A 57,671-nucleotide genomic window follows, 5' to 3' on the forward strand; every position below is an offset into this window, starting at 1 on the left:
AAGGGGTCCTTACTAGATGAGAGAAAAAAGAATTGCATTGGGAATCGTTTTAGCCTCATTACTTTTAGTGGGATCGGCATTCATCCCTACAGGATACGATGTATTATTTGCCGACGAACCGATTATGCTGGATGAACTTGTCGAGTATGAGGACGGCTATGAGCTGGATGGAGAGATCGGGATGACCTATGTATCCTCGCTCGAAAACGTGGTATGGCCTTTTCTTCTTCTTGGGTTGCTGTTCGAAGAGGGAGTGGACATCGAACCTGCTGCCACAGAGGAGCTTGATATCGATGTGGAGGATCTTCATTATCAATATGAAATGATGATGCTTCAGTCCAAAATCAAGGCGGAATACAAAGCAAGAGAATTCATGGAAGAAAAACCGGAACTCAATTTGAGTGGTTTCTATCCTGCCTATCTCGAGCCTGATTGGAAATATAAGAATAATATTGAGGTAACAGATATCCTAGTAGGAGTCGATGGGGTGGAGCTCGAATCCTATGAACAGCTCGATCAACTGATTCTGGCTAAGGAACCGGATGAAAAAACAGTATTGACGGTAATGAGGGATGGAAAAAGGAAAGACATCGAGGTTCGAACCTATCCGGAACGCGACTATTACAACAATACGTTCTTGGGCATGTACGTGGAAGAGGTATTTGAGCTGGTGGAGGATGAACGGATTGCATTCAACATTGAAGAGATCGGTGGACCAAGTGCAGGCTTGATGCTGACTTTGACCCTGATTGAAAAGATGACAGAAGAGTCACTGCTAAAAGGCAACAAGGTAGCGGGAACCGGTACAATCGAAATGGACGGTTTCGTAGGTCCGATCGGCGGAGTCAAACAGAAGGTCATCGGAGCCGACCTCGCTGGCTATGAATATTTCCTTGTACCAGAAGACAATGAATATGGAAACAATGAAGAGATTGCAAGAGAGACTGTGGAGGAAGAAGGCCTGGCCATCAAGCTGATTCCGATCGGCTCCTTGGAAGAGGCGATCGCGGAACTGAAAAAGCTTCCAGAAAAGAAATAGAAGCTAGTCTGAGAGGGCCATCTGGTCTTCTCTTCTTTTTTTGACTAGCTCCAAATATTATGCCAAGATGATGGAAGGAATAAGAAACGAAGGGATTTGTATTTAATGTCAAAAACGGTAGTACTTGCAGAAAAGCCATCTGTAGCAAGAGATATAGCACGCGTATTGAAATGCGGAAAAAAAGGGAACGGGTACTTGGAGGGAGACCAGTACATCGTTACTTGGGCACTCGGCCATCTGGTAACACTGGCGGACCCTGAAGCCTATGATGCCAAATTCAAAGCATGGAAGCTCGAGGACCTTCCGATGCTGCCGAACGAAACGAAGCTGGTTGTCATTAAACAGACAGGCAAGCAATACAATGCGGTTAAAGCGCAGCTGACAAGAAAAGATGTAAAAGAGATTGTCATTGCAACAGACGCAGGGCGCGAAGGGGAGCTTGTTGCCCGCTGGATTCTGGAAAAGGCCCGCATCCAAAAGCCGATCAAGCGTCTCTGGATCTCCTCTGTAACCGATAAGGCCATCAAGGAGGGCTTTTCACGTCTTCGTAATGGGAAGGAATACGAAAACCTCTATTACTCGGCAGTGGCACGCGCTGAGGCGGATTGGGTGGTCGGAATGAATGCCACCCGCGCCCTTACCACCAAATACAATGCGCAGCTATCATGCGGTAGAGTACAGACCCCGACACTAGCGATGATTGCCAAAAGGGAAGAGGAAATACAGGGCTTTGTGCCAAAGGAATACTACGGCATGAAGGCACTCACGGAAAAAGGCTTCCAGCTAATATGGCAGGATACGAAAACAAAGGAACGACGCAATTTTAACAAAAGTGAAATCGAACGACTTTATGGACAGGTGAAAAATAAGCAGGGCACCATCAGCGAGATTTCAAAGGCGGAGAAGAAAAGCTATGCCCCGGCGCTTTATGATTTGACTGAATTACAGCGTGATGCCAACCGGATCTTCGGCTACTCTGCAAAAGAAACCTTGTCCATCCTGCAGCGCTTGTATGAGCAATATAAAATAGTCACCTATCCTAGAACGGATTCCCGTTTCATTTCTACAGACATGGTCGACACATTAAAGGAGAGGGTAGAAGCTGTTCGTGCCCATTCCTATAAATCGGTTGCTTCAAAAATTTTATCCAAGCCAATCAAAGGCAGCAAATCGTTTGTCAACAATGAGAAAGTAACGGATCACCACGCCATCATCCCGACGGAGGAAACGGTGCTCCTAAGTAAGCTTTCTGATAAGGAATACAAAATCTATGACCTGATTGTGAAACGCTTTCTTGCAGTATTGATGCCGCCATTCATCTATGAGCAGACGACAGTAACAGCCACACTTGGTTCGGAGCAGTTTGTGGCAAAAGGGAAAACTGTCATCTCCCAAGGGTGGAAAGAGGTGTTCGGATCGCTTGAGGAGCAGGAAGATGGCAGCGATGGCTATACCGACCAGCTGCTGCCAAGCTTGAATAAAGGGGACTCCCTGTCCATCAGGAAAGTGGAAATCACCACAGGCAAAACAAAGCCGCCGGAGCCTTTTAACGAAGGGACCCTGCTTTCTGCCATGGAAAATCCAGTGAAATATATGGAGCAGTCCGACCGCGAACTAATCAAAACGATCGGGGAAACAGGCGGCATCGGAACGGTAGCAACCAGAGCGGATATCATCGAGAAGCTTTTCAATAGCTTCCTCATGGAAAAGAGGGGGAAGGGTCTCCATATTACCTCCAAAGGAAGACAGTTGCTGAATCTGGTTCCCGAGGATCTTAAATCACCAGCCCTGACTGCAGAATGGGAGCAGAAGCTTGGCCTGATTGCCAAAGGGAAGTTGAAAAAAGCGGATTTCATTAACGAAATGAAGGCCTATGCCAAGGAAATCGTCCATGAGGTGAAAAACAGCTCAGAGAAATTCAGGCATGACAATATCACAGGTAAACGCTGCCCGGATTGCGACAAGCCGATGCTGGAGGTAAACGGCAAAAAAGGCAAAATGCTCGTGTGCCAGGACCGTGAATGCGGCCATCGCAGAAATGTGTCGAAGGTGACGAATGCAAGATGCCCGAAATGCCGAAAGAAGCTGGAGTTGCGAGGCGAAGGGGAAGGCCAGATGTTTGCCTGCGTCTGCGGCCATCGCGAAAAATTGAGCACCTTCCAGGAGCGCCGCAAGAAAAATGACTCTCAAAAGGCATCCAAGCGTGACGTGAATCAATATTTGAAAAAACAGAACCAGGATGAGCCGGTCAATACTGCGCTTGCTGATGCCCTGGCTAAATTGAAGTTGAAATAATATAGGCGAGGAGTGGCGGCGTTTAGAAGCGCCACTCCTTTTTTGGTAATAACAAATCATTTAATGTTCTGAAAAAGATAGTTTATAATAGATTCATAAACTACAAAGGAATGGTTTAATGAGCGATCAACATAAATTGAACATAGAGGGGCTTCAGTTTGAATGGGATCTGGATAAGGGGGAATTCCTCTTTGAAGGGGAAGACTCTGTTCTTTTTTGGATATCCTCGGCAATGAAAACATTTTTCGATACCATTGAAGAGGTATCGGGAGCAGAATCCACCTGCCTTGTAATGGAGTCAACAGGCTATCGCCAAGGAGCAGTAGTTGGAAAGTACTTCGAAAACATGACAGATATCAGCATCGAGAAAATTGCAGGCTTAATAACAAATACGTATGCCTCCGCTGGTTGGGGAAAAGCTTATATTCACGATTTGGATGTGGAGAACTACAGTCTTACCGTTCATTTAAAGGATGATTGGGAATACAAAATAAACAAAGCGCAAGGAAAAAAGAAAGGCGGCATCTTCCTGGCTGCACACTACGCCGGTATCTTTACAGGCCTTTTCAAAACGGATATTTGGTACAAGGTCATTCAGTCCCAAATTGAAGGGCATGAATACTCCATCATTGAGTATTTCCCTCAGGAAGTAAATGTGGCAGAAAACATTCATGGCCTTGCACGCAGAAAAGAAGCGGAGCAGATCGCGAAGCTCGAAGGCCTGGTCCGGGAAAAAACAAAAGAACTGAAAGAGCTTGTCCAAACCATTTCCTCTCCAATCATACCAGTACTCGAAGGAATTGTGGTCGTCCCACTTCTAGGAAAATATGATGAAGAACGGGCAGATGAGCTGATAGTCAAGACCCTATACAATTTGCCTAAGCATAAGGCGAGCTATCTGGTGCTTGACCTGACAGGCATTGACCAGAATTTGACCTCCTACACAGCAAGCATGATCGAGAAGCTGGGGTCAGCAGCAGAACTGCTTGGAATTAAAACCATCCTGGTCGGGATATCCGCACAACTGAGCATGGAAATTACCAAGTCTGATATAGACCTGAACCATTTTGATTTCTTCCAGTCCCTGCAGCATGGCATCCATTTTGCCCTTGCGCAGAACGGACGGCGGATTATCTAAAGACGTAAGCCAGCGCCGCTTTTAATGAGTGGGTGCTGGCTTTTTTCCTTTGCGGACCTTCCTCTTGAAGTGGGCTTTCACCTATGACTCATCCCTTGCATAGGCTACAGAGGATAGTTCTTTGTAAGATATCCTACCATAGAAGGGGTGTTCTTTTTGGCAGGGAAAGTGTTGAATTATTACGCTGGCGGCAATACGGCACGTGGGTTTTACAGTTTATATGAATCAAACATAGAGGGTCTGGACCGGATTTTCATCCTGAAGGGCGGTCCCGGTACGGGGAAATCCTCCCTCATCAAAAAAATCGGCAAGGCATGGAATGAAAAAGGGTATGACATTGAATTGCTTCATTGCTCGTCCGATACAAAATCGGTCGATGGCCTCATCATAAGGGAACTGGGTGTCGGCATTGTCGATGGAACGGCACCGCATGTCATCGAACCGAAAGCACCAGGCGCCATTGAGGAGTATATCAATTTAGGAGAAGCCTGGAATTCCAGCTTCTTAAAAGAGTATAAGACCGAAATAATGGAACTGGCCAAGAAAAAGAAGCAGGCCTATCTGTCAGCCTATCAAACGTTTGCCAGAGCCTTGAAGGTCCATGATGACTGGGAGCGCTATTATATCCATAATATGAATTTTGAAGCGGCGAATAAGCTTACCCTCTCACTGATAGATTCTCTTTTTGAAAGGAAGAGCCTGGATAAAAAAGCCGATGTCCGCCACCGGTTTCTTGGTGCAGCGACACCAGAAGGAGCAAGGGACTGTGTACCAAACCTGACTGAGGGTCTGACAAACAGGTATTTCATTAAAGGACGTCCCGGTTCTGGAAAGTCTACGATGCTGAAAAAACTGGCCAAAGCAGCAGAGGATAGAGGCTTTGACGTGGAAGTGTACCATTGCGGCTTTGATCCATACAGTTTGGATATGATCATTTGCCGCGAGCTCGGATTCGCCATTTTTGACAGCACTGCACCGCACGAGTATTTTCCTGATCGGGAAGGCGATTCGATCATCGATATGTATGAAATCACTATCAGAAACGGGACTGATGAGCGTTACGAGAAAGAAATCCAGCTCGTAAAGGACCGTTACACGGAATCTATGTATGAGGCAATCGGCAAGCTGGCCGAGGCCAAGAGATGGCATGAGAAGCTGGAAGCAATCTACGTCAAGGCGATGGACTATAGCATAGTGGATGAGTGGACCAAGAAGATTCAGGCGGAAATAGAGGAGATTGCGGAATCGAAATAGACTTCGTGAGAGATGTACCCTGAAAGTCAGTTTTGTTGGCTTTTGGGGTTATTATGTTTGCTACTGAGGGGGGACGGTGCACAACCGATGCAGGGATGGTGCGAATTTTGTCAGATATTGCTTGTGGGCGAAAACCTTCCTTTAGCGGGCGGAAAATTCGATTTCCGGGCGAAAACCTCCCTTCTCCGGGCGCAAATCAAGATTTTCGGGCGAAAAACATTCGTTTCCGGGCGCAACCGGCAAATCAGACATATAAAAAGGCCTAAACTCACTGCACGCCATATTATAAGTCCCTTAGACAACTTCGGAACAGCCGCAATCGTCTCAAAACACATAAAGGAGCCATCTGTAGTAAAACGGATGGCTCCTTAAAAAAATTTATAAACGAACGCGTACCTCCACACCAAAATGATCGGACACGACCTCTTTATTTTCCCCGTTGAAAATCACTTGGGACGAGTCAACGTCAACCTGCTCACTAGCAAGAATAAGGTCGATCCGGAGATCCTGCTTGTTCTCATCCCAGCCGGCAATTTTGCCACGCACTGTGATGCCGGAATCCTTCTCCTTAGCAAGCAGGTAGGTGTCATACAATCCATGATCCACTGTCAATAGCTCATAGCCTTCCTCTTTAATATGGGCACTGTTATTGAAGTCACCCATCAAAAAGAACGGTGCGGTGCGAGCTTTTACGGCATCAAGTAACTGATCGATCTGATAGCGCGCAGGCTCCTCTTCATCCGTCCACCAGCCTAGATGACAGGTATAAAAGGAAAGCTCCCTCTCACCATATTCCACCGTCACACCAACAATCTTCCTGGTTTTCCAATAGGCCGTATCCTCACCCTTGGAAACAAAGAAGGAATGCGAGGCTACAATTGGAAGCCTGGTCAGGATTGCAAGCCCTTCTTCATACGTGTCATACCCCATATGGGCGAAATCCCAGACGAGTTGATAATCGGGGACTCCAAGGTTCGCAAGCTCCTGCTGCAGCACAAGGCCGAAGTTGTTATCTTTTATATAATCCCGGACGAGGGGCGCATCGATGCTCTGACTAACCTCCTGAAGAGCAATGACATCGTATGCTTTTTCCTTGATGGTTTGGGCGAGATGCTGAATTTTCTCCATTTGATTCTCTTCCTGCCAGGAGTGGCAGTTTAAGGTTAGTAGGTTCATCCTATTACGCTCCTAACAAATCTTGAATATCCGATTTGATGACATCGGCTTTTGGTCCGTAGATTGCCTGTACGCCTTTGTCTTTAACAATTAAGCCTAGTGCGCCATTTTCTTTCCATTTCGCTTCGCCTGCTACAAGCTCACGATCCCTTACCGTTACACGAAGGCGGGTCATACATGCATCCACATCGTCAATATTGCTTGCTCCACCTAATAATTCGATGATCGCAGGTGCCAAAGAGTCATTTGAAACAGTTGCAGCTGAACCGGCAGCGCCTTCCTCCTGCTCGATATAGTTTCCGTTGCGACCAGGTGTTGGGAAATTGAATTTCTTGATCAAGAAGTTCGCTACTGCAAAGTTCAACCCGAAGAATACAAGACAAGCAATCACAAAGTTAACAAGGTCTAGCCAAAGGCCAGCTTTTACAATCATCGGAGTACGAGTCAAAAGCTCGATCACACCAAAGGCATGGACACGGATGTCGATTACATCCACGATTGCAAAGGCAAGTCCCGTCATGATCGCATACACCACATAAAGCAATGGAGCGGCAAACATAAACATGAATTCAATCGGCTCTGTTACACCAGTCAGAAATACTGCAAGACCTGCAGAGAAAAACATGGATTTGTACTTTTTGCGCTTGTCCTTGTCCACATTGCGGTACATCGCATACGCAATACCAATCAATGCAGCGCAGGAAAGAATCATTTGCCCCACTTTGAAACGCGCTGGAACGACTTCTTTTAACAATGCTTCATAGGACTCTTTATCCCCGGCAGATAGATAGTTATTCAAATCCGCAATCCAAGCAAGCCATAGTGGATCTTGTCCATATACGACCTGGCCGGCACTGCCGCCTGTCGCAATCGTATATGCTCCACCAAGGGCGGTATAGTTCATTGGTACCGTTAACATATGGTGCAATCCAAATGGCAATAGAAGACGCTCTAATGCACCGAAAATGAATGGTGCAATAATAGGAGCCGTGTCACGGGAAGTAGCGATCCAACGGCCAAAGTCATTCAGCAACCCTTGAATGAACGGCCATACGAGAGATAGTACGATTGCCGCAACAACAGATCCGACAATAACAACGAATGGTACAAAACGTTTTCCATTAAAGAAAGATAACGAATCAGGTAATTTACTATAGTTATAAAATTTATTGAATAGGTTTGCGCCGAGGAAACCGGCAATGATCCCGACGAATACTCCCATGTTCAATGCAGGTGCACCAAGAACAGAAGTGAAATAATCGCCTACAATCAATTCCTGACCGAATAGTGACGTGAAAGTCGCTTCCGGATCGGCAAGCATATCATTATTTACCCCAAAAATAGCTCCGGTAATACGGTTGATCAATACGAATGCGATCAATGCTGCGAACGCACCGCCAGCACGTTCCTTCGCCCATGATCCACCGATCGCTACAGCGAATAGGATGTGCAGATTGGTAATGATGGCCCAACCGATATCCTCCATCACTCTTGCAATCGTTTGCACAAGCACGATGTCTCCACCCGTCATGCCAACCAACTTGCCAAGGGAAATCATAATACCAGCAGCTGGCATAACTGCCACTACGACTAGCAACGCTTTCCCGAATTTTTGCCAAAAATCAAAAGACAAAAAGTTCTTCATATTAACAGCCTTCTTTCTTCATTAGTAGTATATAAAACTTGAAAACGAATTCATTTTTATGCAATTATATGTAACTTTAGTGCAACCGTTTGCATTTTTCTATTGTAAGAGATGTCCTCTCACAATGCAAGTAAAAGATTCAACAATCATCTAAATTTAACAAAGTACATTTATTTGCAAAAAGTGTTATTGTGAGAAAATTATTTATTAGCGCAATAATCTTTCTTTCGTGGATTTTGTATACATCCATTTAGAAAAGAAGTAAACTATGTACCGTACTAATTCGGACAATAAAGGAGAACCTATACAATGAAAAAATGGATGAGCATACTATTGACAGCTTTACTAAGCATCGCTGTTCTGGCAGGGTGTAACACTGAAAATAAATCTGAATCAAAAGAAACGGAAGCAAGTGCAGCTTCTGATAATGATAACGATAGCAAGCAGATTACAGCATTAGTAGGCCTTCAAATGGAAATGATTCAAACTATCCGCGAAAATTTGGAGCCGGTTACAGCATATGAACAATCCCAGGATGCAGCCCTGCAGGAACAAGCGGTATCCTCGAGCAAACAAATTGCAAACGAGCTTCGCGGACTTGAGATCCCTTCCGACTTAAGCAAAGAGCTACAGGGAGACATGAAGGAATCCGTTGAATTGCTGGCACTTTATTTCGAGGAGCGAGCGGCAACATTAAAGCCCGATGCAGACCTCACTGAAATGGAAGCGGCATTTGCAGCATTCCATGAGAAGATCGGAGCAACATTCGAAAAGGCTGGATTGCATGCGCCTAATTTCGAGAAAGACGTAAACTAATTACTTTATAGGGAGCCACTTGTCGTAGAAAACGCGGCAGGTGGCCTTTTTTGGCTCTATTTTCAAAGGTTAACGGATCCGAATTTGACGTTATGCACAAAAAACAATGGTTTACGCGCAAAAATATTAATATATGCACAAAAAATTAATTTTATGCACAAAAAATCAAATTTACGCACAAAAATGGTTGTCTTTTGCACGAAACGCAATATTCGCCAAAGTTCTACATCGTTCCTAGCCGCCTGCATCATTCAAACTGTCCAAAAGGCTAAATTAACCAAACAACCAACAACATATCTCCTACGCTTCCCGCATAGCATACTACAGACATATTTAGCCATCCGAAAGACTTGTTTAATCCTGAGTTTCATGATAGGATTTATCTAAATTAATAGTTATTTTCTTATCCAGAGAGGTGGAGGGACTGGCCCGATGAAACCCGGCAACCGCACAGGTGTGTGCAGGTGCTAATTCCAGCAAGACAATTTGTTCTTGGCAGATAAGTAGATGGACGGGTTCCCATTCCAAACTTCTTCTTATCGAGGAAGTTTTTTTATTTGCCGGAAAAGTAAAGACGAGGGGAAGATAGGGGATGAAGTTTGGTTTTTGGTTACCGATATTTGGCGGATGGTTGAGAAATGTAGAGGACGAACAGATGCCGCCGACCTTTGATTACGCAAAAAAGGTCATTCTGCAGGCGGAAAAGCTTGGCTATGACACGACATTGATTGCAGAGTTATTTTTAAATGATATAAAGGGCCCGGAAGAGGATAGCTTAGAGGCTTGGTCAACGGCTGCGGCACTTGCTGCTGTGACGGAGAAGATCGAGATCATGACTGCGATTCGTCCAGGCTTCCATAATCCTGCGATTGCGGCAAAAGCGATTGCGAATATTGATCATATCAGCAATGGCCGCCTTACCTTGAATGTCGTTTCTGCCTGGTGGGAAGAAGAGGCGCGGCAGTATGGCGGCATTTTCACCCAGCATGATGAACGGTATGAACGGACGAAAGAGTTTATTGATGTGCTGAAAGGGCTTTGGAGCGAGGACTCCTTCAGCTATGACGGAAAGTACTATCAGCTTAAGGAAACGAAGCTTTTTCCGAAGCCTGTGCAACGACCGAATCCGATCCTCTATGCAGGGGGCGAGAGTCCGAAGGGGAAAGAGGTTATTTCCTCCTATTGTGATGCGTACGTCATGCATGGTGGAACGGTGGAAGAGGTCGCCCGCAAAATAGAGGAAATGAAAGAGCGCAGAAGAAATACGGAGCACCATCCTTTTCAGTCGTTCGGGATGGCCGCCTATGTCATCTGCCGCGATACAGAGGAAGAGGCGGAAAAGGAGCTTGCTAGAATCACAGATGTGAAGGAGTCCGATGCCTATGCTGGCTTCAAGGATTTCACCAGTAAGTCACAGCTTGAGCAGCAGATCCAGCTCCAGGACTATTCGGTATCAAATAGAGGGTTGCGGCCAAACCTGATCGGTACGCCGGAACAGATTGCTGAGAAAATAAGAGAGTATGAGGAAGCAGGCGTGGACCTGCTCTTGCTGCAATTTTCCCCGCAGCTGGAGGAAATGGAGCGCTTTGCCCAAAAAGTGATGCCCCTTGTGCAAGGGGAACGGCTTGCTCAACCATAAAGCACATTCAAACCAGGAGACTTGAAGAAATTGGAGGAAGATACGATGAAAAAGATATATATCTTGCATGAAAACAAAGAATGGACCGACCATTTGACCAATAGATTAAAAGAATTGGACCTGCCATTTGAAGAGTGGCATCTCGACGAAGGGCTCGTGCCATTGGTTGATGCGCCACCTGAAGGGGTGTTTTATAACAGAATGAGTGCATCCTCCCACACAAGGGACCACCGCTTTGCACCGGAATTGACGGGGGCAGTGCTTTCGTGGCTAGAGCATCATGGCCGAAAAGTGTTGAACGGCAGCCGTGCGCTTCAGCTTGAATTGAGCAAGGTGAATCAGTATACGGCACTTGAGAAGCAGGGGATCCGCACGCCGAGGACGATTGCGGCAGTTGGAAAAACCAATATTATCGAGGCGGCAAAGAAACTGGGAACTGAGGCGTTCATCACGAAACACAACCGCGCCGGAAAAGGGCTGGGAGTCCAGCTTTTTCAATCCACGGCAAGCCTCGAGGAATATTTGTACGGTCCGACCTTCGAGGAACCGGTTGATGGGATCACGCTGATCCAGGAGTATATCGAGTCACCGGAATCCTATATTACGAGATGCGAGTTTGTAGGTGGTAAGTTCCTCTATTCGGTGAGGGTGGATACGTCTGAAGGCTTTGAACTTTGCCCGGCGGATGCCTGCCAGATAGGCGATCTGTTCTGTCCTGTCGGGGAAGAAGTGGAAGAGAAGCCAAAGTTTCGCATTGTCGAGGATTTTGCAGATCCAATCATTGAAAAATATGAGGCATTCCTTAAGGAGAACAACATCCAGGTTGCCGGAATCGAATTTATCCGAAACGCAAATGGTGAAATTTACACCTATGACGTCAACACGAATACGAACTACAATGCTGATGCCGAAAAAGTGGCAGGGAAATTCGGCATGCTCCAATTGGCAAAACTGCTTGGTGCGGAGCTGGAACGAGCATAAGAAAAAGGTGCCAGACGGGGTCTGGCACCTTTTTCATTATTCTTTTAGAAAAAGATATGGCCCATGATTGCAATGACAGGCAGCGTAATCAATGTACGCAGGATGAAGATGATGAACAGGTCCTTGAATGATACGGGTACCTTGGATCCCAGTAATACGCCACCGACCTCGGAAAGGTAGATGAGCTGTGTCACGGATACGGTTGCGACTACGAAGCGGGTCAGTTCGCTTTGGATATCCGCACCTAATACGGAAGGCAGGAACATATCGGCAAATCCGACCATCATGGTTTCCGATGCCGCCTTCGCTTCAGGAATCTGCAAGAGCTCCAACAGCGGAATGAACGGTACTCCCAACCAAGTGAACAACGGCGTATTCTCCGCTAGAATAAGGGCGATTGTACCGAACGCCATGACGATGGGCGCGACACCCATCCACATATCGAGGACATTTTTTCCGCCCTCGATGAAGAATTTGCTGATGCTTCTATTTTTCGCAGCACGTTCCACAGCCTGGGAGTAACCCCATTTTAATGGTGTGTAACCCTCTGGAATCAATTCTTTCTCTTCTTTTTCCTCACCGTTGTAATACGTATCCGGCTTCCAGGAAAGTGGAGGAATACGCGGCATGATGATGGCAGCAACCAGCCCAGATAGTGCAACCGTTGCGTAGAAAGGGACAAACATTTTCGCCAGGCCAACCTGGGAGATGACGATCAGACTGAATGTAATGGAAACAACGGAAAAGGTCGTTCCGATTACCGCTGCTTCGCGCTTAGTGTAATAGCCCTCTTCATATTGCTTACTCGTCAATAGCACCCCGATGGTCCCATCCCCAAGCCAGGAAGCCAATGTGTCGATGGAAGAGCGTCCCGGTAAAGTGAAAATTGGTCGCATGACTTTCGTTAACAAAGCTCCGAAGAACTCCAATAGTCCATAATTCAAAAGCAGAGGTAAAAATAATCCTGCAAATAGGAAAACAGTTAATAGAATAGGTAGCAGTTCAAATAATAATAGTCCTCCGGTCACGTCACTCCATACAGCCTCTGGTCCAAGCTTGAACTGGGTCATGATGGCAAAAACCATTCCGAAAATGCGTGTCACTGTCCAGAACAAGGAAACATTCAAGAGTGAGTTGAAGAAGCCAGGTTGATTCGTATAAGAAGGCTTCGCGAGCTTTGTAATGACAGTCGCAATGGCAGTGATGGTAATGATGGCTGTCATGATATATGGTATGGTGCCTCCAAGAAGATCCTGCAGCTGCCCCGAAAGAATCGCGATAGGTATCGTGATTTCACCTTTATATGAAATAGGGAACATGAATAACAGAATCCCGATTAAAGACGGAATAAGAAATTTTAAAATATCAATTGTTCGAAAAGATGGTGTAGTTTTCAATGTAGATTCTCCTTATGCGTAAATATGCAACGTTAGTTATTTTAATACATTTCTACTATTTTTCAAAGGTAGTTATTGGAAGAGGTGAAAGTTTTCCCTATTACTTTCCCTAAAACCAATGAAAACAAACCAAAAAAAGATACCGGACATGCCTTTAGTTGGCAAAATCCAGTATCTCCAGTTCTTTATGCTTTCTGAGATCGATAAAATGATCATCGATTTTAATGATTGGCAGATGGGGCTCATCCGTATGGATAAAAATGATTTCTCCAAGCTTACCGTTGTTTAATAGCACTTCATCGCGAATATGATTGGAGAAAATGTATCGGACGAAAGGATAAACGATAGCAGGATTGATGCGATTATAGCTTGCTTCTTGTATCAGGATCTTGCTTGTGACAAAAAGATTCTGTTTTGGCCGGTAGCTCCGTTCGGACGATAGAGCATCATACATGTCCGCCACGGAAAGTATCTGTACAAAATAAGGAATCCTTTCATGCTTTATCCCAGTTGGATAGCCGCTGCCATCAAGACGCTCATGATGAAGCAATGCCCCTTGTAAGATATGCGGGTCAATCGTTTTATTCTTCCGCAAAAGTTCGTAGCCGAGAGTCGTATGCCTTTGAATCTCGTTCCATTCACTTTCTGTCAGACGTCCGGGCTTTTGCAGAATGGTTTTGTCTATCAATAGCTTTCCTACATCATGAAACAGACCCATCTGACCTAGGAGCTTGATCTTCTCCTTGTCGAGGCCCATGATCTTTCCTATCAGGGAAGCATATATGCCCACATTCAGGCTGTGCGAATATGTATAGTTATCATAGCTTTTTACTTGTTCAATATATCGAATGAATACCGGATCCTCGACCAGCTTGTCCACCAAAGGGGCAAGCATCTGATGGATTTCTTCCAATGGCGGCAGATTCTCCCGCTCCATTTTCGAGAAAATAGTCTGAAACGCACAGACACTATTTTGATAAATACTTTTCACATGCTGGAAATAATCCTTGGAAAGGTGATGCGGCTGCTCCACCAACAGACGCTGGTCAAAATAGTAGTCATGATTCTGCAGACTTTCTACATGCTTTTTGGTCAAGATAGTGCCTTTTTTCAACAAAAGATTTCCTGAGACAGAAAAGATGTCATCTATTAGGATTTTACCGATATGTTTTGAGGAAATTCTCATAGCATTCTACCTCGCCTAAACCTTTTATAATACCCTTATCAATTCCGATTTTACCATTTACAGGCCAATAAATCTATATTTTTCAAAATAGTCAGCAAATTACTTTCGCAGTATAATATTTGAAATTCGTTGAAGGAATACTATAGGATAGGATTCAAGACATAAATAAGAAGGTGAACGGATTGGTAAAATGTATTGCAATCGATATGGATGGAACGTTATTAAATAATAATCATGTAGTAAGCGAAGAAAATGCAAAGGCCGTAAAGGTAGCACAAAGAAATGGCGTAGAAGTTGTCATTGCCACTGGGAGGTCCTATGCAGAAGCGAAGGACGTCCTGATAGAAGCGGACATACACAGTCCGATCATCTGTGTCAATGGAGCGGAAGTGCGTTCGATGGAGGGGGAGGTTGTAGCCATCAATCCCTTGATGAACAAACAAGTCCTGGAACTTGCTGAGATCCTCGATAAACATGAAGTGTATTTTGAGCTCTACACGCAAAGCGGAACTTACTCCAAGGACTATGACAAGGCGGTTGCCACCCTTTTGGACATTTTCATGTCAGTGAACGAGGAAAACGACTATGAGGAAGTGCTGAAGGCAGCAAAGGAAAGAATGGAAGACGGCCGAACGAAGCTCGTTGACAGCTTTGATCCAATTCTGAAAGACGAATCAACCATCATTTTCAAGCTGCTGGCCTTCTCTTTGGACAAGAAAAGACTAGAGGCGGCACGAAGCGAGCTCCTTGAAACAGGGCATGTGGCAATCAGCTCCTCCGGTAAGGACAACCTGGAGATCACAAGCATTGAAGCCCAAAAAGGTATAGCATTGTCGGTCTTCACTAGCGAGCGTGGCATTTCCATGGAAGACACAATGGCAATCGGCGACAACTACAATGACGTCTCCATGTTCGAAAGAGTAGGCCGTGCCGTAGCAATGGGCAATGCCCCAGAAGGCGTAAAAGCCAAAGCCCATATGGAAACCGACACCAACATCAACAGCGGCGTCGCCAAAGCCGTGCTTGAGGTATTGGGATAGGATAGGGAAATTGGAGCTACTTGGGAAATTATTTTTAGTGGGGCGGTGCTGAGTAGTGCCAGGCCCCTCTTTTTTTGTTTGGGGGAGAGAGAGGTTGGGTGGTGGATGGAGGGGCCAGGCACTGGTGTAGGTGTGGGATTTTATGGGGTCGCTCCTGTTGGTTGAAGTGCAAGGGGTGAGACTCCTGCGGGAGATGGCGGTAGACTTGAGACCCCGCAGGCGAAAGCCGAGGAGGCTCAAGCACCGCCCCGCGGAAAGCGAACCCCTGGAACGGAAACCAACAGGGTGTTTAATGTGGACACAAAAGTTACAAAAATCCGTTTCCAGTAAATTAACCATTGTTCCGCACCCCCCTCTTCCTCTATAATAAACTAGTTGTAAAAAACGATGTTTTCGCATACATTGTGGCTTTTAACGTATCTCATGAATACACGTAAATTCATTTGCTTTCGTGCTCTTTTCTCTGCTAACCAATTAATTTTCTTTGGAATAAGACAGGGATAATTGCTGAGAAAAATCCAAAAGCCGATTTTTCTCGGACAAAAGCAATAAATTTTATGAAAAGAGCCTAAAAGAACGGAAAAAGGGGGCCTCCAGATGAAGTTTCGTGCTTCTGCTGTGCAATATCACTTGCATACAATCAATAGCTTTGAAGAATTTGCAAATCAAGTTATCCATTATGTAAAAACAGCCGCTGAATTTGATGCGGATTTCGTATTGTTTCCTGAATTTTTGACTACCCAATTACTCTCATTTCCAGTTGACGGAAGGGAGCAGACGATAAAAGATCTACCGTCCTATACGGATTTGTATTACCAGCTTTTTAGCGGTATTGCCAAGCAGACGGGCATGCACATCATCGGGGGAACCCATGTTATTGAAAAAGAGGGCAAGCTCTATAACGCTGCACACCTCTTTTATCCCGATGGAACGATTGCCATTCAGACCAAACTTCACCTGACACCTACGGAGGTACAGGAATGGGGCATTACACCTGGGGAAGGCTTGCAGGTATTTGAGACGGAAAAGGGCACCATTGCGATGTTGACCTGCTATGATATCGAGTTTCCGGAGGTTGTGCGCCTCGTGAAAGCGATGGGGGCGGATGTGGTATTCTGTCCATCCTGCACTGACGACCGCCACGGCTTCCACCGAGTGCGCTATTCCTGTCATGCCCGCACGATCGAGAATCAGGTATATGTGGTGACAACCGGCACGATAGGTTCCTTGCCGACCGTCGACTTTATGCGCGGCAACTTTGGCCAGGCAGCGATCATTTCACCTAATGATGTTCCATTTCCGCCAAGAGGCATCGTGGTGGAAGGCGAATTGAATCAGGATATGATTGTAACGGGCGATCTTGATATTTCCCTTTTGGAAAAAGTGAGACAGAGTGGATCTGTTACAACTTGGCGGGATCGCCGCTCCGATCTGTACCCGGACTGGGAGCAACTTGCAAAGGGATCTGTTAGTAATTAGAGTAAATCGTTTGACAAACAGGGTGTTGTCATTTATTTTATAAAAATAACAAGATGGATTGTGACTGGTAAAGCAGGCAAGACCTAATACGACCCGGATAAACCCCGGGCGTGTTGGGTCTTTTTTATTTTCCTGACAATTCAGACCTTAAGGAGGAAAAAGACATGTCATTTTTGAAAAAGCTTTTCGGAAAAAACGAAGTAAAAACGACAGAGGTGTTGGTTGCGCCGATTACAGGAAAGGTAGTTCCGCTTGAAGAAGTGCCAGATCCTGTGTTTGCCCAAAAAATGATGGGTGACGGCATTGCAATCGAACCAACGGAAGGAACAGTCGTTTCCCCGGTAAATGGTGAGATCGTACAATTCTTCCCGACCAAGCATGCAATCGGGATCAAGTCGGAAACGGGCGTGGAGATCCTTATCCATGTTGGACTAGAAACGGTAGGCATGAAGGGTGAAGGCTTCGAAGGATTAGTAAATGTGGGCGATAAAGTAACAGTTGGTACGCCTCTACTGACTTTCGATATCGAGCTGATCGAGGAAAAAGCGAAAAGCATCGTGACACCCGTTATTTTGACAAATGGTGACATCCTGGAAAAGGTCCAGAAGCATGATGTGCTAGATGCATTCAAGGGTGCAACGGCGCTTGTGGAGTGGAAGGTTAAGGGCTGAGTTTGTTGATGGGGAAACGCTACGGGATATTAATAAAGAGATGGAATTTGAGCATACTACCAAAAGAGAAGCTAGATAGCTTCTCTTTTTTATATAGGGTACATGATGGGCTTTTGGCGAAATTTGTCGAATATTTAATGACTGGAAAACAACCAGCAACCCCAAGAGGAGTGAAGTCAGATGCAAGTTGTCTTCTATCTCATATTGACATGGATTTTTGCAGCATTCTTCCTGTTTCAGAGAAAATCACTATCACTTGTAGAAAATTTGTTTTTATTTTTCTTCTTCCTTTTTATTAATAAAAACGTCATTACGATGCTCAGCTTGAATTTAAGCATGATCGAGTACTCTAAAGAGCCCCATCTGTTCATTTGCTTCTGGTTTCAACGAACACTCGTTTATCCTCTTTTGTTACTGATTTTTGTCAATCGAGTGTTTGAGAAGTCACCTATGTATAAGGTGAGTGGTGTACTTTTATTTATCGGAATCGGGATATTGTTGGAGTTAATTTCAATTAAATTAAAGGTAATTTCGTATACCAATTGGAACTTTGGATGGACATTTCTTATTTCCATCGTCTATTTGTGCACAACGCTTGGAATCGCGAAGGTGTTTCGATATTTCATACTTAGAGAAGGTGAGTTGAAGGGATGAAAATGAAATGTTGGACGCTTGCCTCAACTGTTAACTATGATCATGCGTTTAATTCAAATGAGTGGTTCATACTTATTAGTATTGCTATTGGTTATTCGCTACTTTTCATACTTCCAAAGCGGTTCCCAACAACTTACACTTTCCTTTTTTTATTTATTGGCATGAATAGCGGAATGGTATTCGATCATACGATAAGCATCCCCCCATTTGATTTTTACGATGTAAACGACAGTTCCAAGTTTGAATTATTCGACTTTTTTTCCTACATCATGTATGGCCCTTACGGATATTTTTTCTTTTACATTTACGATTATTTGAAGCTCAGGCGCTATCGAACCATGGTTTATATTATCATTTGGTCGATTACAGCGATGATTGTAGAAAGGGTAGCTTCCAATCTGGGAGTATTCCATTATAAGGCTGGCTATAAGTTTATCTACTCTTTTCCATTTTACTTTTATGTTCAAAGTGTCACGTTAGTGCTGTTCACTTTTATCATGAAAAAAGCTCCTCCTAACAAGTAGGAGAAGCTTGAATGTGTTCTTATAGCAGTAAAAATGCCAGGGAGATGATAACTCCGCTTATGAATAGGACAATGACACAGAACCCCATGATATCCTTCGCCTTTAAGCCGGCGATTGCCAAGGCAGGCAATGCCCAGAAAGGCTGGATCATGTTCGTCCATGCATCCCCCCAAGCAACTGCCATTGCCGTTTTGGCAACAGATACGTCAAGGGACTGCGCTGCTTCCAGCATGATTGGGGCCTGAACCGACCACTGCCCTCCGCCTGAAGGAACGAAGACGTTCACAATACCTGCACTAATAAAAGCAAAGAAATGGAAGGTATGCTCATTGGAAATGGAGACGAATGCCTCTGACATGACTCCTGCTAAACCGGAAGCTACCATCATCCCCATGATTCCTGCGTAGAAAGGGAATTGAATAATGATGCCGCTTGCCCCTTTAACCGCATTCATCACCGCTTCCAGGAAATGCTTAGGACGCCAGTGGAACAGAATCCCCAGGAACAGGAATAGGAAATTGACGATATCCAAGTTCAATTTGAAACCATTATCTGCAAAATAAAGGAATAGGAAAAATAGTCCCATCACTGAAACGAGCAGGGAGAGGATCCAACTATTCTCCAAACGATCCGCTGGAGTGAGCGCGCCTTTTTCAATGGTTGCCGCCTGCAGGCTTGAAGAGTCATTCAACATTGCAGGATCCACTGTGATGGTTTCGTCCTTGGAAGGCATCATTAAGCGATTCAACAATGGTAATGTAATAAATAGCGCCGCTATGATAGCCAGGTTGAATGGAGCAAAGATGGTTTGATCCGTGCTGATGACACCGATCAAGTCCTGTGAAAAGTGGCCCTCTGTCGCAATGGTAAGCGGGATGGATCCTGAAAATCCGCCATGCCAGACAATGAAACCGCTGTAAGCGCTTGCAATCAATAGCCTGTAGTCCACGTTTTCCACGCGTTTTGCCAGTTCTTTTGCAAACAGAGCTCCGATAACGAGTCCAAAGCCCCAGTTGATCCAGCTCGCCACGATGGAAACGATGGTTACGATAATAATGGCTGCACCTGGCGACTTCGCAGTGGACGCAAGGCTGCCAAGCATTCTTTTAAAAATGGGGCTGCTGGCCAGTACATGACCGGTTACGAGAACAAGCACCATCTGCATCGAGAAGGCGAGAAGGGCCCAGAAGCCTCCACCCCAATGCTTTGCCATATCTACAGGACCGCTATCGGTGAAAAGAAGACCCAATCCGAATACTACAAACGTTAAAATGATAACAAATAAGAATGGATCAGGTAGATAGCGCTGCATTAATCTGTTAAAAAACGAAATGACTCCTTTCAAACAAACTCCCCCTTTGGTAAAAAAATTTTGTATTATGTATCCCATCCCTCTTTTACAATTCTCTATTCGTAACAATTTTCCTCCTTTTTTAGGAAGGCAAAAAAGAAGCACCCTCCGATTTGGAAGGTGCATTCTGTTATTTTTCCATTCTGTTCCTGCGTGCCATCCCCCTTTCCTTTCGCAGGGATTTAAACAGGGAGTAGCACATGGCAATCAGAATAACCGTAAATGGCAGCGCCGACACAAGAGAGGCGGTTTGCAGTCCTTCAAGCCCACTTGCCAATAGGAGGACGGCAGCGATTGATGCCATCAAGGTTCCCCAAATGACGCGTAATAATAATGGAGGATTCAAGCTGCCCCCTGAGGTCATCGTTCCCAGAATATACGTTGCGGAATCCGCTGATGTAATCAGGAAAGTGAAAATCAGCAGGATGGATATCACAGATAGGATAAATGTAAATGGCAGTTCTGCAAAGGTTGCAAACAAGGCGCTGGTTACATCTTTATCCACGGCCTGCGCAATTTGGGTCCCGCCGAACAGATCGAAATGAAGGGCGGTTCCTCCAAATACAGCGATCCATAATAGGGCAATCACCGGTGGAATGACGAGGACACCAAAAACAAACTCCCGAATCGTTCTGCCTCTGGAAACTCTGGCAATGAACGCGCCGACAAATGGTGACCACGCAATGGCCCAAGCCCAGTAGAAAATCGTCCAATCCCTGACCCAAGTCCCTCCTTTATAAGGCGTCAACCGGAGGCTCGTTGTGAAAAATGTCGAGATATAGTCCCCGATCCCAAGTGTAAAGGTGTTAAGAATGAATACAGTGGGCCCAGCAAAGAAGACAAAGACCATCAACAGCAATGCCAATGTCAGATTCAAGTTGCTCAAATACTTGATTCCGCGTTCGATCCCTGTTGTAGTGGAGGCCAAGTAAAGAATCAATAGTACAAAAATAATGATCAATTGAACGGTGGCATTATTCGGAATGCCGAACACGACATTTAATCCGCCGTTGATCTGCAGAATTCCGAGCCCAAGGGAAGTCGCAACACCCATCACGGTTGCAATTACTGCCAGGATATCAATGGGCTTTCTTATGTAACTTCTATTTTTTGTACCAATAATCGGATTTAACGTGGTCGAAATGAGTCCATCTTCCTTTTTGCGGAATTGAAAATACCCGATCGCAAGGCCGACTATCGTGAATACGGACCACTGACTTAATCCCCAGTGGAAAAAAGAATACTGCATCGAAGCACGGGCAGCCTCCTCGCCTAAGGCGTCAATCGTCCCGCGTGGCGGCGTGAAAAAGTGGCTCATCGGTTCTGCGATTCCCCAGAACACAAGACCTATTCCAAAACCGGCGCTGAACAGCATGCCAATCCAGGTGAAAAAGGAAAACTCCGGACGATCCTCATCCCTGCCCAACCTGATTTTTCCGTATTTTGATAGCGCGAGCACAATACAGAATAACACAAAAAATAAAACCGAAAGCAAATAGAACCAGCCGAATGCATAGGTGGTGAAGTTGAAAATCTCGCTTGCTACCGCTGCAAATGCCTTAGGCGCTATAGCACCAATTACTACCAGCAAGGATATTGCAATTGCTGAAAACCAAAAAACTACATCAAGCTTTTTAATAGAAATCTCCCCCAATATGTATGTTAAGAAAAGTGCATCAGTCTACTATTCCCTATCTCCGACTGATTTACTCGTGATTCTCTGAAAAAAGAGCTCCTTCTGGAAATTCCCCTCAGGAACTGATTTAATGGATAGTAAGATTGCCAACAAGAGGAGGAACGGGGATGAACCCTACGATTGAAACCATTTTACAGCACCGCTCGATTCGGAAATTTGAGGACAGGCCATTATCGGATGAACAGATAAGAACCATCGTGGAATGTGCACAGGCGGCTTCCACCTCCAGTTTTATTCAGGCATACTCGATCATTGGAGTGAAGGATAAGGAGAAGAAAAAGAAGCTGGCTGAGCTTGCCGGGAATCAGTCCTATGTGGAGCATAGCGGGCACTTTTTCGTCTTTTGTGCCGATCTGCACCGCCATGAACAGATAGGGGAAATGGAAGGAACGGATGTGTCCGGCTCTCTTGAAAGCATGGAGAAATTCATGGTAGCCGTCATCGATGCATCGCTCGCTGCACAAAATGCCTCACTTGCAGCGGAATCCATGGGTCTTGGCATCTGCTATATCGGCGGTATCCGTAATAATATGGAACAGGTGACAGAGCTGCTTGGAATCCCGAGTCATGCTATGCCCCTCTTCGGTCTCGCAGTGGGCTACCCGGCCCAGCAGACCGATGTGAAGCCCCGACTCCCTTTTGAACATGTCTATCAGGAGGACACCTACAATACGGATGAGACAAGCTACAAGGAGCAGCTCGAAGACTACAATAAAACAACTTCCGCCTACTATCATGCCCGAACTGGCGGCAAACGCGCTGACACCTGGTCGAGCCAAATGGCCAATATGCTGCGTGAACCAAAACGTACAGGAATGAAGGAATTTGTGGAAAAGCAAGGATTGGCCAAAAAGTAGTTAATAAAAGTAGTAAATAGGGGCCTGACCCCTACAAATTTCGACAAAAAAACGCATCGTACGGGAAAAACCGTAGGGTGCGTTTTTTTGTTAGGGTTTGATTTTAATGATCCGTCTAAAGACGGGAGTGAGCAGGTAGCCGAGGAAAAATCCCAGGGTGTTAAGCAGGAGGTCATCGATGTCTAGGCTACCACGGTTGGTCAGGTGCTGTGTGAGTTCAATAAGGGAAATGGCGATAATCGGCGCTATGAGCAATGTTATCCAGTTCCGCTTTTTCCATTTCAGCGCAACCCCAAATGGCACGAAAAGTACAATATTTGCCGCCAAGTTATAGAAGGCGACAAGAGGATCGGCATCTCCGGAAAGAAAAAGGGAAATGGTCGAGAAAGGGACAAGATTGACATTATGGGCCGCGCCATAATCCTGCTCGTTAGGCCGAAAGAAAAGCAGAACTAAAAGTGATAGGGAGTAGATGCCCAAACCGGTACTTAGCGTCTTCCCGGAAATTGTTACAGTCTCTTTCCTGAAGAAAAGAGCTGTATAAAAGACCACCACATACACGCAGAAGAATACGACAGGTATGACCAAAGGATGAAGGTAGGTGGCAAGGGGCTGATAGATAGGAATCATAAGTACAAGAATCAGGGCCGAAAAGATAATTGGAATGGTGTGCTTTTTCATGGAGATCTCCTTTGGATTATGTTCGTTCGTTTCAACTGTACCGAGTCTTTACCGGCAACGTGATTTGTTAGAATGATTGTCGATTTTGTTAGAATTCGAGACGGATTTGTTAGAATGGCAGGAGAAAGTGTTAGAATGCTACGTAGATTTGTTAGAATCGGTAGCAGATCCAGCATATTTTTTATGCTTAATGAGTAAACATTCGAAAACTCCCCCAAGCTAGTGCAAAAAACTAAAAAAAGGTGATTTTTAACTGTGAAAATAGCATTATTCGCGGTTTTTGCAAGCCTACCAGAAGACCATACCCCAAAAAACAGGCAGCCAAGCTTCCAGCCCGGCTGCCATTACCTGTTATTAAACTCACTCACTCTCAAGCAAGTTTTTCAACTTTTTCAAATGATCCCCGTCTTCCTTCTTCAGGATTCTGCGGATAATCGGCTTGGTGAGCTTCATCACAAGACCGGAAGTATGGATATCCCCTTTGAAATCCACCCTCGTCCCACCGCCATCAGCAGGTACGAAATCGTAGTAGTACACAACCTTCAACCCGTTGGCTTCGCTTTTTACAGTATAGCTTTTGTTGGGAGTGTAATCCATAAATTCAATAACGGAAGAAGCTTTACGTCCCCTGATTTCACGGGTTTCCTTAAAGCGTGAACCAGCCTGCAACGGACCATCTGTCAGCTTTTCAATTTCCACGACATTTTCCATGATCTTTGGGGAATTCTCCATATTGGAAGCATACGAAAAAACTTCCTCCACAGACTTGTTGATTATGACGGAATCCTGAATATCTGCCATTTTACATCCTCCTTTATAGTAGGTTTCTTCTAAAACAATCTATTATTATCAATGAGAATTTTTCAAACAATCCACATCTAATATACCAGATATGTCCAGGCAGGGATAGAATCTGAAGGCCCGAAGTTTAAAAAGTTTTGCAAACGGAAATATACTCTGTAAGCAACAAACATCTAACAAACACTAGAGGAGGAAATGACATGTTAGGACTATTAATTACTATTATAATTGCAATCATTATTGGAATGATCGGAAGCGCAATCGCCCCAGGCGGTATGCCAGGAGGAATTCTGGGTGCCATGATCGCAGGACTTGTCGGGGCATGGATCGGTCACGCACTATTGGGTAAATGGGGTCCAGTGATTGCGGATATGGCAATCGTACCTGCCATTATCGGAGCAGCTATCTTTGTATTCTTACTGAGCCTTATCTCAAGAGGTATGAGAAGTGCAACATAATGAATCAGAATAAAAGGAGTTAGCCTCAGCGGCTAACTCCTTTTTGTGTCTCTATTACTTCGCCTCTAAGCGGCGGATACGCTCATTCAAATCAGGGTGAGTAGAGAATAAAGAGCTCTTTCTTTTCCCACTGATTTTGAAAGTTGCGATTGCTGAATCCTGCTCATCACGGATTCTGTGTGTGTAAGCTTGAAGGGAACGCAATGCGTGTACCATTTTATCCTTGCCTGCAAGGTCTGCGCCGCCACGGTCCGCATGGTATTCACGGTAACGGGAGAATGCGAAGACAACTAAACTTCCAAGAATGGAGAAGACGATCTGGAACACAATCACAGCGATAAAGTGTACGATCGGTGCCATTTCCTCTTTTACAAAACGGGAAGCGATGAACGCTGCAATACGAGCCAAGAAGATAACAAATGTATTCACAACACCTTGTAGAAGTGTCATCGTTACCATATCGCCGTTTGCGATGTGGGCAACCTCGTGGGCGATAACACCTTCAATGGCAGCATCGTCCATTTCTTGCAATAGTCCGGAAGAAACAGCCACTAGGGAGCGGTTCTTGGAAGGACCTGTAGCAAATGCATTTACCTCTGGAGAGTGGTAGATACCAACCTCAGGCATTTTCGTAATACCAGCAGCACGTGACATGCGGTGTACCATTTCCACAATTTGACGCTCCTGAGTGCTCATCGGACCATTCGGATCGATGACCTGAACGTTCATCATTTTCTTTGCCATCCAGCGGGACATCAATAGGGAAATGAAGGAACCGGTGAAACCGATGATGGCACTGAAGATTAATAAGGCGCCAAAATCAATGCCATTTTCATCAATGTAATTGCCAGCCCCAGTTAAACTGAAGATAATTGTAATTGTAGTCAGAACTAGAATATTCGTTAAAAGAAAATAGAAAATACGCTTTGCCATGTTTCTCCTCCTGATTGTTTTTGAGTTCTTATGAACCTATATCTCTTGTTTACAATTATAAAGATATGTGTCTGATTTATCAATAAAAATACCTTGACTATATTTGACGAAAACACATTCTCATTTTACTATTAGAGCATAATTGGACGAGCGAAAAGAGGTAATCCTGATGGAAAAAGGATGGACAAGATTAGAGCTGGCGGTGCTTTTGGAGAAATTCCAGACTAAAGAGGGCTTAGTGGTATACAGGGATTCCCTACCCGGAAATTTCCAGCAGCTGATAACCAAGAAAGCCGATGGGGAGATAGGGCTCACCATGTCAAATATCGTCTGGCTCGGAAATCAGCTCGAAACGGCAGTCTATTCGGAGCCTGCGCTGAAAAACTGGGTGAAACGAGAAATAAAGGAATACATTGGAGCACCACAAGTGGGTCGCAAATATTCCATCGAGCAGGCAGCCCTCCTTTTTATTGTAAAGGATCTGAAGGTGTTATTGGATTTTGAAGAGATTCGAAAGGTACTCGGGTCCATTTTCAACAACCCGAAAGATCGCACCGATGACATTATCAGTCCGGTGGTATTTTATAAATCATATGCTTGTCTCTATGAAAACTTGATGGCACAAACAGAAATTTTATCGGAGGAGCATATTAAAGAAGAAATCGAGGCATATCTTGCAAAGGAGTCCTTGTATACGCAGGTAGAGAGAAGCAAAATATCCCGTTCCCTTTTGGTTGCCGTTCTTGCAGTACGAACACGGTACTTAAAGTCGCTTGCGAAACAGTATGTGATTAGCCTGGTTGACAAAGAATAAAGCTCTTTTCGCAAAATTTGTTGCATTTGTCCGAAAAATAAGGCTTTTGGATTTTTTACAGCATTTATACCCATATTATTCAAAGAGAAAATAAAACTACTTCACGGGAAAAGTGCACGAAAGCAAGTAATATTACGAGTTTACTTTGAATACGTCAAAAGCAATAAAGTATACGAAAACAGCAAAGAATAAAGAATATTCGTGTGTAAGCGTTCGCATCACCGAAGATAGGTTATAATGGGTATAAAGCTTGATTCCATCAGGCTTTTTATGGTATTTTCAATTCGGACTATCGCGAAACAAATTACCTTGTAGAAGGGAAGTTTTTATAAAATGGCAAAGCAGCAAATTGGTGTAATCGGGCTTGCAGTTATGGGGAAAAACCTCGCAATGAATATCGAAAGCAGAGGCTATTCTGTATCTGTATTCAACCGCTCACCTGAAAAAACAGAAGAATTCATTCAAGAAACGGAAGGCAGAAATTTTAAAGGTACATATAGCATCGAAGAGTTTGTTCAGTCTCTTGAATCCCCGCGCAAAATACTATTGATGGTAAAAGCGGGCGGACCGACAGACGCAACCATCGAATCCTTGAAGCCGCATCTGGATAAAGGCGACATCCTGATCGATGGCGGTAACACGCTTTACACAGATACGATCCGCCGCAACAAGGAATTGGCGGAGCTTGGTCTGCATTTCATCGGGACAGGCGTTTCCGGTGGGGAAGAAGGAGCATTAAAAGGTCCTTCCATCATGCCTGGTGGCCAAAAGGAAGCGTATGACCTTGTAGAGGATATCCTGAAAAGCATCTCCGCGAAAGTGGAAGGCGATGCATGCTGCACATATATCGGTCCAGACGGCGCTGGCCACTATGTGAAAATGGTGCATAACGGCATCGAGTACGGCGACATGCAGTTGATCAGTGAGGCGTATTTCCTTTTGAAAAATGTCCTTGGATTGTCCGCACAAGAGCTTCATGAAGTATTTGCCGAGTGGAACAAAGGCGAGCTTGACAGCTACCTGATCGAGATCACGGCAGACATCTTCACAAAAGTGGACGACGAAACAGGCAAACCGCTTGTCGATGTCATCCTCGACACTGCCGGCCAAAAAGGTACCGGTAAATGGACAAGCAAAAGCGCATTGGACCTTGGCGTACCACTTCCAATCATCACCGAATCCGTATTCGCACGCTTCATTTCTGCAATGAAGGAAGAGCGCGTGAAAGCGAGCGGCATGCTTCGCGGACCGGAAGGCGTAACGTTCAATGGCGACAAGGAAGCGTTCATCGAGTCCGTTCGCAAGGCATTGTACATGAGCAAAATCTGTTCCTACGCACAAGGTTTCGCACAATTGCGAGCAGCATCCGAAGAGTATGGCTGGGATCTGAAGTACGGCGAAATCGCGATGATCTTCCGTGGCGGTTGTATCATCCGTGCCCAATTCCTGCAAAAGATCAAGGAAGCATATGACCGTGAAGCAGGACTTGCCAACCTATTATTGGACCCTTACTTCAAGGAGATCGTGGAAAGCTACCAAGGCGGCCTGCGTGAGATCCTTGGCGTAGCAATCCAGCACGGCGTACCTGTACCATCATTCTCAAGCGCATTGGCGTACTATGACAGCTATCGCTCCGAGACGCTGCCTGCCAACCTGATCCAGGCACAACGCGACTATTTCGGTGCACACACATACCAACGTACAGATAAAGAAGGCATCTTCCATACGGAATGGATGTCAAAATAATATAATTTAAAAAAGCCAATCCCGGGGCAACATGGTGCTGCTTGGGGGTTGGCTTTTTTATTATGATTTTTTGTGCAAAAAAAAGTGCCAAAGGTGTCTGGAGAGCAACCTTTGGCACTTGCTGTTTTTAGTTCATGTCCAACAAAACAATACGAGCAGGAGAAGCATCCACGCCGGAAAGCTTCAAAGGAGCTGCTACCATGATGTAGCTGCCTTCTTCAATGTCTTTTAGACGAAGACCTTCAATGATGATGACGTTGTTGTTAAATAAAGTCTTGTGTGTCGGGTGACCTTCCTGGCTGCGCTCGATGCCGAGTGCGTCCACTGCCACTCCGCTGATTCCGATTTCCGCCAAATAGTGCGCCGCATCCTCTGCCACGAATACAAAGTCGAAATTGAACTCTTCGTCGAACGAGTTTTTCGTCTTGAACAGGATGAAGTCGTCCTTCTGGATATCAAGGTGGGCGATGTCTTCCTTCTTGATGCGGTCTTCCACAGAAGTCAGGTCGAATACCTTACATGGGCCTACCAATCTTTCAAGAGGCAAGGTCTCGATCGTTTCGCCGTCCACGATCATATGAAGCGGGGCATCAACGTGAGTCCCGGTGTGCACGTCAAGCTCCAGGCGGGTTTCCGTTACATAACCGTTCGTATTCGTTGTTAGTGCTGGCTGCTTTTCAGGCTTGTTTTTATAAACAGGCATTCCTGTAAAAATCGGTGAAGATACATCATATACTTTCATGTGAAAAACTCCTCTCAAATTGGTTGTTGCCCTGTCCAGCTGCGCCGGCTAGCCCCTCGAGGTCTTAAGCCAATTTCCGGATGCGGTCAAAGTACGACCTCTTCCGGAAATCGTCTAAAGCTTGTCGGGGCTGAACGAGCCGGCTCCGCTTTTCCAATTGTCCAGCTACGGGCGCTTGCGGCTATCAACCTTCGCCCACCTCCCTACGATAAGTCAACATCGGATCGCTATCGCTCTCCGTGTTTCCTTTATCTCAGTCGGTGTGCTCCAGTTTGTACGCCGCAGATCGAGCGCCCTCCGCATTTCTTGTTATACTTCCCACCAATGGAATCCGTCCCTTTTCAGCAGTTCGTCCGCCTTCTTTGGCCCGACGGAACCTACTTCGTAGTTCGGGAAGTCTTCTGCTGTAGTGCTTTCCCATGCCTTGGATACTTGATCGATGAAGCTCCAGGAAAGAGCCACTTCATCCCAGTGGGTGAAGTTGGTCATATCTCCGCGCATGGCATCGAAAATAAGGCGCTCGTAAGCTTCCGGTGTGTTGATGCCATCGATGCAATTGTTGCTGTAGTCAAGCTTGATCGGGGTGGTTGTTATATCCTTACCCGATTTTTTCGCATTCAAATGCAAGGTAATGCCTTCATCCGGCTGAATGTGGATGACAAGCAGGTTCGGATCTACTTTTTCCCCGCGGTTATAGTAAAGATTCATCGGGATGTCCTTGAACTGTACGACAACCTTGGTCGACTTGGAGGACATTCTTTTCCCGGTACGAATATAGATCGGTACGCCTGCCCAGCGAAAGTTGTCAATGACAAGCTTTCCTGCCACGTATGTTTCAGTGTTGGAGGCAGGATCCACGGAATTTTCCTCACGGTAGCCAAGGCTAGTTTCTTCACCTATAATTCCTGCGCTATATTGGCCGCGGACGAAATACTGATCCACTTCGGACTGGTCAATCTGACGCAGGGCACGAAGCACCTTGACCTTTTCGCTTCGGATCTCTTCAGGGTTCAGCTTGATCGGCGGCTCCATCGCAAGCAATGCGACCATCTGCAGCATATGGTTCTGGACCATATCACGCAGGGCACCGGAGTTTTCGTAATAGCGTCCGCGATCTTCCACTCCAAGAACCTCACTTGATGTAATTTGGATGTTGGAGATGTAGCGATTGTTCCAGAGCGGTTCGAAAAGGGCATTGGCAAAACGAATCACTTCAATGTTTTGCACCATTTCTTTCCCTAGATAGTGATCGATACGGTAGATTTCGGACTCATGGAAAGCTTCACGGATTTCTTCGTTCAATTCTTTGGCAGTTGGCAGGCTGTGGCCAAACGGCTTTTCGATAACAAGACGTTTCCAGCCTGCTGTATCGGTCAAGCCTTCCGCTTTCAGGTTGGAGGCGATGGTACCGAAGAATTCAGGCGCCATGGCCAGGTAGAACATTCTGTTTCCGTTTGTTTGATATTCCTGATCCAATGAACTTGATAGATCTTTAAGCTGTTGATAAGAGTCGCTGCTCGTCACATCAAACGGCTGGTAGTAGAAGTGGGAGCTGAATTCCTCTACATCGGCATTCCCGTTTGCAGCACCATTCACGGACTTTGCCACATTTGCACGGAAATCCTCATTGGTAAGGGGGCGGCGGGCTACACCGACAACCGCAAAGTTCTTTGAGATGCTGCCATTTTTATAAAGGCGATAGAGGGACGGATAGAGCTTACGTTTTGCCAGATCCCCGGTTGCTCCGAAAATAACGATTAAGCTTGTTGGATTTTCTTTAGTAATCACAGTAAGAACCTCACTTTTAGTAGCTAGTCTAAACGGAATTGTGTTACAACAATTAACTCATTCAGGACAAACAATTATGTAAAAAAGTAGCATTTATTAAAAAAAGTATGGAACATTGGAAAAATAACCTACCCAAGTATTTTATTTTATATAAAAAGACAAAGCAATTCAATGTTTTCCGATACCACTATACCACATCATGACCATATTCCCGGAATGATTGACTCAGGGAAAATGTTAAACAAGTAGGTAGTGTCTATGGTAAAGTAGGAATTGGATTAGTAACAGACAGGAGTGGTGGGTACATGGGCATAAACTGTGAAAATTGGTCCGCTCTTTTCAAGGAAGAATCAGAAAAAGATTATTATATTAAGTTGAATCAATTTATAGATAAGGAATACGAGTCGAAAATAGTATACCCATCGAGGGAGGACTTATTTCGTGCATTCCAGGCGACAAAATATGAGGAAGTGAAGGTCGTCATTATCGGTCAGGATCCGTACCATGGAAAGGGACAGGCCCATGGAATGAGCTTTTCCGTCCAAAAAGGGGTGACCATTCCTCCTTCCCTTCGCAATATGTATAAAGAGCTGCATGCAGACTTAGGACTTGCCGCACCAAATCATGGCTACCTGATGGAGTGGGCAAACGAGGGAGTGCTGCTTTTGAATACGGTGCTGACGGTCAGAGAATCGGAGCCCAATTCCCACAAAGGAAAGGGCTGGGAGCAGTTTACCGATGCGGTGATCATGAAGTTGAATGATCGAAGCCGCCCTGTCATCTTTCTTTTATGGGGAAAGCATGCAGAGCAAAAGGAAAAGCTCATCACCAATAGCCATCACACTGTGATAAAAAGTCCTCATCCAAGTCCTTTTTCCGCAAACAGAGGCTTTTTTGGCAGCAGGCCGTTTTCCAAGGTGAATGCGGTATTAAAGGAAATGGGCGAAAAGGAAATAGATTGGCAGCTAACGCCATAGAGGTTAGTTAGATGAAGGGAAGAGTACATATGGAAAGTTGGAAATTGAAAACACGGCAGCTGGTCGGCCACCGTTATTTTGTAAATGCAGTCATGCTTGTCATCCTATTGAATGCCATCCTGATCGGAGTGGAGACGTATCCTCATTTCAGAGAGGATTATCCAGGGGTCATTCAAGGGTTTGAAGTATTCTTTTTATGGTTCTTTACGATAGAAATCATTTTGAGAGTGTTTGCGGAAAAGAAATTCTATCAGTTCTTCTATAGTAAATGGAACATATTCGATTTCGTAGTCGTGGCCGGGGTGCTTTTATTCAGCGGAACGTACTTCATTTCCGCCCTGCGGATCCTAAGGGTGCTGCGTGTCCTTCGAGCGGTGACGGTCATTCCGTCCCTTCAAAGGCTCGTAACGGCATTTTTGAAAACCATCCCATCGCTTGGGACGATTATGATGCTCCTTGGACTGGTGTTTTATATCTATGCCGTGCTAGGGGTGATGTTCTTTGGAGAAATCTCTCCTGAGTACTTCGGATCCCTGCACCTGTCGCTCGTAACATTATTCCAGGTCATCACACTCGAATCCTGGGCAAGTGGCGTCTTCCGACCAATCTTTGCCGAGAGTCCATACTCCTGGATCTATTTCGTCTCCTTCATCCTAGTCGGAACCTTCATTGTCCTTAACCTGATTGTCGGGGAAATCCTCAACAACATCCAAGAGGCAAAAGAGGAAGAACAAAAAGACGACAAGATCGAAGTAAGCAAACAGGAACTTGCGAAAATCACGAACGAAATCAGTGAACTGAAACAGCTGCTTATGAAAAAGGAGCAAAAATAAAAAGGGGCCTGACCCCTTTTTTATCAAAAAAGCATTAAATATCTTCCAGATGTTGTCGAAATAAATAAGTGAGAGATACAAATTTTTTTAAGGGGTTGTGCAAGCGGTTTCACAACTTGTAGCACAATGCTGAAACAAGAGATACTGGCTTTAATGGATGGAAGGGGAAGGACAATGGGGAGTATGAGAAAATGGCTGTTGGTCTTGACGGTTTTATTGGCGGCAATCGGGGTGGCTGCTTCGATCGTCATATGGATGAACAGCATGCAGGTGCAGAAAAGTGTGAATGAAATGGAGGAGCTGACAGAGTTGAACGAGCGCTACTTTGAGCTGGTTCAATCCTATCAATCGACGTTGACGGATATGTATTTTGTCGTATCGAATGGCTATTCCAAAAAGCATGTGGAGGGCATCGAGAAGAATCTTCTTGGTACCGAAGAGAAGCTGTCAAATTTCGAGCCTTATTTCGAGAAGTATGAAGAATTAGAACAGTTAAAGCAGTATTTTGTCGTTTCACATGAAACATTGTCTAAACAATACCTACTGATAAGCGACGTTTCTAATGCAACGAACATGGACCGGCTGCGGATCCAGACCTCAGAGGAGCTGGCGAAAGCACGTAATCAGGTGGAGCGGGCAAATGTCACAGGGATGGAATTTCTCCAGACCTTCAATGAGGAAAATAGACAGGAAATTCAGGCACAGGTCGGTTCGACAGAATTATGGACCTTGCTATCTTTATTTGTGGTAGTGCTTGTTCCGATTTTCGCTCTGCTTTCCTTCCGTACAGCTTTTAACAGAGGTGTGAATCTGTTGCTCGAACGTGTGGGAGCGTATCAGCAAGGAAACTTTACGTTCACATCCAAACGCTCGGCAAGGAAGGATGAATTCGGCCAGGTGGATTCTGCGCTGACCAAAATGGGTCAGAACATCGATCAGTTGATGAATGGAAGTCTTGATGCCAATCAGCGTCTTCAGGTTGTGATGCAGGAGCTGCTGATTGGGGCAGATCTGAATCTTGATAAATCCGCTTTGATTAAATCGAAGTCCGAACAAGTGACAGAAAAAGTGGCAATGCAATACGAAGGGACAGCAGCCATTTCAGCAGTAACAGAGCAGGCTTGTGCCAGCACGCAGGAAATCTATAGCATTGTGGATGAAATGAAGCGAAACCTCGGAAACATGGAAATCCTTTCGAAAAAGGGTGCACAATCTGTGAAGCATATGTTTGAGACGATGCATCACTCCTCCAAGGAGACCGAGTCCATCGTCAGCCGATTTTCGCAGATTAAGACAAGTATTGATGAAGCGCAAAGCTTTTTAAAAGGAATAAATGAAATCACGACCCAAACGAATCTGCTGGCATTAAATGCTTCCATAGAAGCGGCTAGGGCCGGGGAGGCAGGAAAAGGTTTTGCGGTGGTAGCAGAAGAAATCCGCAAGCTTTCCTCCCAGACAGATCTCTTTTCAAAAGAAATCAACAGCATCACCGGACGAATCCAGGAGGATGCCAACACAGTGCTGGTGGAGTTCGAAACCTTCAAGGAGACTATCGATCAGACCAATGAACAGAATGCTGCTTCTGCAAGGCTATTTCAGGATATTGCCACCAATAGCGGCACCCTGTTGGAGCAAGGCACCCATATTACTGCAGCCATGGAGGAAATCAGCCTCGGAGTGAATGACATCGTGAACTCCGTCAATGACCTAGTGACCTCCTCCTCAGAATTGACGCAGCAGATGGGGGAAGTCGTAAGTGCCGCAGACCACCAGGTAGCCGTCTCCAACAGCATGAAAGGAACAGTGGATGTCGTAAAAGAAACAGCGGAAGACCTAGCCGCAACCATCGAGTCCATAAACAACCGCTGAACAAGAGAACCTGTGATGATATTCTTCACGGGTTTTCTTTTTGGTATTTTAGTTTTTGACAAGAAAATAACACTAAGATTAGGCTTTCTCTTTAAACACCCTGTTGATTTCCGTTCCAGGCATTCGCTTTCCGCGGGGCGCTGCTTGAGCCTCCTCGGCTGTGCCTGCGGGGTCTCAAGTCAAACGCTATCTCCCGCAGGAGTCTCATGCCTTGCACTACAATCAACAGGGGAGATTGGAAATAATAATGTTATGTACTTAAATATACAGGACAGTGGCTAGTTAGAATCCAATTGATATCGGCATTTGATTTCGCCGTATAGAAATACTGATAAGTTGAGGAGTAAGACCTTGAATTATGCTCCCTTGTGCGGCTAAAAATTCCAAGTGTATGCCAGCTGGTGATTAGAGCAATAGGCGAAGACTCCTGCGGGAGACAGCGGTAGGCTGGAGACCCCACAGGGCGAAGCCCGAGGAGGCTCCAGCACCGCCCCTTGGGTCGCTGCGCCTAGTGCGGAAATCATCAGCGGTGTTAGACCAGTTTAACCAGAGCCTTTCTTTTTATGACAAAGTACTTCATTCGTCACAGGTTATTCATAGGATGCACACGTATAAAATGGTAAAATGAAAGAGGATAATGGGGAAAAGGGTGTGAAGGGAATGGAACCGAAGCGGATTGATTGCATGAAATGCCGGCATTACTATGTAACCTGGGATGCCAAGTTTCCAAAAGGCTGCCGTGCATTCGGATTCAAAACCAATCATTTGCCTTCCCTGGCAGTGTTCCGTTCGTCCGGAAGCCCTTGTATGAAGTTTGAAAAAAAGGCTTCAGCAAAAGAGCCTACCAGAAAAGGCTATTACATATAAAGGCTTATTCCAAGGAAGCCTGAAAAAGGAGACAAGCATGAAAAAGAGAAATTTCCTGCCGTGGATCATCGGCATATCCATCCTGGTCAATGCACTTGTAGTGGTTATATTTTTCCTTCCGCAATACGAGGGGCTCGCTCATGTGGATCTGACATTCCTTCCGATGATGAACGCGATATTTAACAGCTTTACATTTGTATTCCTCGTGTGCGCGCTTGTGGCGATCTTAAAAAAGAATATTACCGTGCATCGCCGTTTTATTTTGGCAGCATTTACGTCCACCACACTATTTTTGGTCACGTATGTGACTTATCATTCGCTCACGGAATCGACACCGTTTGGCGGAGAGGGCATCATCAGGTCCATCTATTTCTTTATATTATTGACGCATATCGTGTTAGCGGTCGTCATTGTGCCGCTGGCGTTATATTCCTTGGTAACCGGTTGGAGTATGCAGAAAGAACGCCATCGTAAAATTGCACGCTGGACGATGCCGTTATGGCTTTATGTAAGCTTAACTGGTGTCATCGTGTATTTTATGATATCTCCATATTATTAAAGGAGGGGAAAACATGAGCATCACATTGGATAAAGTCTTGCAGCGCATGCAAGCGGAATTGAATCGTGCGCAGGAAACGGGAAATGTGCAAAAGAAGCGTGAGCACCTTGCGGCGATGAAATCACTTTGCGAACTGGCATTGGAGGAGGACGTACAGCAGGAGAGAAGACCTGCTGCACCAAGCATGCAGCCTGTAACTCCGACACTAGCGGCAAACAATTTTGCGCCAACAGTTCAGCAGAGCCAGCCGATAAACCAATTTCCATCAAAGCCCATGAAAGAGGACGAGGCAAACGGCGACTCGATTTTTGATTTTTAATAAGTGTTCAAAAACAAAAAGGAGGATAAAAAGAGCAAAGAAGTTCGAGGAAGCGAAGGCTCGAGCACCGCAGCGTATGATTTGTAATGTTGCGGAGCGGAGAGGCAAGCTGACGAATAAATTCTTTAGCTTTTTTACCGGACTTTTTGAACATCCTCTTAACAATCTTCCGAAAAGTTACCATACTAAATTGCATATGAAGTAGTCAAACTAAAAACACCCCAGCAAGTATGGAGGTGTTTTTTACACATGATGGGTAGTATGGACGGAACATTTTTCGGGATAGCTTCCAATATGGATAGAAATATCGATACAAGCACGAAGCTTTCTCATGATCGCTATGAAGTTTACGTAAACGGTGACTTTGTTGGACAAAAAACGCTGCTTTCGACAAGGGAAGACGTCACAAGTGTCAATGAATTCCTGCACACGCAGGGACACAATGACTTCCTTACGAATCTGGACGGCGATCATTATCATATAAGAACAACCAAAAAAGAACGAGAGCTCAAACACGCATTACAGCTGTATTTGAACTCCCGTTGAGTAGGCGCCCCAAGACCGAATCAGGTGGGGCGTTTTATTTTTGGATGAAAATTTCTACATGCTTCAGGAAAAGCTGCTGCTCTTCCAGCGCTTCATACGCCTCTTCAAGAGTTGCTTCCTTAAAATGAATCTTTCCACCGGGCGGCACCTGCACCAGTTTAGGAAGATCTGCTGTGATGACTGTCCCGATACGGCGATAGCCGCCAGTTGTTTGCCTGTCAGCCAAGAGAACGATAGGCTGGCCGTCTTCCGGCACCTGAATCCCGCCAAGCGGAATCGCATCGGATGCAATTCCTGTATGGGTAGGGGAAGATAGCGGTACCGTGCCTTGGAGCCTGTAGCCCATGCGATCACCCTGACCCACCTGGTAGGATTGCGAGAAAAACTGCTCAAAATCTTCTGTACCAAAATGCGATTCGTGTGGTCCGCGGATGACCCTCACCTCGACCTCTTTCGTGTAACTGAATTCGTGACGCAGGCCTCTGGCAGGCAAAGGAGAAGGGAGGGACTCAGCAGAAAGCATGTCCCCTTTTTTTATCTCTAGACCAAGATTCGCCTTGGAATAAAAGGATTTGCTGCCCAACTGGATAGGAACCGCGAATCCGCCACTTACGGCAATATAGGAATAGACTCCCCCTTTAGGGGCGCCAAACTGCAGCTTGTCGCCCTTATTTACCTGTAGCGTCTTCCACATATCCACTGCCGTACCATTAATCATGGGCGAGAGGTCCGCCCCGCAAATCGCGATGGTTGCACTTTTAGCTGCCACTGTAAAAGAGGGCCCTTGAACGGCAATCTCGATGCATGCCTCTTCTTTTGAATTTCCGACGAGCAGATTGGCAATCTGACATGCCGTGGTATCCATTGCTCCGGATGCCACCACACCCTTGGATTGGTGGTTTTTCCTTCCCAGGTCTTGAAAAGAAGTGAGCAGCCCCGGCTTGTCTACTTGGAAAATGGGATAGGTCATAGGCGTTGCACCTTCACAATTTCAATCTTATTCTTACCAAGATTCTCATGGAGCTGCTGGGCAAAAAGGATCGCATGCTCATTGTCTCCATGAAGGCAAATGGTGTCGACATGGAGCTTCACGGTGTCCCCATTGACTGCTGTAACCGTACCATGCTCGACCATCTGAATGACCTGCTGCACAGCCTTATCCACCTCATGGATGACCGCATTCGGGTGATTCCGTGGAGTGAGGGCTCCATCCGGCTGGTAAGTTCTGTCCGCGAATCCTTCCGAAGCTGTACGAAGTCCCAGGTCTTTTCCCGCACGAATGAGCTCACTGCCAGCGAGGCCGAATAAAAGCAGGGTAGAGTCGAAAGTTTTTACTGCTTTTGCAATGGCCTCGGCAAGCGTGTAGTCTTTTGCAGCCATATTATACAGGGCCCCATGAGGTTTTACATGGTGAAGTGGTACGTCGTGTGCCCGGCAGAATGCTTCCATGGCTCCGATCTGATAAAGAACGAGATGGTAGACTTCATCAGGGGTGAGCGGCATGCTGCGGCGGCCGAAGCCCTGGATATCCTGAAAGCCTGGATGGGCCCCGATTGCAACATTATTTTCTTTTGCAAGTGCCACAGTCTGGTCCATCACATGTGGGTCGCCTGCATGAAAGCCGCAGGCAATATTGGCAGAGGTAACAAAAGGGAGAATCAATTCGTCATTGCCCATCACAAACGAACCGAAGCTCTCGCCCAAATCACAGTTCAAATCAATCGTTTTCATGGTTGAAAATCACTTCCTTTTTCCATGCACTTTGAGAAACTTTTTCCTGCCATAAGACAAATTCCTTTTCGGAAATAGCTTGAAAACGCACTTTATCGCCGGCCTGCAGCAGAAAGGAATCCTCCTCATCCGGTAAAAACAGGGGTATCGGCGTACGACCGATAAGATTCCATCCGCCAGGCGAATCCACCGGATATACACCTGTTTGATTGCCGCCGATCCCGACAGACCCGGCTGGCACCTTGCTTCTTGGTGTCGCAAGTCTTGGTGTTTCCAAGGAAGGCGGAAGCCCGTTCAAATAAGGGAATCCCGGCAGGAATCCGAGCATTTCCACTTTATAGGCAGCACTACTATGCTTTTCAACGATTTCTTCCACTGCAGTCTGGTGCTTGTCAGCAAGCTTTGCTAAATCGGGCCCATCATATAAAGTGGGCAGCAGGACCATCCTTTTGGAAACTTCACGTTCCGAGACTGGCATAGTCTCCAAGATGCCCACCACTTTTTCTTTTAAAATCATATAATCAGTCGTTGGATACTCATAAAAGATGGTTATACTGCTGAGGCCAGGGACGATATCCACGACACCTGGCAGGGAGCCGGCAGTAAGATGAGTACAAATGGTCCGAATGGCTGCATCCGTATCCTGGAGCTCAATACGTATCGCCTGGTCTCCAAGCGGTTGTAACAGATAGTTCAAAAAGCATCACCCTTACATGAGGAGAATTGTGTTATACATATTAATAAGCTGTTTTTGTAACATGAAAACAGCATCTATGCGAAAATACTTACTATATAGCTTAAACGAAAAGAACAAGTTAGGAAAGGTGGACCCACTCATGAATCTATTTATCATACTTGGCGCAATAAACGCATTTCTTGCCGTGGCACTTGGAGCCTTTGGAGCGCACGGATTGGAAGGGAAAGTAACAGAGCGGATGCTCGAAATCTGGAAAACAGGGGTAACCTACCAGATGTTCCATGCAGGAGGGCTTTTCGTCATTGCATTCCTGATCGACCGCTTTGGTAGTTCAGGTCTTTTATCCACTGCCGGCTGGTCGATGACAATCGGAATCATCCTATTCTCAGGAAGCCTCTATGTACTGACATTGTCCGGGGTAAAAATCTTGGGCGCCATCACGCCGCTTGGCGGAGTGGCATTCCTGCTTGGATGGGTATTGGTGATTGTGGCGGCAATGAAGGCGTAAAAAAACACGCAAGCGCATGTAGATGCGGCTTGCGTGTTTTTTCATTTTATCGAGGCTGATATTGTGACAGCTGTCCTTGGCTGTTGAACGGATATTCATATTCAAGCTCTTCATCGAAAGTGATGTAATCAAGGTAAACCATCAAGAGCAAATAGCGCTTGCCGGTTTGCGGGTCACTTAAGATAATGTGATCCCGTCCTGCAGCTTCAATGATTCCTTTGAAAATCTTCGCATTCCATTCACGGTTGTTCTCAAATGTCATATACACCGTTGCCAGCTTGCCGCGGTTCAAGCGTAGAATATTCTCGATGTAAGATTGCTCTAGCGGCAGCATTCCCGGTACATCCGGTCCCTGTTTTACAGTCGGGGTCGGAAAGGGCGGGACTTGAAATCCATTCTGTTGGGCACCTGCCACCTGCTGCATCATCTGCTGACCGCCATAAGCGTTGCCCATCCCATAATAACTGCCTTGCTGGCCATTTCTTGTGTAGGCTGAGTAAGGATCTCCGTACCCTTGTGCATAAGGGTAACCTGTTGCCTGTGAAAATTGTTGACTCATGTGTCATTCCCTCCTCAAAAACGTGTAAGTATTGTTTTCTTTTTAAAAAGTCCTGTAAACACTTGGACAGTTTGCTTCCAATGGAAAGAAGAAGCAGTGTGATTTGAACTGGCCGGCATTCGGCTGATTGTACCATTGAGACGGACAAGGACCATCCGGCCGGAAAAACCATAAGGAGTTGGTTGCCGGCCTGAACCGCTCCCCATTAATGGTGCGCCGGGCCAGTCTGATTTCCTTATCCCGTGCCCGCTGGTAGAAGTACCCCTTTTTGGTCGCCTCAAAGCCCCCGGGACTTTGGAACACCATCTTATCGATTGTATTAATATTCTTGAAATCCAAGCAGTTTGCACGAACGCGATTGACACCGACATTACCAACTAACAGCATTCCCTGAACACCCTCGCCTTCAGCCTCTGCGCGTATCAGCCGGGCCAAGGTTTTCACATCCGCTTCGTTGTGAGATATAACTGACATTTTCCCACCTCAATTTCCGCTAAAGCATAGGTATCTCCCCTATTAACATATTGAGTGGTCAGAAAATGGTGCAACTTTTTTATGAGAAATCATACTAGTAGATTGTATGAGAAAGGTGGAGGGAATATGACAAGGGGAGGACGGAAGAAAATCGCACCGGACATCACGACAGCCGCAAAAAAGCGCCAACCCGCAAGTTGGCGCTCAAAAATCTTTTTATACGTGCAAGAAAGAGTATACTTTGTCTTCTTCAAGCAAGTTTCCTACATAAAACGCTCCGAATTCCCCGAAACGGGCACTTACTTCATCAAAACGCATTTCGTAGACAAGCTTTTTAAACTGAAGCGCTTCGTCGGCGAATAAGGTTACGCCCCACTCGTAGTCATCAAATCCGACAGAACCGGTGATAACCTGCTTCACTTTTCCAGCATACTGGCGGCCGATCATGCCATGGCTGCGCATCATACGGCGACGGTCCTCCATCGGCAGCATGTACCAGTTGTCTTCTCCGTTGCGGCGCTTGTCCATCGGATAGAAGCAGACATGCTTCGCTTTCGGCAATTCCGGGTATAGTCTGGCAAGAATCTGCGGGTTCTGATATGGATCCTCACCCTCAGGAAGATAGTTGCTCAGCTCCACGATCGACACATAGGAATGTACCGGAATCGTATACTGTGCAAGCGTTGTTTTATTGAACTCGTTTTCGATGGCGTTCAATTCCTCCAAAGTCGGACGAAGAAGCATCATCATGAAGTCGGCTTTTTGACCAACGACTGTGTATAGTGCGTGGCTTCCATTCTTATCTCGTTGAACATGGTTCCATTTTCCCACTAATCCTAAGAACTCATTGATGGCCGTTTGGCGCTCTTCGCTTGAAAGTGTCTTCCAAAGGGCCCAATCCACCGTACGGAAATCATGCAGGCAATACCAGCCATCTAATGTTTGTGCTGCTTCACTCATCATAATCACTCCTATATAGAAATTAGATAATAGATTTACTATGTATTCCTTCTTACTATAACACAGTTTATCCTTATCTTCTTATTAGTAAAACTGCAAAAATGTGACGGGTTGATGAATAGGATGAGACCGGCAGATAACAATAGAAGGGCTGAGACAATGGATTTTTGTTAGAAAATAAAGACTTTTTTCTGTAAGCGATAACAACGGTGGCTTATGGTTGCTTTTCAATTCTGTTGAAGTATCCTTATCATTAAGAAGCTAATTTAAAGCAAATTAAGGAGCGATTTGTGTGAGTGATTTATTTACTACCTTAAAAGAAAAAGTGGCAGGAAAAGATATCAAGATCGTATTCCCAGAAGGCAATGACGAGCGAGTTCTGACAGCAGTGGCACGTTTGGCTGCAGAAAATATGGTGCAGCCGATCGTGGTTGGAGACCTTGATGAGATCAATGGACTTGCAGCAAGCCTTAAATTGACATTGGACGGCGTGGAAATCTACGATCCAAAAACATACGAGCACATGGACGAGCTTGTGGCATCCTTCGTGGAACGCCGCAAAGGGAAAGCATCTGAAGAGGATGCGCGCAAGATTCTTCTCAGCCCGAACTATTTCGGAACGATGCTTGTACACGTGAACCGTGCACAAGGACTTGTTAGCGGTGCAGCTCATTCCACAGCTGACACCGTTCGTCCGGCATTGCAGATCATCAAGACTAAAGAAGGCGTCCGCAAAACATCAGGCGTGTTCATCATGGTACGCAATGACGAGAAGTATGTATTCGCGGATTGCGCCATCAACATTTCCCCAGACAGCAATGACCTGGCGGAAATTGCCGTGGAAAGTGCCGCAACAGCAAAAATGTTCAACATCGAGCCAAAGGTTGCGATGCTGAGCTTCTCGACAAAAGGATCTGCGAAATCCCCTGAAACGGAGCGCGTAGTAGAAGCGGCTCGCCTTGCTGCTGAACGCGACCCCAACCTGGTAGTGGAAGGAGAATTCCAATTCGACGCAGCATTCGTTCCATCTGTTGCAGAAAAGAAAGCACCTGGCTCCATCATCAAAGGGGACGCAAACGTATTCGTATTCCCGAGCCTGGAAGCTGGTAACATCGGCTACAAAATCGCACAACGCCTTGGTAACTTCGAAGCGGTAGGACCGATCCTGCAAGGCTTGAACAAACCAGTGAACGACCTATCCCGCGGCTGCAGCGTGGAGGACGTATACAAGCTTGCGCTTATTACTGCCGGACAGGCAATGAACTAATTGTGACTGTGAAAGAGGAAGTGTGTGCTTGATGGCGCACCTTCCTCTTTTTTCATTCTTGTATTATAATGCAAAGGAATAAATTTGAACGTTTAGAGGAGTTACCATTATCATGTTTGAACCAACAAATACGCTTGCCCGGGCGCTACTCATGCAGCCGAGCTGGCGAATCATCGATCAATCTTCATTAGGGGCAAATTTTCATGCACTTCAGTCGTTTGCCATGGATGACACATTATGTACCTCTGTAGGCAAGGGCGAAAGCGGAGCGGTCTGCCGGACATGGGTCCACAAGAACACGATTGTGCTCGGCATCCAGGACACGAGACTGCCCTATCTTAAAGAAGGTATCGACTTTTTGAACAGCCAAGGGTATGAGGTGATCGTGCGAAACTCAGGCGGTTTGGCCGTGGTCCTTGACGATGGCGTCCTTAATATTTCGCTTGTGTTCCCGGAAGGTGAAAAAGCGATTGATATAAATAGAGGCTATGATGCGATGTTTGAACTCACGAAGGATATGTTCAAGGATCTGACTTCTGAAATAGAAGCAAAAGAGATAATCGGTTCGTACTGTCCGGGCAGCTATGACTTGAGTATCGGCGGTAGGAAATTTGCGGGAATCTCCCAGCGTCGCATCCGGGGAGGCGTGGCTGTCCAGATCTACCTTTGCATCGACGGCAGCGGCTCGGAGCGCGCTGCAATGATCGGAGAGTTCTATAAGCGCGCACAGCAAGGCGAGCAGACCAAATTCGCCTTCCCGACAATCGATCCTAGGGTGATGGCCTCCTTGACCGAACTGACAGGACAGCCATTGACCGTACAGGACGTGATGCTCAGACTGCTCACTTCGCTAAAGGAAATGAGCGGCAAGATTTTCGCAGGTACACTACAAGGGGACGAGACGGAGCTCTATCAGCACTATTATCAACGGATAGTGGAGCGGAATGAGAAGGTGCTGGGGGATTAAGTAGTAGTACTAAAATAAGTGCCTGACCCCTAGTGAGGTACAGCGTTAAAGTTGTAAAGAACTAAAAAGGGGCCTGACCCCCATCGCTTTAAAGCGATGGGGTCAGGCCCCTTATCTTTTTATCTACTCCGCCAGTTTCTCCAAGTTCCCATTGCGGTCCATCATGAATTTCGATGGTACGCGCTCATCTTCATCAAACAGAACCAGCTTTCGTGCTCTGTTCATGATTTTCATCAGTGTTTCGTAATCCTCCTGGACGGTCAACTGCTCATCCTGAAGCATTTTGACACGCTGCTCGAGCTCCTGCGCTTTGCGGCCAAGTTCGGCATTTTCTTTTGCTAGTCTCTCGTTTTCTAGTTTTAGTGCACTAGTATGAACGTTTGAGTGTTTCATGGTTTGTAAGAAACCGATAACCTGATCGATGGATAGCGTACCGTTAAATCCAGAATAGCTAGGCTGCTTTTGCTGCACCGGGACCTGCTCGGCGGCAGTCTCCATGTTGGTTTGTGTTTGCGCATTCTTCACAGGCTGGGACAAAACTTCAGTCTGCTCGAGCACATACGGGATATCCTCATCCACAATGGACTCCGGTGGGTTGTAAAGCAGCTTTTTCGTAGGCTGGCCCAATGCACGCTGCCTTTGCTTGCGCTGTTTTTTAGCTAATTGAAGCGCCTTTTCATAATCATGTCGTACCACTGCGTTCCAGCGGAATCCGCAGGCTGCCGAGGTGCGGTTCAGCTTGTCGCCGACCTCCTCGAATGCGTTAAGTTGTGTGCTGCCTTCTCTAACATGTCGTAAAACCGTTTCGGCTAGTAATAAATCATTCTCTTCAGACCAAGCGTCCTGACGATCTTTCATGGTAATCCAACTCCCTTTTAAGCTTTAGTTCTGTTATTATTTTTGACGAGAAAAAAATATTTATACATATTCATAGAAAAAATTACTAGATTGTTATCTGCCGCGATTTATGGCGGAAACTACGGAAACCGTGCTTGCAAAGGACTGGCTTTACATGTAAAATATCATTTGCAAAGCGATGGGGACCTTTCCCCAATGTAGAAAGGGTTGTACCAGACAATGGCGAATGAATTTCGAATATGTGATGATTGCCAAGCAACCAACATCAAGACATTGATTCCGAAGCTGAAGCAGGTAGATGAAGATGCGCAGCTTGATGTGGGCTGCCAATCATATTGCGGTCCAGGGAGAAAGAAGTCGTTTGCATTTGTAAACAACCGGCCTGTATCTGCACCAACGGAAGATGAACTGATCGACAAAATAGTGAAAAAGCTCAAGAAATAGAAATCGCCTTCGTATTCGTACAAAGGTGATTTTTTATTCCCCTTGAAGTTTCAGAAACTTAAAGAAAATTAATAGAATGACGAAAAGGAGAGTAGGCGGGATTCTGATTGGGTAAAACCAGGATAGACCCTCCATTTTGCCTTTTGGCCATCCTTTCTTTGTAAAAAAAATACTATATAATAGAGTCAGGTTTAAAAATATCACACACGTAAACGAGGTCAAGAGAATGAGTTATGCAACGGAAAAGCTTAGTGAAGAAAAAGTATTCAAAGATCCGGTCCATCGTTATGTGCATGTTCGTGACCGTGTGATATGGGACTTGATCGGGACAAGGGAATTCCAGCGTCTGCGCCGAATCCGCCAGCTCGGAACGACATATTTGACGTTTCATGGGGCGGAGCACAGCCGTCTGAACCATTCTCTGGGCGTTTATGAAATCGTACGCAGGATCATTGACGATGGCTTTGATGGAAGGCCGGACTGGTATCCTGAAAACCGCTTATTGTGCCTTTGTGCAGCATTGCTTCACGATCTGGGGCATGGTCCGTTTTCCCATTCCTTTGAAAAGGTGTTCCACCTCGACCATGAGGATTTTACACAAGCGATCATATTGGGCGAGACGGAGGTAAATGCGGTATTGCGGAACGTCCATAAGGATTTTCCGAAGCATGTAGCCGAGGTCATAGCCAAAACATATAAAAATAAACTAGTAGTAAGCTTGATTTCCAGTCAGATTGATGCCGATCGAATGGATTATCTGCTTCGCGACGCCTATTTTACCGGGGTGAGCTACGGAAACTTCGATATGGAGCGCATTATGCGCGTGATGAGGCCGAGAGAGGATCAGGTTGTCATCAAATCCAGTGGCATGCACGCGGTCGAGGATTATATCATGAGCCGCTACCAAATGTACTGGCAGGTCTATTTTCATCCGGTGACACGCAGTGCAGAAGTTATATTAACGAAAATTCTACATCGTGCAAAACAGCTGTACGAGGAAAACTACACCTTCAAGCATGATCCGATCCATTTTTATTCCCTTTTTGAGGACAAGCTTGCACTTGAAGATTATATAAAATTGGACGAAGCGGTCATTATGTTCTACTTCCAGGCATGGGAGGAAGAAGAAGATTCGATATTAAGTGACTTATGTCGACGATTTATGAACAGGAATTTGTTTAAGTATGTCGAATTTAATCCCAATAAGCAGATGATGGATTTAATGGAGCTGATGGGGCTCTTCAAAAAAGCGGGACTCGATCCGGAATACTATCTGGTCGTCGATTCATCCTCCGATCTGCCATACGACTTTTACCGTCCAGGCGAAGAGGAAGAGCGACTCCCCATTCACCTATTGATGCCAAACGGGGACATCCGTGAGCTTTCAAGACAATCCGAGATCGTAGAAGCGATTTCCGGAAAAAGAAGAACCGACCATAAGCTTTATTTTCCACAGGACATATTAGAAGACCAGACGACGAAACGCACGATAAAGAAAAAAATCAGAGAGATATTAGGAATATAGGCTACGGATACACGTTAGGAGATGAAGGGTTTGTTGATCGATCACGCGAAATTAATGAAGGTTTTTGCAACGGCCGGTGAAGTCATCGGGAGAAAAAAGCTGCAAAAGATGGTGTACATAGCGAAAAAGCTGAACTACCCATTCTATGAAAAATACAATTTCCATTTTTACGGACCATACTCCGAAGAGGTGACCTTAAGAGTGGAGGAGCTCTGCAACCTGGGTTTTTTGCACGAACTGAAGGAAAACAAAGGCGGCTACTCGCAGTACCGCTACTCCCTCACGGAAACGGGAGCGGAATTCCTGCAGCATTACGACCTCGAAATGCCGCATCTTGGCGAGTGCATGACCGCCATGAACGAGCAGAGCTCACGCTTCCTCGAGCTTGTTTCAACGGTGCTGTACTTTGAGAACCTGCCAAAAGAAGAAGTGCAGGAAAAGGTGTTCACGTTAAAAAGCAAGCAGCGCTACACCGAGCAGGAAGTGGACGAAGCATATGAATATATTGAAAAGCTGCGCGCGCAGTTGGTGAGCTAGGCCCGGGGAAAAGGGTCTGGCTTTTTTATTTGCTGAAGATTTGATGTAATGTGCGGATTTTGTCACTGATTGTCGAGTGGACCGATAATGCTGTTTAATGGACCGATTATTGGGAATAACGGACAGATAAAGGACCCGAGCGGACCGATTAAGCATAGAAACGGACCGATAAATGCGATTTTCCGACAGATTTACTGAACTAGCTCAAAAAATCACACTCAATTCTCCAACGATGTGGATTAATTTTCCTGAATTCGCTTAATCCCCGGCGCAATAGGGAATGGTATAAGAAAAAGCACGGATAAAAGGGGATACTTTTGTGATGGATAAGTGGACATTGAAGGCGAGAGAGAGCATTTGGTTTGTTCCGAGCATATATAGCATAGCGAGCATCATATTGACCGTCGTTGTGATATTGATTGATACTGTTTTTGCGGAATCAGTGCAGAATGCCCTGCCAAAGGTACTTTTTACGAGTGTGGACCTTGGGACGACGATACTGAGCTCCATCTCGACGGCCATCCTGACAATGACGACGATTTCTTTTTCCACGATCATGGTTGTCCTGACGACATACTCCTCGCAATTCTCCCCACGTACCCTGCAGGATTTTATGACGGAAAGCAGTACAGTCAGGGTACTTGGCGTGTTCGTAGGAGCATTCATATATTCTGTGCTTTCGCTTCTATTCATGAAGGACTGGCTCGATGACCAGCGTGTTCTGGCAGCAGGAGTCGGAATTATCTTGGCCACCATTTGTGTCGGCTATTTTGTGTTCTTTATTCATCACGTTGCCAGATCGATCAGGGTAAGTATGTTGATCGAACGGCTGATGAAGGAAGGGATGGAGACTGCGGAAAAAAAGAAGATGCTGATTGAATCCAGGAAACTTGTTCTTTCTGAAAAAGAAAACTTCGACTACATCGAGAAATTGGAATGGATGGCAGAAACTACAGGCTATATCCAATTGCTCGACACAGTGGGGCTAGCTGAAAAAGCGAAAGAGCACGATCTGTTCATTCATTACCACAAGCGGATCGGTGATTTTGTTACGGACAAAAGTGTCATTGGAGAGGTCTATTTTTTAAAAGAAAAAAAGGAAACCATCAATATCAATCCATATATGGAAATCGGACCGGAGAGGACACCGCTCCAGGACGGCGAATTTGCTTTGCAAAAGCTCACGGAAGTGGCATTGCGAGCCATTTCACCTGGGATCAATGACCCGAACACCGCAAACAACTGTATCCGATATATGAGCCGCCTCCTGATCGAATTTGGCGAAATCGATTCCGACTCGCTGCTCTTCTTGGATGAGGATCGCAAGCAGCGCATCTTCGTGCCGCAACGGACCTTCGAAGAGATCATATATACGTCATTTTACCAGCTCAGGATCTACGGACAGGCTGATATCTCCGTGATCCTGACCATCCTGGAATGCCTGATCCTCACGGCGGAAGGAAGCAGCAAACCGATCAGAAGGAAAATCAACAGCATGTACGATTTTTTAGTCAACAGCATCAAGAAGGAGCAGTTCGAGCCGTTGGATATTGTAAAAATCGAGGAGAAAAAGGCTTGTTTGAACGAACTTCTTCGATAAAAGGGGAAAGTCCGGCCTTCACAGTACAGTCTGGTCGCTGATTTTCCGTTTCGCGCAAAAAATAGGATTTGTGCTCAAAAATGGGTGGTTTTCGCACAAAACGGTTTGACCCCCTAATTCCTGACGAATTCTCCAAGAAGCTAAATGATTCTTAGTTTTTCATTTTTTCATTTCCTTCTTCACTTTTGACCTTTGCGGATTAGTAAGTGAAGAAGGAGAAATCCTGCATTCTTAAAGGCTTAAGGCCATTTTTTCGGGGAAGCCAATATCCTTATATTTCTCATAGAAATTTACGGGAGACATTCTGCCCAGGCTACCATGATATCGGCGGTGATTATAAAACTTCATGAACTCATCAATTTCATAGTAAGCCTCCTCAAAAAGTTCGAAATCATAACGCCTGAATAAATCTCTCTCTAAAATACTAAAAAACGATTCAATATAGGCATTATAATTTGGTGATCTGGGAGGAATCCTTTCATGAAAAATCTTATTTCTCTCGCAAAATTCACCAAAAAGATTACTGACAAATTGAGGTCCGTTATCTGTTCTTATCACAATACAATGATCGTCCGTCTGCTCTAAAGCCTGTAACCCACGTCTAATAATGGCTTCATTAAGCATTCCCGTTATATCCTTGGCTGTGCATCTGGGTCCTCTGTAATATCCAACAATGGCGCGGTCAAAAACATCAATCGCACATGCGACAAAGAAAAACCTTCGGCTTCCAGAAATGGCCCCATATTTTATATCAAGCTGCCAAAGTTGATTAGGGGCAGTAACGAGCCGATTGCGGACAAATCTTTTTGGATACTTCGGATTACCCATTCGCTGGGGAAGGAGAATTCCTAATTTCCTGCATAACCTAGCGACCTTTTTATGATTAATTTGAAGGTCGTGGTGATCTTTTAGAAATTGAGTTAGATTTTTTACACCATATGTTTCGCCGTCCCCTTCGATGGCCTCCATTAGAAATTCTTCTATCTGCTCATCCGGAATGATTTCTCCTCTATTTGTTTTAGAGTAACCTGGAATCGGACGTCCTCTTTTTTCCTTAGCTACCGCAGCTTCTTCCAAACCATTATGGTAGTAATATAGGGATCGGTTAACCCCCGTTACCTCAGAAAGTTTAGTGATGTGAAACCCCTCCTTTGCCCATAGTCGAACCTCTTCCAAGACCGTCAGGGCCGGTACTGGGTTTTTTTTAATATGTTTCTAAGCATGGCAACTTCCAGCTCTTTTTCACCTAGGAGTTTCATGGCCTGTTCGTATTTAGCCTTCAGCTCTTCTTTTGTGGGTTCAGTAGAAACAATAGCTGATGTTGGATCCTCCATTTGTTCCCTTACCTCATCCTCATACTCTTTGATCCACTTCGTAAGGGTAGTCCGAGAAATTCCTGCATGACGGGCGATAGACGAGTAATTACCACTTTCTAAAGACATTCGGACATAGTTTCTTTTGACTTCCTCCAGGCTTCAATCTTTTTCTTTGGCATTAAAATTCCCCCTCCCTAATTCCTGTGATTTTATGTCTCTAGTGTACTGTTTTCAGTACAAATGTGTCCAAAGGAATTAGGGGGTCGTAGAGAAAAAATACTTTTTACGCTCAAAAAAGTAGCACTTTTGCACAAATTTTCTAATTTGCGCTCAATTCGCAGTTTCTGACAATATTCGACAATTTTAATCAATACAAAAAGGTGTCCCGAAGACTCACGGAACACCTTTCTCTATGCCTTATTGATCGCTCAAACGCTTCCCGCCAACCGCGTAATGTCCTTTGGTCATTTCTTCAATGAACACAACGATTTTATCTTCCGGTGCGCCGGTTGTCTCGCTGACAGCGGTTGTCACCTTTTCCACCAATGCCTTCTTCTGTTCCTCTGTACGGCCCTCTAGCATTTTCACTGTTACGTATGGCATATGAAAGACACTCCTTTAATATCTACTAATATTTTCAATCCTTACATAAATTATTGTATACTAATTAGAAAAGAGCAAGCAGAAAAGGGGAGAAGGTTTGGACAGTTTTTTTGGACTTAATCTGGAGTTGATTCCATATTTAGCGATAACGTTGATTATTGCGTTTACGCTGCACGAATATGCCCATGCCTTTGTGGCCTATAAATTTGGGGACCCGACAGCGAAAAATCAGGGAAGACTAACCTTGGCGCCTCATGTGCACCTTGATCCGATTGGTACGATCCTGATTTTTATCGCAGGCTTCGGATGGGCAAAGCCGGTTCCGGTAAACCGGTTCTATTTTAAAAAACCTAGACTGGCAGGGATACTGGTTTCGCTCGCGGGCCCGCTCAGCAATCTGCTGCTAGCCTGCATCGGTTATTTTCTGTACTTTTTTATGCTATCATTCGGGTTGCTGGATGGACTATCCGTGAGCATGCTGGATAAAGTGGAAATGTTCGTTAACGTATTCACCAGGCTGAACGTGCTCTTGTTCATCTTCAATCTTCTGCCGTTTCCGCCGTTGGATGGGTACCGGATATTAGAAGACTTGGCTCCGGCCAATTTGAGGGCAAGAATGACCCGTCTAGAGCCTTTTGGCATTATCATCTTTTTAGTCTTGATTTTCACCGACCTTGGTGACTATACCATCAATCCGCTGCTGTATGATTTTGTACCGAGTGTGCAAGGGACGATTATGCAGTTGTTTGCAAGCTTATTCTTACGTTAAGGGGGAACCAACTTGGATCAGGAAAAGAAAAAGAAACCGATTGGCTTCAATATTATAAAAAATGACCCGACAGACGGTCATGGAGGCTTTGGTGTAGGTGCACTGAGCCTTGATAATGTTTCACCGGTGTTTGTTGATGTGGAGGGCGGGGATGCGTTTGTCGATATCGGCGCCATGCACGCACGAAGCACGGTGGAACGCGGAATCAAGTTTTTGCCGAACAAGGACGATGTACCGAACGGCAAACCGTACTGGCTTGTATGGGTGACGATCGACCGCAAGCAGGAGGGACCTTATTACGCCGGTGTGACCGCTTGCGAAATGACCGTGGACCGTGAAATCAGAAGAGGGTACAAATCCTTGCCGGAGCATGTGAACAGAATGGACAAATCGATGAAACGCCATATCATCGTCGAACACATGGACGACAGGTCTAAAACTATTTTGCAAAACTATCTCATCGGCCATGACAGCGGAATGTGGGAGCGCGCCTCCATTGATCTGAAAAACCAATTAGCTGTAAAATGAAATGTCAACACCATATGAAAAATAAAGTTGTGACATTTTTTTGAACGTTCGGCTATACCCACTTGAGTTATTACCGCAAAAAAAGTAAACTAAGTCTACATGTGTATAGAGCACATGGAAAGCTAGGACACCTAAAACCCCGAGAGGCATCTCGGGGGTTTTAACTTTTATAGCATCTACATCCAAGGAACAAGCTTCTTCCACCATTTCTCTTTCTTCTCAGGTGCCGTCGTATCAGGCGGTGCCTGCTCCTGCTCGTTACCTTCTGCTTGTTTTGTACAATACTCTGTCGGTTCGGATCCTTTTACATAATAGGTCATCCGCGACACAGGGCAGTCCTCTGACGCCAGCAGCCCGCTTTGAGGGTTGACCTTCACGCCTACTACATTATCGGTCGGCTGGAATGCCACGACGGATTTATTTTTCAGAGCATTTTCCATAAAACCTGCCCAGATTTCCTTGGCATAGCGCTTTTCTGTCCAAAGGGTGATGTTCTGGTCCTTGTCATAGCCCGTCCAGACGGCACTCACCAATTGAGGCGTATAGCCGATCATCCAGCTGTCCGTTTCCGTTGAGCCCGATTTTCCTGCATAAGGACGAGTCAGCTTATCCTTGATTGCGTTCCCCGTCACTGCCATATAGCCGTTCAAGGCCGTATCGAACATGCCTGTCATCAAATGGTTCAGCACGAACGTTACATCCTTGTCCAATACCTGCTTTGCTTTAGCATCGCGTTCGTAGAGAACCTCACCCTTGTAGTTGACCACCTTTTCAATAAAGACTGGCTCAACCTCTTTCCCGCCATTCGCAAACGTGCTGTAGGCGTTAGCCATATCAAGCACCCGGACTGGTGATGTACCTAGTGCAAGCGAAGGGACTGCCTTCACGTCGGATTCGATGCCCATCTTTTTCGCCTGCTTGACGAGCTCGGTTTTACCTAGGAGCAGATGGGTCTTTACCGCATACACATTATCCGACAGTGGCAGGGCCTGCATCATCGTCAGCGTGTCATTGGCATAATAATGGTTAAAATTGTGCGGCGTATATGTCGAGCGTCCTTCATCAACCTGGAACGTCGTCCGCTCGCTCCGGAACCCGGTCGATGGGGTAAAGCCTTTTTCTAGTGCACGATAATAGAGAAGCGGCTTAAACGTAGAACCTGGCTGCCTTTCCGCCTGGGTCACCCTGTTGTATGGACTCTCCTCGTAATTGCGTCCGCCGACAAGTGCCAGCACTTTTCCGGACTTTGGATCCATCGCCACAAAGCCTACTTGCATCGTAGAGTTCGGATCGAATGTGGCGGCAATCTGCTCCTCCGCAATTTCCTGCATCTTTGGATCAAGCGTTGTATAAATATGAAGCCCGCCGTCTTCCAGTTCCTTTTCCAGCTTCAGATCATGACGGATCACCGACCGGACCGCATCCTGAAAATAGGGAGCCATAAATTCCTTCGGCAAATGCTCGCGTTCTCCATATACAAGTGGCTCAGCAAGCACAGCCTCGGCCTCGGCGCGTGTAAGGTCCTTATTTTCCACCATCGAATCAAGCACCGTCTTCTGTCTCGCCAAAGCCCGTTCACTATCGGTAAAAGGGGAATACACCCCTGGGCCCTTTGGAATTCCTGCAAGCATGCTGGCCTCCGCCATGTTCAGATCCGCAGCCGGCTTGCCGAAATAATAATAGGAAGCCGATTCGACTCCGTACGCACCATGACCGTAATAGATCGTATTCAAATAGCCCTCAAGGATCTCTTCCTTTGAATAATTGGCCTCAATACGGATCGTATAAAGAGCCTCATTCAATTTTCGCTTCCATGTCTTCTCATGCTCGAGAAAAAGATTGCGGGCGTACTGCTGGGAGATCGTACTCGCACCCTGGACCTTTGCCATCGCCTTGATGTCGGCAAGTAACGCACCTGCAATCCGCTTAGGGTCAAAGCCGTGATGGCTGAAAAAACGGCGATCCTCCACCGCAACAGTGGCATCAATCAGATGAGGGGAAATATCGTCCAGCGCCACCCAATAACGCTTCTCCCCGCTATGGGCCTCCCCGATGATTGAACCGTCCTTACTATAGAAAATCGAAGACTGTGTCACCGAAAGCGGCGGCGCCCCCTTGGACTTGGCATAAATGACGACTCCGCCTATTAAAATCAACAACGAGATTGCTAGGATAGAAAAAATAAAAATAAAGGCACGAACATACTTCAAAACCCGCTGCAACCGGTCATCTGTCATCAATTCCATTTCAGAAATTCCCCCTTTCCGCAATGCTCCTAGTCCTGCATCATTACTACTCAGTATGAAAACCTTTCCCCGTTTTAAACATTTTCAAAAAAAAATAAATTTTAACTTGAATTTTTGCTAGATTCATCTATACTTTTTTCTTGTTGTATAAAATTAAATTATGTTTGCAATTTTTATGGTTAGGGAACGATATAAGCGAGTTTATTCGATATAGCACGAGTATTTTGGACAGATTAAAAAACGGAAGGGAATGTTGTACAAATGGAATTATGGTACACAGAATATCAAACAAAAAACTTTGGAATCACAGCGAAGATCAAACGCACTTTACATACAGAGCAAACGGAGTTCCAAAAGCTGGATATGGTAGAAACTGAGGAATTCGGAAACATGCTTATCCTTGATGGCATGGTGATGACTACGCAAAAGGACGAGTTCGTTTATCACGAAATGGTGGCACATGTACCATTGTTCACTCATCCAAACCCTGAGAACGTATTGGTAGTAGGCGGCGGGGACGGTGGCGTAATCCGTGAAGTGCTGAAGCACCCAAGCGTGAAAAAAGCTACTTTGGTGGAAATCGACGGAAAAGTAATCGAGTACTCCAAACAGTACCTGCCTGAAATCGCTGGCATGCTTGATGATGCACGTGTAGAAGTGAAAGTCGGCGACGGCTTCATGCACATCGCTGAAAGCGAAAACGAGTATGACGTAATCATGGTAGACTCCACAGAGCCAGTTGGACCTGCAGTCAACCTATTCACAAAAGGCTTCTACGCTGGGATCTCCAAAGCGTTAAAAGAAGACGGTGTATTCGTGGCTCAAACCGACAATCCATGGTTCACGCCTGAACTGATCACAAACGTACAGCGCGACGTACGCGAGATCTTCCCGATCACCCGCCTCTACATCGCAAACATCCCAACATACCCAAGCGGCATGTGGACATTCACAATCGGATCCAAAAAGCACGACCCACTGGAAGTAAAAGAAGACCGCTTCCACGACATGGAAACAAAATACTACACAAAAGAACTTCACAAAGCAGCATTCGCCCTGCCGAAGTTCGTTGGTGATTTAATTAAGTAACGTAGTGAAAAGGGGCCTGACCCGCTCCGCGGTGATGCGTTGAAGTTGTAGTGGAATAAAGAGGGGCCTGACCCTCAGCGCTTTAAAGCGCTAAGGGTCAGGCCTCTTCTTCAAAGGAGGAAATGCATTATGCGTTTTGATGAAGCTTATTCAGGTAATGTGTTTATTAAGAGTCACCCAAGTTTCGAAGATAGCCAGGCTGTGATCTATGGTATGCCGATGGACTGGACGGTAAGCTACCGCCCTGGATCCCGTTTTGGCCCATCCCGCATCCGCGAGGTATCCATCGGGCTTGAGGAGTACAGCCCATACCTGGATCGTGAACTGGAAGAAGTGAAATATTTTGATGCAGGCGATATCCCATTGCCATTCGGTAACCCGCAAAAAAGCATCGAAATGATCGAGGAGTATATCGACTCCCTTTTAGAAAAAGACAAGTTTCCGCTTGGAATGGGTGGGGAGCACCTTGTTTCCTGGCCTGTCATCAAGGCGATGTACAAAAAATATCCGGATCTTGCCATCATCCACATGGATGCGCACACGGACCTTCGTGACGACTACGAAGGGGAGCCGCTTTCCCACTCGACGCCGATCAAGAAGGCAGCAAACCTGATCGGACCTACGAATGTCTACTCATTCGGAATCCGCTCTGGAATGAAAGAGGAATTCAAATGGGCGAAAGAAGTGGGAATGCACATCTCGAAATTTGAAGTGCTTGAGCCGCTGAAAGAAATCCTTCCAACATTGGCTGGACGTCCCGTATATGTAACAATCGACATCGATGTGCTCGACCCTGCGCACGCACCTGGAACTGGAACAGTAGATTGCGGAGGCATCACATCCCGTGAGCTATTGGCTTCCATCCACGAAATTGCACGCTCGAAAGTGAACGTGGTTGGAGCAGACCTTGTGGAAGTAGCACCAATTTATGATCCATCCGAACAAACTGCAAACACAGCAAGCAAGCTCATTCGTGAAATGATCCTTGGCTGGGTGAAATGATTATGTTGCCCTGTCCGCTGACCGGTTGGTTGGTGGGTGGGGCTTTTGCATTTAATGCACGAGAGACAGACTTCAAGTCCCAGAACCTCATTTTCTCCCACAAACCAGGCACCCCGCTATTGAACTTGCTCTACAACTTGTTTTATACTATGAAGGTTATAGTAAAGTAAAAGCGCCGCGAAAAGCGTTAATCATAAAGGATGTGTCTGGATTGCTGGACAATCAAAACAGTGCAAAAATGCCGATCCGGGTGAAGTTCAAGTCGGAAATTCTTCAAGATGAAGAACGGCAGGTTATGGCGTATGAGACAAATGGTCAATACTACCTTAAAGGTGAAACTGAATATATCGTTTTTTCCGAAAATCAAGGGAACGGGAAAAAGCTGGATGTCATTTATAAATTATCCGATCAAGAAGTTTGGGTGAGCCGTTCAGGCAACGGTGTGAAAATGAAGCAGACGTTTCGTGCAGGAGAACTGACAGCCGGGCTGTATGAAAGTGAATTTGGTATTTTCCATTTGGAAACGGATACCGAGAAGGTTGTAAGGATGAAGGATCCTGTGAAAAATCGGGGCTCCATTCAGTTGCAATACCAGCTGAAGGTACAAGGGCAGGAGACAGGTCAATATTTCATCACCATTCATTACGAGGAGGAACAAATAGCATGAATATAGTAGAACAAGTCCAGGAACGTTTAAAAAATGAGATTAAAGATGCCGTGATCAAGGCAGGCTTGGCGACAGAGGAGCAGATCCCGGATGTAGTGCTCGAGACACCGAAAGATAAAGCGAATGGTGACTACTCCACGAACATGGCGATGCAACTGGCGCGCGTGGCGAAAAAGGCACCTCGTATGATTGCGGAAGAGCTTGTGAAGAATTTTGACCAATCCAAAGCGTCCATCGAAAAAATCGATATTGCAGGACCTGGATTCATCAACTTTTACATGAATAATTCCTATTTGACGGATCTTATTCCAACGATTCTGGAGCAGGGTTCCGATTATGGGAAATCGACTGTCGGCAATGGCGAAAAAATCAACGTCGAGTTCGTATCAGCGAATCCGACTGGTGACCTGCACTTGGGTCATGCACGTGGAGCGGCAGTAGGGGATTCCCTGTGCAACGTTCTGGACAAGGCTGGCTATGAAGTAACAAGAGAATATTACATCAACGACGCTGGAAACCAGATCAACAATCTTGCGTTGTCCGTAGAGGCACG

At 45.7% G+C, this 57,671-nt stretch carries 58 protein-coding genes and 1 riboswitch (1 of these 59 cut by a window edge); of the genes, 36 read left to right on the forward strand and 22 right to left on the reverse strand.

What is annotated here, in order from left to right; translation table 11 throughout:
- Positions 1-16: 16 nt before the first annotated feature.
- The 4 genes from ABN702_RS21080 to ABN702_RS21095 all read left to right on the forward strand — a co-directional run bounded on the left by ABN702_RS21080 (position 17) and on the right by ABN702_RS21095 (position 5,726).
- Positions 17-1,039 (forward strand): S16 family serine protease, encoded by a 1,023-nt coding sequence (locus tag ABN702_RS21080; RefSeq protein WP_417898553.1) that lies wholly within the window; start codon positions 17-19, stop codon positions 1,037-1,039.
- A 105-nt stretch (positions 1,040-1,144) separates the two neighbouring features.
- Complete coding sequence (locus ABN702_RS21085; RefSeq protein WP_417898554.1) at positions 1,145-3,334, forward strand: DNA topoisomerase III; 2,190 nt, start codon at positions 1,145-1,147, stop codon at positions 3,332-3,334.
- Between the two features lie 118 nt (positions 3,335-3,452).
- A complete protein-coding gene (locus tag ABN702_RS21090; RefSeq protein WP_417898555.1) occupies positions 3,453-4,472 on the forward strand; it encodes an STAS domain-containing protein in 1,020 nt (339 codons plus the stop codon).
- 156 nt (positions 4,473-4,628) lie between these two features.
- Positions 4,629-5,726, forward strand: a complete 1,098-nt coding sequence (locus ABN702_RS21095; RefSeq protein ID WP_417898556.1) for a PRK06851 family protein — start codon at positions 4,629-4,631, stop codon at positions 5,724-5,726.
- 378 nt (positions 5,727-6,104) lie between these two features.
- Here the strand turns inward: ABN702_RS21095 and ABN702_RS21100 are convergent, their stop codons facing one another.
- Complete coding sequence (locus ABN702_RS21100) at positions 6,105-6,902, reverse strand: endonuclease/exonuclease/phosphatase family protein (protein ID WP_417898557.1); 798 nt, start codon at positions 6,900-6,902, stop codon at positions 6,105-6,107.
- Between the two features lie 4 nt (positions 6,903-6,906).
- Complete coding sequence (locus ABN702_RS21105) at positions 6,907-8,547, reverse strand: PTS transporter subunit IIBC (protein ID WP_417898558.1); 1,641 nt, start codon at positions 8,545-8,547, stop codon at positions 6,907-6,909.
- Between the two features lie 309 nt (positions 8,548-8,856).
- On the opposite strand from ABN702_RS21105, the gene ABN702_RS21110 reads away from it, so the two are divergent.
- The 3 genes from ABN702_RS21110 (at position 8,857) to ABN702_RS21120 (ending at position 11,983) form a co-directional block, all read left to right on the forward strand.
- Positions 8,857-9,363 (forward strand): hypothetical protein, encoded by a 507-nt coding sequence (locus tag ABN702_RS21110; RefSeq protein ID WP_417898559.1) that lies wholly within the window; start codon positions 8,857-8,859, stop codon positions 9,361-9,363.
- A gap of 400 nt (positions 9,364-9,763) precedes the next feature.
- Positions 9,764-9,869: riboswitch (SAM riboswitch) on the forward strand.
- A gap of 86 nt (positions 9,870-9,955) precedes the next feature.
- A complete protein-coding gene (locus ABN702_RS21115; RefSeq protein ID WP_417898560.1) occupies positions 9,956-11,002 on the forward strand; it encodes an LLM class flavin-dependent oxidoreductase in 1,047 nt (348 codons plus the stop codon).
- A 45-nt stretch (positions 11,003-11,047) separates the two neighbouring features.
- Positions 11,048-11,983 carry an ATP-grasp domain-containing protein gene (locus tag ABN702_RS21120; protein WP_417898561.1) on the forward strand — a complete coding sequence of 312 codons (936 nt, stop codon included), beginning with the start codon at positions 11,048-11,050 and terminating at the stop codon, positions 11,981-11,983.
- A gap of 44 nt (positions 11,984-12,027) precedes the next feature.
- Here ABN702_RS21120 and ABN702_RS21125 read toward each other — a convergent pair whose 3' ends face one another.
- Entirely contained in the window at positions 12,028-13,302 is a 1,275-nt protein-coding gene (locus tag ABN702_RS21125) for a YjiH family protein (protein WP_417900990.1), read from the reverse strand.
- A gap of 232 nt (positions 13,303-13,534) precedes the next feature.
- Entirely contained in the window at positions 13,535-14,566 is a 1,032-nt protein-coding gene (locus ABN702_RS21130; protein ID WP_417898562.1) for an HD-GYP domain-containing protein, read from the reverse strand.
- Positions 14,567-14,748: 182 nt separating this feature from the next.
- On the opposite strand from ABN702_RS21130, the gene ABN702_RS21135 reads away from it, so the two are divergent.
- The 5 genes from ABN702_RS21135 (at position 14,749) to ABN702_RS21155 (ending at position 18,934) form a co-directional block, all read left to right on the forward strand.
- Positions 14,749-15,606 (forward strand): Cof-type HAD-IIB family hydrolase, encoded by an 858-nt coding sequence (locus ABN702_RS21135; protein ID WP_417898563.1) that lies wholly within the window; start codon positions 14,749-14,751, stop codon positions 15,604-15,606.
- A 597-nt stretch (positions 15,607-16,203) separates the two neighbouring features.
- Positions 16,204-17,085: a carbon-nitrogen hydrolase family protein gene (locus ABN702_RS21140; RefSeq protein WP_417898564.1), complete on the forward strand. Its 882-nt coding sequence runs from the start codon at positions 16,204-16,206 to the stop codon at positions 17,083-17,085.
- A gap of 164 nt (positions 17,086-17,249) precedes the next feature.
- Entirely contained in the window at positions 17,250-17,756 is a 507-nt protein-coding gene (locus ABN702_RS21145; RefSeq protein ID WP_417898565.1) for a PTS sugar transporter subunit IIA, read from the forward strand.
- A 180-nt stretch (positions 17,757-17,936) separates the two neighbouring features.
- Positions 17,937-18,410, forward strand: a complete 474-nt coding sequence (locus tag ABN702_RS21150) for a hypothetical protein (protein WP_417898566.1) — start codon at positions 17,937-17,939, stop codon at positions 18,408-18,410.
- Entirely contained in the window at positions 18,407-18,934 is a 528-nt protein-coding gene (locus ABN702_RS21155; protein ID WP_417898567.1) for a hypothetical protein, read from the forward strand. The genes ABN702_RS21150 and ABN702_RS21155 overlap by 4 nt, the downstream gene beginning before the upstream one ends.
- 19 nt (positions 18,935-18,953) lie before the next feature.
- Here ABN702_RS21155 and ABN702_RS21160 read toward each other — a convergent pair whose 3' ends face one another.
- Together ABN702_RS21160 and ABN702_RS21165 are read right to left on the reverse strand one after the other, a co-directional pair.
- A complete protein-coding gene (locus tag ABN702_RS21160; protein ID WP_417898568.1) occupies positions 18,954-20,279 on the reverse strand; it encodes a short-chain fatty acid transporter in 1,326 nt (441 codons plus the stop codon).
- 136 nt (positions 20,280-20,415) lie between these two features.
- Positions 20,416-21,939, reverse strand: a complete 1,524-nt coding sequence (locus ABN702_RS21165) for a glycine betaine uptake BCCT transporter (RefSeq protein WP_417898569.1) — start codon at positions 21,937-21,939, stop codon at positions 20,416-20,418.
- A gap of 149 nt (positions 21,940-22,088) precedes the next feature.
- On the opposite strand from ABN702_RS21165, the gene nfsA reads away from it, so the two are divergent.
- Positions 22,089-22,838: an oxygen-insensitive NADPH nitroreductase gene (gene nfsA, locus ABN702_RS21170; protein WP_417898570.1), complete on the forward strand. Its 750-nt coding sequence runs from the start codon at positions 22,089-22,091 to the stop codon at positions 22,836-22,838.
- A gap of 90 nt (positions 22,839-22,928) precedes the next feature.
- On the opposite strand, the gene ABN702_RS21175 is transcribed toward nfsA, so the two are convergent.
- Both ABN702_RS21175 and ABN702_RS21180 read right to left on the reverse strand, forming a co-directional pair.
- Positions 22,929-23,519 (reverse strand): VanZ family protein, encoded by a 591-nt coding sequence (locus tag ABN702_RS21175; protein ID WP_417898571.1) that lies wholly within the window; start codon positions 23,517-23,519, stop codon positions 22,929-22,931.
- A 360-nt stretch (positions 23,520-23,879) separates the two neighbouring features.
- A complete protein-coding gene (locus ABN702_RS21180) occupies positions 23,880-24,320 on the reverse strand; it encodes an SRPBCC family protein (RefSeq protein WP_417898572.1) in 441 nt (146 codons plus the stop codon).
- Positions 24,321-24,520: 200 nt separating this feature from the next.
- Between ABN702_RS21180 and ABN702_RS21185 the strand changes: the two genes are divergently transcribed.
- Complete coding sequence (locus ABN702_RS21185; protein ID WP_386641999.1) at positions 24,521-24,778, forward strand: GlsB/YeaQ/YmgE family stress response membrane protein; 258 nt, start codon at positions 24,521-24,523, stop codon at positions 24,776-24,778.
- 54 nt (positions 24,779-24,832) lie between these two features.
- On the opposite strand, the gene htpX is transcribed toward ABN702_RS21185, so the two are convergent.
- Entirely contained in the window at positions 24,833-25,711 is an 879-nt protein-coding gene (gene htpX / locus ABN702_RS21190; protein WP_417898573.1) for a protease HtpX, read from the reverse strand.
- Between the two features lie 169 nt (positions 25,712-25,880).
- Here htpX and ABN702_RS21195 point away from each other — a divergent pair, with 169 nt between their 5' ends.
- Positions 25,881-26,525 (forward strand): DUF1836 domain-containing protein, encoded by a 645-nt coding sequence (locus tag ABN702_RS21195; protein WP_417898574.1) that lies wholly within the window; start codon positions 25,881-25,883, stop codon positions 26,523-26,525.
- A 333-nt stretch (positions 26,526-26,858) separates the two neighbouring features.
- Positions 26,859-28,271 carry an NADP-dependent phosphogluconate dehydrogenase gene (gndA, locus tag ABN702_RS21200; protein ID WP_417898575.1) on the forward strand — a complete coding sequence of 471 codons (1,413 nt, stop codon included), beginning with the start codon at positions 26,859-26,861 and terminating at the stop codon, positions 28,269-28,271.
- A 127-nt stretch (positions 28,272-28,398) separates the two neighbouring features.
- Here gndA and ABN702_RS21205 read toward each other — a convergent pair whose 3' ends face one another.
- Together ABN702_RS21205 and zwf are read right to left on the reverse strand one after the other, a co-directional pair.
- Positions 28,399-29,013, reverse strand: coding sequence for a cyclase family protein (locus ABN702_RS21205; protein ID WP_417898576.1), 615 nt, complete (start codon positions 29,011-29,013; stop codon positions 28,399-28,401).
- Between the two features lie 309 nt (positions 29,014-29,322).
- Complete coding sequence (zwf, locus tag ABN702_RS21210) at positions 29,323-30,801, reverse strand: glucose-6-phosphate dehydrogenase (protein ID WP_417898577.1); 1,479 nt, start codon at positions 30,799-30,801, stop codon at positions 29,323-29,325.
- A 305-nt stretch (positions 30,802-31,106) separates the two neighbouring features.
- On the opposite strand from zwf, the gene ABN702_RS21215 reads away from it, so the two are divergent.
- The 7 genes from ABN702_RS21215 (at position 31,107) to ABN702_RS21245 (ending at position 36,771) form a co-directional block, all read left to right on the forward strand.
- On the forward strand, positions 31,107-31,778 hold the full coding sequence (locus tag ABN702_RS21215) for a uracil-DNA glycosylase (RefSeq protein WP_417898578.1): 672 nt from the start codon (positions 31,107-31,109) through the stop codon (positions 31,776-31,778).
- Positions 31,779-31,807: 29 nt separating this feature from the next.
- Entirely contained in the window at positions 31,808-32,611 is an 804-nt protein-coding gene (locus ABN702_RS21220; RefSeq protein ID WP_417898579.1) for an ion transporter, read from the forward strand.
- 1,236 nt (positions 32,612-33,847) lie between these two features.
- Positions 33,848-34,480 carry a methyl-accepting chemotaxis protein gene (locus ABN702_RS21225; RefSeq protein WP_417900991.1) on the forward strand — a complete coding sequence of 211 codons (633 nt, stop codon included), beginning with the start codon at positions 33,848-33,850 and terminating at the stop codon, positions 34,478-34,480.
- Positions 34,481-35,140: 660 nt separating this feature from the next.
- A complete protein-coding gene (locus ABN702_RS21230; protein WP_417898580.1) occupies positions 35,141-35,347 on the forward strand; it encodes a hypothetical protein in 207 nt (68 codons plus the stop codon).
- A 37-nt stretch (positions 35,348-35,384) separates the two neighbouring features.
- Positions 35,385-35,906 (forward strand): DUF420 domain-containing protein, encoded by a 522-nt coding sequence (locus ABN702_RS21235; RefSeq protein WP_417898581.1) that lies wholly within the window; start codon positions 35,385-35,387, stop codon positions 35,904-35,906.
- Between the two features lie 13 nt (positions 35,907-35,919).
- Positions 35,920-36,225 carry a YwdI family protein gene (locus ABN702_RS21240; RefSeq protein WP_417898582.1) on the forward strand — a complete coding sequence of 102 codons (306 nt, stop codon included), beginning with the start codon at positions 35,920-35,922 and terminating at the stop codon, positions 36,223-36,225.
- Positions 36,226-36,474: 249 nt separating this feature from the next.
- On the forward strand, positions 36,475-36,771 hold the full coding sequence (locus ABN702_RS21245) for a hypothetical protein (protein ID WP_417898583.1): 297 nt from the start codon (positions 36,475-36,477) through the stop codon (positions 36,769-36,771).
- A 34-nt stretch (positions 36,772-36,805) separates the two neighbouring features.
- Here the strand turns inward: ABN702_RS21245 and ABN702_RS21250 are convergent, their stop codons facing one another.
- From ABN702_RS21250 to pxpB, 3 genes are read right to left on the reverse strand one after another with little or no spacing between them, the layout of a single operon-like run.
- The gene (locus ABN702_RS21250) at positions 36,806-37,741 is read right to left on the reverse strand and encodes a biotin-dependent carboxyltransferase family protein (protein ID WP_417898584.1); all 936 of its coding nucleotides are present in this window, start codon (positions 37,739-37,741) and stop codon (positions 36,806-36,808) included.
- Entirely contained in the window at positions 37,738-38,502 is a 765-nt protein-coding gene (locus tag ABN702_RS21255; RefSeq protein ID WP_417898585.1) for a 5-oxoprolinase subunit PxpA, read from the reverse strand. Before ABN702_RS21255 ends, ABN702_RS21250 begins: the two co-directional genes overlap by 4 nt.
- Positions 38,489-39,199 (reverse strand): 5-oxoprolinase subunit PxpB, encoded by a 711-nt coding sequence (gene pxpB / locus ABN702_RS21260; RefSeq protein ID WP_417898586.1) that lies wholly within the window; start codon positions 39,197-39,199, stop codon positions 38,489-38,491. The genes ABN702_RS21255 and pxpB overlap by 14 nt, the downstream gene beginning before the upstream one ends.
- Positions 39,200-39,338: 139 nt before the next feature.
- On the opposite strand from pxpB, the gene ABN702_RS21265 reads away from it, so the two are divergent.
- A complete protein-coding gene (locus tag ABN702_RS21265) occupies positions 39,339-39,707 on the forward strand; it encodes a DUF423 domain-containing protein (RefSeq protein ID WP_386642036.1) in 369 nt (122 codons plus the stop codon).
- Between the two features lie 46 nt (positions 39,708-39,753).
- Here the strand turns inward: ABN702_RS21265 and gerQ are convergent, their stop codons facing one another.
- The 3 genes from gerQ to hemQ form a co-directional block, all read right to left on the reverse strand.
- Complete coding sequence (gerQ, locus tag ABN702_RS21270) at positions 39,754-40,266, reverse strand: spore coat protein GerQ (RefSeq protein ID WP_417898587.1); 513 nt, start codon at positions 40,264-40,266, stop codon at positions 39,754-39,756.
- A 42-nt stretch (positions 40,267-40,308) separates the two neighbouring features.
- Complete coding sequence (locus ABN702_RS21275; protein WP_417898588.1) at positions 40,309-40,740, reverse strand: cell wall hydrolase; 432 nt, start codon at positions 40,738-40,740, stop codon at positions 40,309-40,311.
- 216 nt (positions 40,741-40,956) lie between these two features.
- A complete protein-coding gene (gene hemQ, locus ABN702_RS21280; RefSeq protein WP_417900992.1) occupies positions 40,957-41,700 on the reverse strand; it encodes a hydrogen peroxide-dependent heme synthase in 744 nt (247 codons plus the stop codon).
- A gap of 292 nt (positions 41,701-41,992) precedes the next feature.
- Here hemQ and pta point away from each other — a divergent pair, with 292 nt between their 5' ends.
- Together pta and ABN702_RS21290 are read left to right on the forward strand one after the other, a co-directional pair.
- The gene (gene pta / locus ABN702_RS21285) at positions 41,993-42,967 is read left to right on the forward strand and encodes a phosphate acetyltransferase (RefSeq protein WP_417898589.1); all 975 of its coding nucleotides are present in this window, start codon (positions 41,993-41,995) and stop codon (positions 42,965-42,967) included.
- A gap of 112 nt (positions 42,968-43,079) precedes the next feature.
- Complete coding sequence (locus ABN702_RS21290) at positions 43,080-43,934, forward strand: lipoate--protein ligase family protein (protein ID WP_417898590.1); 855 nt, start codon at positions 43,080-43,082, stop codon at positions 43,932-43,934.
- A 123-nt stretch (positions 43,935-44,057) separates the two neighbouring features.
- Here the strand turns inward: ABN702_RS21290 and ABN702_RS21295 are convergent, their stop codons facing one another.
- A complete protein-coding gene (locus ABN702_RS21295; protein WP_417898591.1) occupies positions 44,058-44,792 on the reverse strand; it encodes an RsfA family transcriptional regulator in 735 nt (244 codons plus the stop codon).
- Positions 44,793-45,011: 219 nt separating this feature from the next.
- Between ABN702_RS21295 and ABN702_RS21300 the strand changes: the two genes are divergently transcribed.
- The 4 genes from ABN702_RS21300 to ABN702_RS21315 all read left to right on the forward strand — a co-directional run bounded on the left by ABN702_RS21300 (position 45,012) and on the right by ABN702_RS21315 (position 48,898).
- Positions 45,012-45,236, forward strand: coding sequence for a DUF1450 domain-containing protein (locus tag ABN702_RS21300; protein ID WP_417898592.1), 225 nt, complete (start codon positions 45,012-45,014; stop codon positions 45,234-45,236).
- Between the two features lie 226 nt (positions 45,237-45,462).
- On the forward strand, positions 45,463-46,761 hold the full coding sequence (locus ABN702_RS21305) for an HD domain-containing protein (protein WP_417898593.1): 1,299 nt from the start codon (positions 45,463-45,465) through the stop codon (positions 46,759-46,761).
- A gap of 30 nt (positions 46,762-46,791) precedes the next feature.
- Entirely contained in the window at positions 46,792-47,298 is a 507-nt protein-coding gene (locus ABN702_RS21310; protein WP_417898594.1) for a YwgA family protein, read from the forward strand.
- Between the two features lie 322 nt (positions 47,299-47,620).
- A complete protein-coding gene (locus ABN702_RS21315; RefSeq protein ID WP_417900993.1) occupies positions 47,621-48,898 on the forward strand; it encodes a DUF2254 domain-containing protein in 1,278 nt (425 codons plus the stop codon).
- A gap of 231 nt (positions 48,899-49,129) precedes the next feature.
- On the opposite strand, the gene ABN702_RS21320 is transcribed toward ABN702_RS21315, so the two are convergent.
- From ABN702_RS21320 to ABN702_RS21330, 3 genes are all read right to left on the reverse strand, one after another.
- Positions 49,130-50,074, reverse strand: coding sequence for an IS3 family transposase (locus tag ABN702_RS21320; RefSeq protein ID WP_417898595.1), 945 nt, complete (start codon positions 50,072-50,074; stop codon positions 49,130-49,132).
- Positions 50,075-50,079: 5 nt separating this feature from the next.
- Positions 50,080-50,370: a transposase gene (locus ABN702_RS21325; RefSeq protein WP_417900994.1), complete on the reverse strand. Its 291-nt coding sequence runs from the start codon at positions 50,368-50,370 to the stop codon at positions 50,080-50,082.
- 261 nt (positions 50,371-50,631) lie between these two features.
- Positions 50,632-50,817, reverse strand: a complete 186-nt coding sequence (locus tag ABN702_RS21330) for a 2-hydroxymuconate tautomerase (RefSeq protein ID WP_204413097.1) — start codon at positions 50,815-50,817, stop codon at positions 50,632-50,634.
- A 97-nt stretch (positions 50,818-50,914) separates the two neighbouring features.
- Between ABN702_RS21330 and ABN702_RS21335 the strand changes: the two genes are divergently transcribed.
- Together ABN702_RS21335 and ABN702_RS21340 are read left to right on the forward strand one after the other, a co-directional pair.
- A complete protein-coding gene (locus ABN702_RS21335; protein WP_417898596.1) occupies positions 50,915-51,586 on the forward strand; it encodes a site-2 protease family protein in 672 nt (223 codons plus the stop codon).
- Between the two features lie 12 nt (positions 51,587-51,598).
- The gene (locus ABN702_RS21340) at positions 51,599-52,114 is read left to right on the forward strand and encodes a YwhD family protein (protein ID WP_417898597.1); all 516 of its coding nucleotides are present in this window, start codon (positions 51,599-51,601) and stop codon (positions 52,112-52,114) included.
- Between the two features lie 176 nt (positions 52,115-52,290).
- On the opposite strand, the gene ABN702_RS21345 is transcribed toward ABN702_RS21340, so the two are convergent.
- Positions 52,291-54,360 carry a transglycosylase domain-containing protein gene (locus ABN702_RS21345; RefSeq protein ID WP_417898598.1) on the reverse strand — a complete coding sequence of 690 codons (2,070 nt, stop codon included), beginning with the start codon at positions 54,358-54,360 and terminating at the stop codon, positions 52,291-52,293.
- A 261-nt stretch (positions 54,361-54,621) separates the two neighbouring features.
- Between ABN702_RS21345 and speE the strand changes: the two genes are divergently transcribed.
- The 4 genes from speE to argS all read left to right on the forward strand — a co-directional run.
- The gene (gene speE / locus ABN702_RS21350; protein ID WP_417898599.1) at positions 54,622-55,449 is read left to right on the forward strand and encodes a spermidine synthase; all 828 of its coding nucleotides are present in this window, start codon (positions 54,622-54,624) and stop codon (positions 55,447-55,449) included.
- 129 nt (positions 55,450-55,578) lie between these two features.
- Positions 55,579-56,451, forward strand: a complete 873-nt coding sequence (gene speB / locus ABN702_RS21355; RefSeq protein WP_417898600.1) for an agmatinase — start codon at positions 55,579-55,581, stop codon at positions 56,449-56,451.
- Positions 56,452-56,662: 211 nt separating this feature from the next.
- On the forward strand, positions 56,663-57,118 hold the full coding sequence (locus tag ABN702_RS21360; protein ID WP_417898601.1) for a DUF1934 domain-containing protein: 456 nt from the start codon (positions 56,663-56,665) through the stop codon (positions 57,116-57,118).
- Positions 57,115-57,671, forward strand: the beginning of a protein-coding gene (gene argS, locus ABN702_RS21365) for an arginine--tRNA ligase (protein WP_417898602.1). Its footprint extends 1,114 nt past the window's final position; only the first 557 of its 1,671 coding nucleotides appear in the window; its start codon is at positions 57,115-57,117; the stop codon falls past the right edge of the window. Before ABN702_RS21360 ends, argS begins: the two co-directional genes overlap by 4 nt.

The organism is Bacillus haimaensis (genome assembly GCF_048270625.1).
Taxonomy (GTDB): domain Bacteria; phylum Bacillota; class Bacilli; order Bacillales; family Bacillaceae_I; genus Sutcliffiella_A; species Sutcliffiella_A haimaensis.

Bases quoted from the DNA above. Each gene is read 5' to 3' on its own strand.
- ABN702_RS21235 (WP_417898581.1), top strand. From the start codon at position 35,385: ATGAAAAAGAGAAATTTCCTGCCGTGGATCATCGGCATATCCATCCTG.
- ABN702_RS21130 (WP_417898562.1), bottom strand. From the start codon at position 14,566: ATGAGAATTTCCTCAAAACATATCGGTAAAATCCTAATAGATGACATC.
- ABN702_RS21330 (WP_204413097.1), bottom strand. From the start codon at position 50,817: ATGCCATACGTAACAGTGAAAATGCTAGAGGGCCGTACAGAGGAACAG.
- ABN702_RS21120 (WP_417898561.1), top strand. From the start codon at position 11,048: ATGAAAAAGATATATATCTTGCATGAAAACAAAGAATGGACCGACCAT.
- ABN702_RS21145 (WP_417898565.1), top strand. From the start codon at position 17,250: ATGTCATTTTTGAAAAAGCTTTTCGGAAAAAACGAAGTAAAAACGACA.
- ABN702_RS21185 (WP_386641999.1), top strand. From the start codon at position 24,521: ATGTTAGGACTATTAATTACTATTATAATTGCAATCATTATTGGAATG.
- ABN702_RS21275 (WP_417898588.1), bottom strand. From the start codon at position 40,740: ATGTCAGTTATATCTCACAACGAAGCGGATGTGAAAACCTTGGCCCGG.
- ABN702_RS21305 (WP_417898593.1), top strand. From the start codon at position 45,463: ATGAGTTATGCAACGGAAAAGCTTAGTGAAGAAAAAGTATTCAAAGAT.
- ABN702_RS21220 (WP_417898579.1), top strand. From the start codon at position 31,808: ATGGAAAGTTGGAAATTGAAAACACGGCAGCTGGTCGGCCACCGTTAT.
- ABN702_RS21090 (WP_417898555.1), top strand. From the start codon at position 3,453: ATGAGCGATCAACATAAATTGAACATAGAGGGGCTTCAGTTTGAATGG.
- ABN702_RS21345 (WP_417898598.1), bottom strand. From the start codon at position 54,360: ATGGAATTGATGACAGATGACCGGTTGCAGCGGGTTTTGAAGTATGTT.
- ABN702_RS21225 (WP_417900991.1), top strand. From the start codon at position 33,848: ATGCATCACTCCTCCAAGGAGACCGAGTCCATCGTCAGCCGATTTTCG.
- ABN702_RS21125 (WP_417900990.1), bottom strand. From the start codon at position 13,302: ATGTTCCCTATTTCATATAAAGGTGAAATCACGATACCTATCGCGATT.
- ABN702_RS21205 (WP_417898576.1), bottom strand. From the start codon at position 29,013: ATGAAAGTATATGATGTATCTTCACCGATTTTTACAGGAATGCCTGTT.
- ABN702_RS21195 (WP_417898574.1), top strand. From the start codon at position 25,881: ATGGAAAAAGGATGGACAAGATTAGAGCTGGCGGTGCTTTTGGAGAAA.
- gerQ (WP_417898587.1), bottom strand. From the start codon at position 40,266: ATGAGTCAACAATTTTCACAGGCAACAGGTTACCCTTATGCACAAGGG.
- ABN702_RS21105 (WP_417898558.1), bottom strand. From the start codon at position 8,547: ATGAAGAACTTTTTGTCTTTTGATTTTTGGCAAAAATTCGGGAAAGCG.
- ABN702_RS21230 (WP_417898580.1), top strand. From the start codon at position 35,141: ATGGAACCGAAGCGGATTGATTGCATGAAATGCCGGCATTACTATGTA.
- speB (WP_417898600.1), top strand. From the start codon at position 55,579: ATGCGTTTTGATGAAGCTTATTCAGGTAATGTGTTTATTAAGAGTCAC.
- ABN702_RS21080 (WP_417898553.1), top strand. From the start codon at position 17: ATGAGAGAAAAAAGAATTGCATTGGGAATCGTTTTAGCCTCATTACTT.
- ABN702_RS21255 (WP_417898585.1), bottom strand. From the start codon at position 38,502: ATGAAAACGATTGATTTGAACTGTGATTTGGGCGAGAGCTTCGGTTCG.
- speE (WP_417898599.1), top strand. From the start codon at position 54,622: ATGGAATTATGGTACACAGAATATCAAACAAAAAACTTTGGAATCACA.
- htpX (WP_417898573.1), bottom strand. From the start codon at position 25,711: ATGGCAAAGCGTATTTTCTATTTTCTTTTAACGAATATTCTAGTTCTG.
- ABN702_RS21215 (WP_417898578.1), top strand. From the start codon at position 31,107: ATGGGCATAAACTGTGAAAATTGGTCCGCTCTTTTCAAGGAAGAATCA.
- ABN702_RS21150 (WP_417898566.1), top strand. From the start codon at position 17,937: ATGCAAGTTGTCTTCTATCTCATATTGACATGGATTTTTGCAGCATTC.
- ABN702_RS21140 (WP_417898564.1), top strand. From the start codon at position 16,204: ATGAAGTTTCGTGCTTCTGCTGTGCAATATCACTTGCATACAATCAAT.
- hemQ (WP_417900992.1), bottom strand. From the start codon at position 41,700: ATGAGTGAAGCAGCACAAACATTAGATGGCTGGTATTGCCTGCATGAT.
- ABN702_RS21295 (WP_417898591.1), bottom strand. From the start codon at position 44,792: ATGAAAGATCGTCAGGACGCTTGGTCTGAAGAGAATGATTTATTACTA.
- nfsA (WP_417898570.1), top strand. From the start codon at position 22,089: ATGAACCCTACGATTGAAACCATTTTACAGCACCGCTCGATTCGGAAA.
- ABN702_RS21315 (WP_417900993.1), top strand. From the start codon at position 47,621: ATGGATAAGTGGACATTGAAGGCGAGAGAGAGCATTTGGTTTGTTCCG.
- ABN702_RS21250 (WP_417898584.1), bottom strand. From the start codon at position 37,741: ATGACCTATCCCATTTTCCAAGTAGACAAGCCGGGGCTGCTCACTTCT.
- ABN702_RS21175 (WP_417898571.1), bottom strand. From the start codon at position 23,519: ATGAAAAAGCACACCATTCCAATTATCTTTTCGGCCCTGATTCTTGTA.
- ABN702_RS21240 (WP_417898582.1), top strand. From the start codon at position 35,920: ATGAGCATCACATTGGATAAAGTCTTGCAGCGCATGCAAGCGGAATTG.
- gndA (WP_417898575.1), top strand. From the start codon at position 26,859: ATGGCAAAGCAGCAAATTGGTGTAATCGGGCTTGCAGTTATGGGGAAA.
- ABN702_RS21085 (WP_417898554.1), top strand. From the start codon at position 1,145: ATGTCAAAAACGGTAGTACTTGCAGAAAAGCCATCTGTAGCAAGAGAT.
- ABN702_RS21100 (WP_417898557.1), bottom strand. From the start codon at position 6,902: ATGAACCTACTAACCTTAAACTGCCACTCCTGGCAGGAAGAGAATCAA.
- ABN702_RS21115 (WP_417898560.1), top strand. From the start codon at position 9,956: ATGAAGTTTGGTTTTTGGTTACCGATATTTGGCGGATGGTTGAGAAAT.
- ABN702_RS21155 (WP_417898567.1), top strand. From the start codon at position 18,407: ATGAAAATGAAATGTTGGACGCTTGCCTCAACTGTTAACTATGATCAT.
- ABN702_RS21180 (WP_417898572.1), bottom strand. From the start codon at position 24,320: ATGGCAGATATTCAGGATTCCGTCATAATCAACAAGTCTGTGGAGGAA.
- ABN702_RS21300 (WP_417898592.1), top strand. From the start codon at position 45,012: ATGGCGAATGAATTTCGAATATGTGATGATTGCCAAGCAACCAACATC.
- ABN702_RS21110 (WP_417898559.1), top strand. From the start codon at position 8,857: ATGAAAAAATGGATGAGCATACTATTGACAGCTTTACTAAGCATCGCT.
- ABN702_RS21290 (WP_417898590.1), top strand. From the start codon at position 43,080: ATGTTTGAACCAACAAATACGCTTGCCCGGGCGCTACTCATGCAGCCG.
- ABN702_RS21245 (WP_417898583.1), top strand. From the start codon at position 36,475: ATGATGGGTAGTATGGACGGAACATTTTTCGGGATAGCTTCCAATATG.
- ABN702_RS21265 (WP_386642036.1), top strand. From the start codon at position 39,339: ATGAATCTATTTATCATACTTGGCGCAATAAACGCATTTCTTGCCGTG.